At 43.3% G+C, this 57,671-nt stretch carries 50 protein-coding genes, 4 pseudogenes and 1 other annotated feature (1 of these 55 running past the window's edge); of the genes and pseudogenes, 12 read left to right on the top strand and 42 right to left on the bottom strand.

Annotated elements, in window-relative coordinates; all coding sequences use genetic code 11:
• On the bottom strand, nt 1-731 hold the start of the coding sequence (locus tag BVG16_RS31125) for a metallophosphoesterase (RefSeq protein ID WP_078503094.1). 2,491 nt of this gene lie to the left of the window's left edge; only the first 731 of its 3,222 coding nucleotides appear in the window; it begins with the start codon at nt 729-731; its stop codon lies off the left edge, out of view.
• 357 nt (nt 732-1,088) lie between these two features.
• On the opposite strand from BVG16_RS31125, the pseudogene BVG16_RS33925 reads away from it, so the two are divergent.
• Nucleotides 1,089-1,169 (top strand): annotated as a pseudogene (locus tag BVG16_RS33925) (IS3 family transposase); the annotation flags it as partial.
• A 159-nt stretch (nt 1,170-1,328) separates the two neighbouring features.
• On the opposite strand, the gene BVG16_RS31120 reads toward BVG16_RS33925, so the two are convergent.
• The 19 genes and pseudogenes from BVG16_RS31120 to BVG16_RS31035 all read right to left on the bottom strand — a co-directional run bounded on the left by BVG16_RS31120 (nt 1,329) and on the right by BVG16_RS31035 (nt 21,589).
• Nucleotides 1,329-1,721: a hypothetical protein gene (locus tag BVG16_RS31120; protein WP_078503086.1), complete on the bottom strand. Its 393-nt coding sequence runs from the start codon at nt 1,719-1,721 to the stop codon at nt 1,329-1,331.
• Between the two features lie 420 nt (nt 1,722-2,141).
• Complete coding sequence (locus tag BVG16_RS31115) at nt 2,142-3,284, bottom strand: efflux RND transporter periplasmic adaptor subunit (RefSeq protein WP_078503085.1); 1,143 nt, start codon at nt 3,282-3,284, stop codon at nt 2,142-2,144.
• A gap of 19 nt (nt 3,285-3,303) precedes the next feature.
• Nucleotides 3,304-4,173 (bottom strand): carbohydrate ABC transporter permease, encoded by an 870-nt coding sequence (locus BVG16_RS31110; RefSeq protein ID WP_078503084.1) that lies wholly within the window; start codon nt 4,171-4,173, stop codon nt 3,304-3,306.
• A gap of 20 nt (nt 4,174-4,193) precedes the next feature.
• Nucleotides 4,194-5,087, bottom strand: coding sequence for a carbohydrate ABC transporter permease (locus tag BVG16_RS31105; protein ID WP_078503083.1), 894 nt, complete (start codon nt 5,085-5,087; stop codon nt 4,194-4,196).
• 272 nt (nt 5,088-5,359) lie between these two features.
• On the bottom strand, nt 5,360-6,751 hold the full coding sequence (locus BVG16_RS31100; protein ID WP_078503082.1) for an ABC transporter substrate-binding protein: 1,392 nt from the start codon (nt 6,749-6,751) through the stop codon (nt 5,360-5,362).
• 21 nt (nt 6,752-6,772) lie between these two features.
• Entirely contained in the window at nt 6,773-7,498 is a 726-nt protein-coding gene (locus BVG16_RS31095) for an N-acetylmuramoyl-L-alanine amidase family protein (RefSeq protein WP_078503081.1), read from the bottom strand.
• A 33-nt stretch (nt 7,499-7,531) separates the two neighbouring features.
• Nucleotides 7,532-8,091: pseudogene (locus BVG16_RS31090) on the bottom strand (polysaccharide deacetylase family protein); the annotation flags it as partial.
• Nucleotides 7,999-8,316 carry a polysaccharide deacetylase family protein gene (locus BVG16_RS33590; RefSeq protein WP_233147222.1) on the bottom strand — a complete coding sequence of 106 codons (318 nt, stop codon included), beginning with the start codon at nt 8,314-8,316 and terminating at the stop codon, nt 7,999-8,001. The pseudogene BVG16_RS31090 and the gene BVG16_RS33590, both read right to left, overlap by 93 nt.
• A 92-nt stretch (nt 8,317-8,408) precedes the next feature.
• Complete coding sequence (locus BVG16_RS31085; protein WP_078503080.1) at nt 8,409-9,800, bottom strand: ABC transporter substrate-binding protein; 1,392 nt, start codon at nt 9,798-9,800, stop codon at nt 8,409-8,411.
• A 170-nt stretch (nt 9,801-9,970) separates the two neighbouring features.
• Complete coding sequence (locus tag BVG16_RS31080; RefSeq protein ID WP_078503079.1) at nt 9,971-10,738, bottom strand: hypothetical protein; 768 nt, start codon at nt 10,736-10,738, stop codon at nt 9,971-9,973.
• Nucleotides 10,731-12,176 (bottom strand): sensor histidine kinase, encoded by a 1,446-nt coding sequence (locus tag BVG16_RS31075; RefSeq protein WP_078503078.1) that lies wholly within the window; start codon nt 12,174-12,176, stop codon nt 10,731-10,733. Before BVG16_RS31075 ends, BVG16_RS31080 begins: the two co-directional genes overlap by 8 nt.
• A 3-nt stretch (nt 12,177-12,179) precedes the next feature.
• Nucleotides 12,180-12,836 carry a response regulator transcription factor gene (locus BVG16_RS31070; protein WP_078503077.1) on the bottom strand — a complete coding sequence of 219 codons (657 nt, stop codon included), beginning with the start codon at nt 12,834-12,836 and terminating at the stop codon, nt 12,180-12,182.
• 137 nt (nt 12,837-12,973) lie between these two features.
• On the bottom strand, nt 12,974-14,209 hold the full coding sequence (locus tag BVG16_RS31065) for a HAMP domain-containing sensor histidine kinase (RefSeq protein ID WP_078503093.1): 1,236 nt from the start codon (nt 14,207-14,209) through the stop codon (nt 12,974-12,976).
• Between the two features lie 4 nt (nt 14,210-14,213).
• Nucleotides 14,214-14,909: a response regulator transcription factor gene (locus BVG16_RS31060; protein WP_078503076.1), complete on the bottom strand. Its 696-nt coding sequence runs from the start codon at nt 14,907-14,909 to the stop codon at nt 14,214-14,216.
• Nucleotides 14,910-14,996: 87 nt separating this feature from the next.
• Nucleotides 14,997-16,976: an ABC transporter permease gene (locus tag BVG16_RS31055; RefSeq protein WP_078503075.1), complete on the bottom strand. Its 1,980-nt coding sequence runs from the start codon at nt 16,974-16,976 to the stop codon at nt 14,997-14,999.
• 2 nt (nt 16,977-16,978) lie between these two features.
• A complete protein-coding gene (locus BVG16_RS31050; protein WP_078503074.1) occupies nt 16,979-17,686 on the bottom strand; it encodes an ABC transporter ATP-binding protein in 708 nt (235 codons plus the stop codon).
• A gap of 41 nt (nt 17,687-17,727) precedes the next feature.
• On the bottom strand, nt 17,728-18,414 hold the full coding sequence (locus BVG16_RS31045; protein ID WP_078503073.1) for a lipoprotein BA_5634 family protein: 687 nt from the start codon (nt 18,412-18,414) through the stop codon (nt 17,728-17,730).
• 290 nt (nt 18,415-18,704) lie between these two features.
• Nucleotides 18,705-20,444 carry a Rieske (2Fe-2S) protein gene (locus BVG16_RS31040; RefSeq protein WP_078503072.1) on the bottom strand — a complete coding sequence of 580 codons (1,740 nt, stop codon included), beginning with the start codon at nt 20,442-20,444 and terminating at the stop codon, nt 18,705-18,707.
• Between the two features lie 251 nt (nt 20,445-20,695).
• Nucleotides 20,696-21,589, bottom strand: coding sequence for an AraC family transcriptional regulator (locus BVG16_RS31035; RefSeq protein ID WP_078503071.1), 894 nt, complete (start codon nt 21,587-21,589; stop codon nt 20,696-20,698).
• Nucleotides 21,590-21,760: 171 nt separating this feature from the next.
• Between BVG16_RS31035 and BVG16_RS31030 the strand changes: the two genes are divergently transcribed.
• Nucleotides 21,761-22,612, top strand: a complete 852-nt coding sequence (locus BVG16_RS31030; RefSeq protein ID WP_078503070.1) for an aldo/keto reductase — start codon at nt 21,761-21,763, stop codon at nt 22,610-22,612.
• 117 nt (nt 22,613-22,729) lie between these two features.
• Here BVG16_RS31030 and BVG16_RS31025 read toward each other — a convergent pair whose 3' ends face one another.
• Together BVG16_RS31025 and BVG16_RS31020 are read right to left on the bottom strand one after the other, a co-directional pair.
• Nucleotides 22,730-23,497 (bottom strand): ABC transporter permease, encoded by a 768-nt coding sequence (locus BVG16_RS31025; protein WP_078503069.1) that lies wholly within the window; start codon nt 23,495-23,497, stop codon nt 22,730-22,732.
• Nucleotides 23,498-23,887 (bottom strand): annotated as a pseudogene (locus tag BVG16_RS31020) (ATP-binding cassette domain-containing protein); the annotation flags it as partial.
• A 369-nt stretch (nt 23,888-24,256) separates the two neighbouring features.
• Here BVG16_RS31020 and BVG16_RS31015 point away from each other — a divergent pair.
• The gene (locus BVG16_RS31015) at nt 24,257-24,973 is read left to right on the top strand and encodes a glycosyltransferase (protein ID WP_078503068.1); all 717 of its coding nucleotides are present in this window, start codon (nt 24,257-24,259) and stop codon (nt 24,971-24,973) included.
• Nucleotides 24,974-25,017: 44 nt separating this feature from the next.
• On the opposite strand, the gene BVG16_RS33015 is transcribed toward BVG16_RS31015, so the two are convergent.
• The 3 genes from BVG16_RS33015 to BVG16_RS31000 all read right to left on the bottom strand — a co-directional run bounded on the left by BVG16_RS33015 (nt 25,018) and on the right by BVG16_RS31000 (nt 27,442).
• On the bottom strand, nt 25,018-25,215 hold the full coding sequence (locus tag BVG16_RS33015; RefSeq protein ID WP_078503067.1) for a hypothetical protein: 198 nt from the start codon (nt 25,213-25,215) through the stop codon (nt 25,018-25,020).
• A 97-nt stretch (nt 25,216-25,312) separates the two neighbouring features.
• Nucleotides 25,313-26,413 carry a phosphotransferase enzyme family protein gene (locus BVG16_RS31005; RefSeq protein ID WP_078503066.1) on the bottom strand — a complete coding sequence of 367 codons (1,101 nt, stop codon included), beginning with the start codon at nt 26,411-26,413 and terminating at the stop codon, nt 25,313-25,315.
• 540 nt (nt 26,414-26,953) lie between these two features.
• Nucleotides 26,954-27,442 carry a GyrI-like domain-containing protein gene (locus tag BVG16_RS31000; RefSeq protein WP_078503065.1) on the bottom strand — a complete coding sequence of 163 codons (489 nt, stop codon included), beginning with the start codon at nt 27,440-27,442 and terminating at the stop codon, nt 26,954-26,956.
• 342 nt (nt 27,443-27,784) lie between these two features.
• On the opposite strand from BVG16_RS31000, the gene BVG16_RS30995 reads away from it, so the two are divergent.
• The gene (locus tag BVG16_RS30995; RefSeq protein ID WP_158081849.1) at nt 27,785-28,621 is read left to right on the top strand and encodes a MerR family transcriptional regulator; all 837 of its coding nucleotides are present in this window, start codon (nt 27,785-27,787) and stop codon (nt 28,619-28,621) included.
• Nucleotides 28,622-28,907: 286 nt separating this feature from the next.
• Here the strand turns inward: BVG16_RS30995 and BVG16_RS30990 are convergent, their stop codons facing one another.
• Nucleotides 28,908-29,732, bottom strand: coding sequence for an alpha/beta fold hydrolase (locus tag BVG16_RS30990; protein WP_233147223.1), 825 nt, complete (start codon nt 29,730-29,732; stop codon nt 28,908-28,910).
• 287 nt (nt 29,733-30,019) lie between these two features.
• On the opposite strand from BVG16_RS30990, the gene BVG16_RS30985 reads away from it, so the two are divergent.
• Entirely contained in the window at nt 30,020-30,409 is a 390-nt protein-coding gene (locus BVG16_RS30985; protein WP_078503063.1) for a carboxymuconolactone decarboxylase family protein, read from the top strand.
• Between the two features lie 126 nt (nt 30,410-30,535).
• Here BVG16_RS30985 and BVG16_RS30980 read toward each other — a convergent pair whose 3' ends face one another.
• The 9 genes from BVG16_RS30980 to BVG16_RS30940 all read right to left on the bottom strand — a co-directional run bounded on the left by BVG16_RS30980 (nt 30,536) and on the right by BVG16_RS30940 (nt 43,980).
• On the bottom strand, nt 30,536-31,231 hold the full coding sequence (locus tag BVG16_RS30980) for a nicotinamide mononucleotide transporter (protein WP_078503062.1): 696 nt from the start codon (nt 31,229-31,231) through the stop codon (nt 30,536-30,538).
• Between the two features lie 4 nt (nt 31,232-31,235).
• Nucleotides 31,236-31,961, bottom strand: a complete 726-nt coding sequence (locus BVG16_RS30975; RefSeq protein WP_233147221.1) for a nucleoside phosphorylase — start codon at nt 31,959-31,961, stop codon at nt 31,236-31,238.
• Complete coding sequence (locus BVG16_RS30970) at nt 31,958-32,617, bottom strand: Crp/Fnr family transcriptional regulator (RefSeq protein WP_158081848.1); 660 nt, start codon at nt 32,615-32,617, stop codon at nt 31,958-31,960. The genes BVG16_RS30975 and BVG16_RS30970 overlap by 4 nt, the downstream gene beginning before the upstream one ends.
• Nucleotides 32,618-34,277: 1,660 nt before the next feature.
• Nucleotides 34,278-36,197 carry a copper amine oxidase N-terminal domain-containing protein gene (locus tag BVG16_RS30965; RefSeq protein WP_078503059.1) on the bottom strand — a complete coding sequence of 640 codons (1,920 nt, stop codon included), beginning with the start codon at nt 36,195-36,197 and terminating at the stop codon, nt 34,278-34,280.
• 413 nt (nt 36,198-36,610) lie between these two features.
• The gene (locus BVG16_RS30960) at nt 36,611-37,195 is read right to left on the bottom strand and encodes a permease (RefSeq protein ID WP_078503058.1); all 585 of its coding nucleotides are present in this window, start codon (nt 37,193-37,195) and stop codon (nt 36,611-36,613) included.
• A gap of 121 nt (nt 37,196-37,316) precedes the next feature.
• Nucleotides 37,317-37,901: a TetR/AcrR family transcriptional regulator gene (locus BVG16_RS30955; RefSeq protein WP_078503057.1), complete on the bottom strand. Its 585-nt coding sequence runs from the start codon at nt 37,899-37,901 to the stop codon at nt 37,317-37,319.
• A 648-nt stretch (nt 37,902-38,549) separates the two neighbouring features.
• The gene (gltX, locus tag BVG16_RS30950) at nt 38,550-40,208 is read right to left on the bottom strand and encodes a glutamate--tRNA ligase (protein WP_078503056.1); all 1,659 of its coding nucleotides are present in this window, start codon (nt 40,206-40,208) and stop codon (nt 38,550-38,552) included.
• Nucleotides 40,209-40,252: 44 nt separating this feature from the next.
• Nucleotides 40,253-40,492, bottom strand: a binding site (T-box leader).
• A gap of 147 nt (nt 40,493-40,639) precedes the next feature.
• Nucleotides 40,640-41,122, bottom strand: coding sequence for a GNAT family N-acetyltransferase (locus tag BVG16_RS30945; RefSeq protein ID WP_078503055.1), 483 nt, complete (start codon nt 41,120-41,122; stop codon nt 40,640-40,642).
• A 764-nt stretch (nt 41,123-41,886) separates the two neighbouring features.
• Nucleotides 41,887-43,980, bottom strand: coding sequence for a serine hydrolase (locus BVG16_RS30940; protein WP_158081847.1), 2,094 nt, complete (start codon nt 43,978-43,980; stop codon nt 41,887-41,889).
• 183 nt (nt 43,981-44,163) lie between these two features.
• On the opposite strand from BVG16_RS30940, the gene BVG16_RS30935 reads away from it, so the two are divergent.
• Together BVG16_RS30935 and BVG16_RS30930 are read left to right on the top strand one after the other, a co-directional pair.
• Nucleotides 44,164-44,889 carry a response regulator transcription factor gene (locus tag BVG16_RS30935; RefSeq protein ID WP_078503053.1) on the top strand — a complete coding sequence of 242 codons (726 nt, stop codon included), beginning with the start codon at nt 44,164-44,166 and terminating at the stop codon, nt 44,887-44,889.
• The gene (locus tag BVG16_RS30930) at nt 44,873-46,216 is read left to right on the top strand and encodes a sensor histidine kinase (RefSeq protein WP_158081846.1); all 1,344 of its coding nucleotides are present in this window, start codon (nt 44,873-44,875) and stop codon (nt 46,214-46,216) included. The genes BVG16_RS30935 and BVG16_RS30930 overlap by 17 nt, the downstream gene beginning before the upstream one ends.
• A 215-nt stretch (nt 46,217-46,431) precedes the next feature.
• On the opposite strand, the gene BVG16_RS30925 is transcribed toward BVG16_RS30930, so the two are convergent.
• The gene (locus tag BVG16_RS30925) at nt 46,432-47,244 is read right to left on the bottom strand and encodes a helix-turn-helix domain-containing protein (protein ID WP_078503051.1); all 813 of its coding nucleotides are present in this window, start codon (nt 47,242-47,244) and stop codon (nt 46,432-46,434) included.
• A 117-nt stretch (nt 47,245-47,361) separates the two neighbouring features.
• Here BVG16_RS30925 and BVG16_RS30920 point away from each other — a divergent pair, with 117 nt between their 5' ends.
• Complete coding sequence (locus tag BVG16_RS30920) at nt 47,362-48,609, top strand: MFS transporter (protein ID WP_078503050.1); 1,248 nt, start codon at nt 47,362-47,364, stop codon at nt 48,607-48,609.
• Entirely contained in the window at nt 48,599-49,375 is a 777-nt protein-coding gene (locus BVG16_RS30915) for an ABC transporter ATP-binding protein (protein WP_078503049.1), read from the top strand. Before BVG16_RS30920 ends, BVG16_RS30915 begins: the two co-directional genes overlap by 11 nt.
• Nucleotides 49,376-49,502: 127 nt before the next feature.
• Here the strand turns inward: BVG16_RS30915 and BVG16_RS30910 are convergent, their stop codons facing one another.
• The 6 genes from BVG16_RS30910 to BVG16_RS30890 form a co-directional block, all read right to left on the bottom strand.
• The gene (locus BVG16_RS30910) at nt 49,503-49,889 is read right to left on the bottom strand and encodes an SMI1/KNR4 family protein (RefSeq protein WP_078503048.1); all 387 of its coding nucleotides are present in this window, start codon (nt 49,887-49,889) and stop codon (nt 49,503-49,505) included.
• 103 nt (nt 49,890-49,992) lie between these two features.
• On the bottom strand, nt 49,993-51,666 hold the full coding sequence (locus BVG16_RS30905; protein ID WP_078503047.1) for a DUF6138 family protein: 1,674 nt from the start codon (nt 51,664-51,666) through the stop codon (nt 49,993-49,995).
• 57 nt (nt 51,667-51,723) lie between these two features.
• On the bottom strand, nt 51,724-51,870 hold the full coding sequence (locus BVG16_RS33010) for a hypothetical protein (RefSeq protein WP_158081845.1): 147 nt from the start codon (nt 51,868-51,870) through the stop codon (nt 51,724-51,726).
• Between the two features lie 4 nt (nt 51,871-51,874).
• Nucleotides 51,875-52,192, bottom strand: coding sequence for a hypothetical protein (locus BVG16_RS30900; RefSeq protein ID WP_078503046.1), 318 nt, complete (start codon nt 52,190-52,192; stop codon nt 51,875-51,877).
• Nucleotides 52,193-52,822: 630 nt separating this feature from the next.
• Complete coding sequence (locus tag BVG16_RS30895) at nt 52,823-54,187, bottom strand: alkaline phosphatase (protein WP_078503045.1); 1,365 nt, start codon at nt 54,185-54,187, stop codon at nt 52,823-52,825.
• Nucleotides 54,188-54,317: 130 nt separating this feature from the next.
• A complete protein-coding gene (locus tag BVG16_RS30890) occupies nt 54,318-55,802 on the bottom strand; it encodes an erythromycin esterase family protein (protein WP_144027548.1) in 1,485 nt (494 codons plus the stop codon).
• 228 nt (nt 55,803-56,030) lie between these two features.
• Between BVG16_RS30890 and BVG16_RS30885 the strand changes: the two genes are divergently transcribed.
• From BVG16_RS30885 to BVG16_RS30880, 3 genes and pseudogenes are all read left to right on the top strand, one after another.
• Nucleotides 56,031-56,915 (top strand): helix-turn-helix transcriptional regulator, encoded by an 885-nt coding sequence (locus tag BVG16_RS30885; protein ID WP_078503044.1) that lies wholly within the window; start codon nt 56,031-56,033, stop codon nt 56,913-56,915.
• A 14-nt stretch (nt 56,916-56,929) separates the two neighbouring features.
• A complete protein-coding gene (locus tag BVG16_RS33810; protein WP_269845625.1) occupies nt 56,930-57,055 on the top strand; it encodes a hypothetical protein in 126 nt (41 codons plus the stop codon).
• 239 nt (nt 57,056-57,294) lie between these two features.
• Nucleotides 57,295-57,671 (top strand): annotated as a pseudogene (locus BVG16_RS30880) (transposase); the annotation flags it as partial.

The raw sequence follows: 57,671 nt of genomic DNA, 5'->3' as shown, positions 1-57,671 counted from the left end.
AGTACGGCTGCCCCCGGCACTTCAGACCCTTCAGGATCGGTTGGTGGGTTCGGAGGTGTCACTTCAGAAGGAAGTTCTGTTCCCGTGAATTCTCCTTGAACTGTAATGCTGATTAACTGGCTTGATCCATGCTCACCGATCGTCGACCCCGAGGTGCTTACATCTGAATTAACAACCCAACGAATATATAATAGGTCTTGATCATCTGCTGTATCTGGGAGCGAGACGTTTTTAAATTGCGTTGCTGTATCTGCATTTAATACAAGATTCGGCAACTCCGTTCCTTCGCCTGTGATGTTAGTCCAGTTTTGTTGATCTACGCTGATTTGTACCTTGAAATCCCGGGGGCCAGTAGTGCCCTTACCTTGTTGCACTGAAGATAATGTAATATGGTTATAGTTCTTCGTTGGAACGGAAGTTAGCCAATATTTGTCCTTCCCCGTTTCTTGCTGCCAGCCTTGATAACATATTGCGTTAATATCATTATTCCAATCATAAGATGATCCAGGAGGGACAGATTGAAGCGTAGATGTTTCTTTATACACGCCATCACTAGCAGGGAATATACCAAGATCCGTTGGGTTGGACGTGTATTTCCATTCTGCGATCGTGGCCGGAGTCACACTACCCTCTGCGGAAATGAATCCGTTGAACTGTAATGAAATGAACACCGTAAACGCCATAAATAATGAAATGATTCGCTTCGTTTTTCTACCCCAAAGTATATTCATTTGCATCTCCTTCGCTTTTTCATAATGGGCTTTTCTGTATCTGTCTTCCTCCAAGACCTCCCTTCAAAATAAAACCTCTGACAGCAACTCACAAAGTTTAAGCGCTTTAACTTTTAGGCGATTAAAACGTTGTAAATATAACAGTTGCTATCATGCGCTTTTAATATATTGTGTTTCTCAAATAATAAGAACATGAAATCGGATGTCCTTCATTCGATATTTCCAAATTCGCTGAGCTGATGCTGAACCGTAAGCATGTAGCATTTGCTGGGCATCCGAATTATCTAACTGTGCTATTTCTAGTATCTATGTTTGTTCTGGTAAAGAAAACATCATAGGCATTTCAGTATAGTTCTCTACTTGTGCTATCGATATCAATGGAACTTAAAGAAGATGACTCCTGTACAGTACAGAAACCATCTTCTTCAGAGTGCCTAACGTTTTTTTAAAATTGTTCTTTACACGGGGTACATTTCATTTCTGTACATGATACGGTTGCTGGTACTACCCAATTATTACTTATATTTCCAAATTTATCCTGCCGGTTAGTTGAACGACTGTCGATCCATTGATATTTATTGGGCTGATCGTGTCCCGTTAGTTCAACGCAGAGGATTCTAATAAATTTTTGAGTTCATCCATGTTGACTCCATTAATAAATGCATACTTTACTGTTACATGATCTAATATTACTGATTTATCCTGATTAAACCATATTTCATAATTTTTCACCCTTAATTCAACTCCTTTTCGTTCTAACCAAAATGAATAATCTGGGTTACCATTTGTTTCAATAGCTTCATCAACCCATTCTAAACTATTTGTAATTTCGTTTATTTTATTTATTTCTTTCTTATCATAAATTTCCGTCACATCTACGGATCCTTTAGTAAAATCAGCAACTCTCATTAGTTCTGAAACTGTCCGATTCTCATTCGAACACCCCATAATTAATGCTAATAAACAAAAAATAAAAAACAATTTTTTCATTCAAGAATCATTCCCCCATATCATTTTATTATATTAGTGTTGAAAATTTAATTTCGATATTTGTGCTTCAAAATATTCAATATATGGTCCAAAACCTTCCGCAAGGGTTGTTATCCCTTTCTTCTGAGGTGCCCCATATATATCTAACAAGAATCTGATTTCGGAAATTGTAAAGATTCTCCCATGATGAGTAGGCTGATAGATTGTTTCGTGTATTTCCTTACCTTACCCATATGATACCATGCTGTCTGGGTACGTAAAACTTATATCATGTTCACTAAAAACTGGAATAGGTATTTATAGCATCCGATTCTGTCAATGCGGATAAACTCCGAAACGGGGAAGAGCCCCTTTCGTAGTGCGATAGTTTACTAGAATGCATTTGAAGATAGCAGAGGGCTAGATGAAAGAAGATAGCTGCTACTGCATCCGAACCTTGTCGCCATCCTGCAACGGTGTGCTACTCTCGAGTACGATTTGTTCGTGCTCGAATACACCTTGGGTTACGGCTGATTCTTGTTCATTGGAATCAGAGACGATAATGGATGTTTTTCGAACGTAATATGTGTTGCCAAGCGGACCGTTTCTTTCTTCGATTTTAAATATATACTTCCCGCTACCATCTTCGTGGATGGCCTTATTAGATATCAATATCGCATCATCAGATGTCGGTTTAGTCAGCCCCACTTGAACTCTATCACCTCTCTTCAAACTCTCGTCTTGTATCGTGACCAGAATACGCTTCATTGGAGAATTCAAGGTCGTGCCTTCACCTACGGAACCTGTATCGTTGGAATTTGCATCTTGGATTTCTGCAATTTGGCCTTCGACTTGTTTGACATTATTTCCATTCACTTGAACATCAAGCTTTTCTCCTATCTCTAGCAGATCAGCTATACCAGCAGGGGCTAAAAACGCAAACTCAAATCCATGGCTTCCGTTGGAGATACGCACATCCGCTCCCCCATTTGATGAAATAAGGCCATCTATCGCGTTTACTTGCGTGACGATTCCGTCAAACGGAGCAACCAATTCGCGATTATTAGTCAAGTGATCCTGTAACTTTTGTATTTTTCGTTCCTGAACACCCAGATCGATTTTACTGTTCTCGATTACATGTTTGGCGCTACTTATGCTCTTCTCATCTCCGCTATGTACAGCCTCAATAAAACTGCTCTGCAGGTCTTCAATTGTAAGCTTAAGCTTATGAAGACTCGCTTGTTCGTCCAGAATCTGTTGTTCCGCTTCTTCACTGTTGTATTGGACCAGCTTTTGCCCTTTTTTCACAACCTCCCCTTCCTTAACATCTATCCTCTTAACTTTCCAACCCGTACTATTCGTTAACGCTACCTCTGTCCTCCACTTTAATACACCACTACCTTGAAAGTTATGAAGAAGCTGTCCCCGACTCGGTTCTGCTACAACAACCTTAGGTAGAGTCAGAGCCATCAGCGTGTTGCTAAACAGTGTAAATGCAATCAGGAGGCCGATAAACCAGCCAGAAAACCTTCGAATCATTCGCTTACGTGCAGACTTCGTTTGTTCTGTATGTTGTAATTCCATTATGATCACTCCCTTATGTCTATCCTTTAATCCCCGATAGCTGAATGCCTTCGACAAAATAAGACTCTGCATAGAGATACAACAGCACCATGGGTGCCATAAACAAAACCGATGCAGCAAACGCAACACCCCGGGCCCCTTCATTAATTCGCGACAAATATAGCGATAACGGCTGCTTGAATGCATCCTCCAGAAAAATAAGCGGTTGCTCGACCATATTCCAATTATCAACAAATAGCAATACAATCAGTGCAGCGATTCCAGGCTGAACTAGAGGAACGATAATCTTATAAAAAATCCTTAATTGTCCAGCTCCGTCCATTTTGGCAGCTTCGATATACGAATTCGGAATATGCAGCATGAACTGTCTTAGCATAAATACGCCGAAAGCACTGAATATTCCCGGTAAAATAATCGCGGATGTTGTGTTCATTAGTCCAAGTTTCTCCACAATAATGTAGTTGGGAACCAATGTGACTTGAAACGGCATAATCATGGTCATTAAATAAATGACAAACAACTTATCCCGCCCCCAAAATCGGAGCTTAGCAAAAGCATAGGCCGCTAGAGATGCGACTAGCACTTGCCCTGCGATGATAGGTGTGACCAACCATACGGAATTCCAAAACATCTGAAGGAACATCGGTTTATGAACCAACACCTCCGCATATTGATGAAATGACAGCCAATCGGGAAATATCTTCAAGTTAACAAATCCATCTTTCTCTCCTGCTGCAGTATTGATCATCTCGCCAATGAGATGATAGTTATGCTCAATCTCACCTTCCGTCATCAAGGAGTTGGTGAATGTAACAACAATAGGAAATAGCATCATCGCGGCGATCATCCCCATCACCAACGTCAACGCAAACTTGCGAAATAAAGTCAACAATATCACCGTCCTTACACTTAATCCATGAACTGCCGAAAACGACGTTCTATTGAAAGCATGACTGTCACACTGATTAGAATAAAGCCTACCATCAAGGTGGCAGCGGCCGTTAGTTTCTGAATATCGAGTGATAGAAACATGTTGTTCATATAATGCTGCAGGATATAAATACGGTCATGTGGATAATCTCCTGCAATCAGATACGTTTCACGGAAAACCTTAAAGGAATTTATAATAGACATTAGAACGACAAAGAACATTGTCGGAGTCAAGTAGACCAGCGTAATATGAATCAGTTTATGAAATCTGCCGGCACCTTCGATATCCGCAGTTTCATAGTAATCCTTAGGTATACTTTGTAGTCCGGCCAAGAATAAAATGATGTTGTACCCGATATTTTTCCATGTGTACACGACAACCAACACACCCATGGACCAATCTGATTTCATCCAATCGATCCGTTCGATATGCATGCTTTGCATCCATACATTTACGGTACCATTCCAGTCGAACAATATTTGCCACATCATGACGATAGAGGCGACAGGTACCACAAGTGGCATTACAAAAGCCGTCTGCAGCCAATTCCGAATAAATAATTTTTGATTCAGCAAAATCGCAAATAATAAGGATAAAACAACGATGAGCGGTACACTTATACCGGTAAATAGCAATGTGTTTGTTGCCGCTTTACGGAAGGATCCGCTAGCCAACAGTTCATGATAATTATCAAAACCGACAAAAGAGCCATCCACCGCGCTATCTTGGAAAGAATAGAAACATCCCATAACAAACGGAATAAGATAAAAAATTGCGAAGCCTATCAAGCTCGGCGCCAAGAAAAGAACAGCCACCGTCCAATCTTTTCGTAGCAACTTAACTATTTTGCTCCGATAACATTTTCCCACCATGTTTAACATCTCCTAAATCCACTTCGAATGCGAAAAATGAACCTTTCGCTCTAACCTTTCCACTGAGCATATTCGTTTCATAGTTGACAGCCACGGCATGTACTTCTACCAGTGTAGTACGCGAATATATAATAAGTGAGATGGACTTGTAATGAAGTTGTAAAAAGCTGAATTCAACAAGCAGCACAGCATTAAAAGGCCAACTGCGGTTGCAGCTGACCTTGATTCTGTCGGCACCTGAATTGTCGTTCAAGGTTCATTACAAAAATGGGTTACTCATTCAAGAAAGTCGTCACTCTATTTTGAATTAACTTCCCTACGTCTTCGGCTGACTTCTGTCCACTGAAATAAGCTTTGGATTCTTCTGAAATGATCTCTTCTACCTTAGAAGGCTTGAATGCAACGGGATGGATTGCTCCAGAAAGGAATTGATCTAATTCTTGAATATCCTTGGCTGTTACCTCGAATACCTTTCCTTTCATAGCTCCAACGGGTTGATCGGATTTAACCTTCCCTTCTTTTAATAGTTGCTGCACTTGCTTCTCATATGAGGCTTTATTTAATGAGAAACCGCCTGGTTGCATCTCTTCAGACAACATAAATTTAAGGAAATCCCATGCTTCGTCTTTGACAGAAGATTTCTCATTGATGCCAATGGTTATGTAAGGTCTAAAATAATCTCCAGCTTGTTGACCATTCGCTTGTGGTTTCGTGTACAGTTTGGATTTAAATCTATATTCCTTCGGGTTAAACTCACTCTGTTTTAAGTCATTAATATAATGTCTGGGTGAAACAATAGAAACATTGTTGAATAGAGGGACTAGAAATTCTTCCGTGAGAATGTGTTCGTCGGACAAGGACTTCACTTGATTGAGTAATTTAGTAAAGGTATCCGAATCGAAATTCACCTTTCCATTCACCTCATCTACAAACATGGGGTACTGCTCTTTGACCATTTCATTTAATACAGCATCTGGTGAACCAAACAACCCTCCAAAATTGCTTTTATCTCCAAACTTCATGACTTGTCTGATTACATCGGTATATTGACTCCAATTCCAAGTCTTGTCATCGAACTTCACCCCGCTTTTCTCAATCAATGTTTCGTTCCCGATCTGACCATACATAATGAATGCCAAGGGCATCCCATAAATTCCGCCGTTTATCTTAACATTATCCAGAATGTTGTTGAAATATTGCTCTTTCTTAAAGGTTGGATCTTTCTCTATTATTTCACTCATATTGGCTAATAAATTCTTTTTCACATAGCTCTCGATTGGCAACTGATCCATTTCAATCATATCAGGACCTTTACCTGATAACATGGCCGTGTTCGTCGTTTTGACGAATTTCTCATGAGCGGCTGCTCCTTCTGCACCATCACCACTCTTTGTGTATTTAAGTTCAATCGTGATGTTAGGATACTTAGCTTCATATTTCTTCTTAGCTTCTTCAAACAATTCATAATGATAAAGTGTAGAGAACATGATGGTTTTCTTTCCACCATTGGATTTCGTTGCTACTGTCCTTTTCTCGATTGGCTGTTCTGTTGTCTTATCCTCGTTTTGTGTTTGCGCCACAATTTCATGACCCGCACGGCTACTACAAGCAGAGACAGAGATTATGAGTAGAATCGTTAGTAACATGGACAACATTTTTTTCATGTTTATTCTTCCTTCCTTTTTCTAACCTTCTCTATCCAGGAAATACTTTTTAATTCCACTTACAATGGCTTCGGCGGTTTGATTCTGATGCATTTCACTGAGCATATTCGTTTCATCGCTGGGGTTCGTGAGGAAACCAATCTCCAGTAAAATCGCGAGATTATTGCTGAGCTTCAGCACCTCCCAGCCTTCCTTCTTCACGCCGCGGTCCTTGAACCCCGTAGCCTCTGCCAGTTGTTCGTGCACCTTGCTTGCGAATAATAGACTTTCGTCCGTATAATAATACGTTTCTGTGCCAGATACATCCGGGTCACTGAATGTGTTCCCATGAATGGAGACAAATGCGTCCGCGTCAAGATCATTTGCAATATGGGCGCGATCCTCCAGGTTGACAAAGGTGTCATCCGTACGTGTGCTGTGCGGCTCGAACATCGGCTCCTGCTGGAGCAATTCGTATACCTTCGTAGACAGCGCTAAGGTGTAAGATCGCTCGTGGTTCCCGCTTACCCCTTCCGCACCGGGATCCTTGCCTCCATGCCCTGCATCAATCACAATTTTGTAGCGTTTGTTCGGCGTTGCCATATTCTTATTCGGCGAAACGGTCGACTCCGCCGAAGTTGTGATTTGATTCCCCGAAATCGTAGATGATACCGCATAGATTGACCAGACCATTCCCATAAAAACAACGATGCTTATCATAAATATCGTTTGGCGGCGTTGAAGCTGTTTTCTCCTTATCCTTTTCATGCTGTCCCCATTCCGAAGTTTCTCATTGGATGATTATAGATATTTATCTTGATAGAAATTAAGATTGAAATGGTCAGCGTCACTATACACACCGAACGCATATCCTTTTTCCCTATAAAATGAAATTATTTCTGAAAGCACTTGTAATGTTTGTGATTTTTCATGCATGAGAACGACTTCTACGTCGTGTTTAGTTCCCTTTTTAACATTTTCTACAATTTGGTGTGGATTATCTTGTAACCCCCAGTCGTTAGAATCAATGGTCCAATCCCATATTTTAATTCCTGCCTCTACAATTTGATTACGAATCTGTTCACTTTTCAATCCTGGTGCTGAACCATAAGGTGGACGAACCAACTTAGGATTCGTACCTGTAATTTCCTGAATAAGAGCTAATGTTTCGTTCATCTCTGGTACAAACTGCCCCTGATCATAAAGCCTTTCAAAAATATGTGTCATACTATGTGCACCAACATAATGGCCTTCTTTTGTTGCCCGCTTTACTCTCTCTTGTAAATTGGTTTTTTGTAGATTACTTCCCTGCATAAAAATGTTGCTTTTACATCTTGCTCTTTTAATACATCTAAGAATTGATTCGTTAGTATACTAGGGCCATCATCAAATGTTAGGTAAACAACTTTTCCTATTGGCTTTCCATCCGGTCTTTTTTGTTTTTCTGGTTGTACGGTATCTTGTATGTTACTTTGTTCGATTACCATAGTAGCAACGGGATGGATACTCTCTTCAGCTACACTTTCATCGGGATCAGAAGTCAATTTCCCTATGAAAAAGATCATTAGAGACAAAGTTGCTAACATAAGCCCTACTCTTCTTGCCCTTTTCTTCCTTATTGTTTTGTTGTTATGTCGTGATGCTATCATTATTGATCCAGACCTCTCTGTATAGCTGGTTATTCATTCAAGAAAGTCGTCACTCGATTCTGAATTAACTTGGCCACGGCTTCGGCTGACTTCTGTCCACTGAAGAAGGCCTTCGATTCATTCGTAATGATCTCGTCGATCTTGGAAGGTCTGAACTCCACCGGATAGATCGCTTCAGCCAGAAAATGCTCCAATCCTTGAAGATCCTGTGCTGTCACGTCGAAAACCATTCCCTTCAGCGGTCCCATTTCTTGATCCGATATGACCTTGCCTTCCTGTAGCAGCTGCTGCACTTGCTTCTGATAGACGTTCTTATTTAATGGGAAACCCGCGCTGCCTGCTTGGGCTTGTACTTCATCCGACAACATAAATTTGATGAAATCCCATGCTTCGGCTTTAACCTCGGATTTAGCATTCATCCCGATTGTTTTATAAGTTCTGAAATATCCTCCCGCTTCCTTGCCGTCTGCATGAGGTTTGGCGTACAGCTTGGACGTAAATTCATATCCCTTCCCATAGTGTTCACTCTGCTTCATCATTCGAATGTAGTCCGCAGGGGAGACAATCGACGTGTTCCAGAATATCGAGCGTGGGGCGGTCTCCGAAGCCACCTGTTCATCGAATAATGATTTCACTTGTTGCAGCAGGGCCGTAAACCCTTGTGAATCGAAACTGGCTTCCCCCTTAGCCTGATCTACAAAGGTCGCATATTGATCATGAACCATTTCATTTAATAAATAATGTGGTTCGCTTAATAAGGCCGATTGGTTCTTGGCAGAATTTGCGTTCTTTAGTTCTTTGGCCACGTCGACGAATTGACTCCAGTTCCAATTTTTATCATCGATCTTCACACCGCTTTTATCGATCACCGTTTCATTGCCTACAAGACCGTACAGGAAGAAGTTCATAGGCATGCCATAGATCCCGCCGTTCAATGTAACTGCGTCCAGGATGTTTGTGAAATATTGATCTCTCAGAAAAGACGGGTCGTGTTCCATCATCTCACTCATATTGACTAACAATTGTTTGTTCACATAGCTCCCCATCGGCAAAATATCCATTTCAATCAGATCAGGTCCCTTGCCCGACAACATGGCTGTATTCGCCGTCTTGATGAACTTCTCGCTATCCGCTTCGCCATGGGCGTCATCACTCTCGACATATCTGAGATCAATCGTAATATTCGGATGTTTGGCTTCATACTTCTTCTTTGCCTGCTCAAAAAACTCATCTGGAAAATAGGTGGAGAACACGATCGTTTTTTTCTCCCCGTCCAATTTCAAATCCGGCGTATCCTTCTCTTTTAGGTCTTCTGTTTTCTTATTTTCGCTTTGTGCCTCTCCCTTACCGGTAGGGTCGCTGCATGCCGAGACCGAAATGATTAGTAGGATCGTTAACATCATGAATATCGTTTTTTTCATTTCATTCTTCCTTTCCCTTATGAACTTACTATGCCATGTACCCAAGTGTAGTAGGCGAATATATGGTAAGTAAGATGGACTTGTATAGAAGTTGTAAAATTTAGATTCAAGCGAACAAATCGCACACAAAAAGACCAGCTGCAGGTGCAGCTGGCCAAATATCTGTAGATTTACGACTCTGTATAATATTGTAGGAGCGCCATCACGTCTTTACTGAATCCCGCCACTTGCTTCGTTCCCATTTGAACTTGAACACTATATTTTATCATTTGATTCGTCTTGCTCAAGTAATACACTTCCGGTCTATAGTCCCACCGAATCTGTTTCTTATCGAAGGTCAACTGCGATAATGGTTCATTCATTTTCTCCTGAATAAAACGGTTCGCCACCTCATGTATTTCATCCATAAGCGGATCTGAAATGACATCGTTGTATACAACAGGGGACTGCTCGACATGATTGATTCGAAGCACCTCGCCATCACTCGCATTAATAACGATATCAAAAGCTTCCCTAAAACCAGCATCATGAATCAAGGTAACATAGAATAAACCGCTCGGAATTTTTTTCAGCTCTGCTTCAGCGTCCATCTTAAATGTGAACATCTCCCTCACGCGCGGGTGACTCTTATATTTCTTTTCCACTCGATCCAGCAGGTCTTTCAGCTTCACTTGGTCTACCGCAAGCAACTCGCCAAATTGAACTTCATCGATCGTTAATTTCGTATCGTAGTATTTATTAACCGCATTCAGACTGACGGTCTTCACCGCATCCTGCGACAACACGCCTTCATACTGTACTTCGTTCTTATTCGGCTCTTTCGTTATTTTCTTTACTATCACCTTATCTTTGGCAATGCCGTTGAATATGCCTTCGCAACCCGTCAGCGACATCATTAGGAATGCTGCACCGATGACCATTCGAATGAGCTTATTCATGAACTCCCCCGCCTTTCGGATAAACAGGTTCGAAAATAACTCGAATCGTCGTGCCCTCATTTTCTTCACTCGCGACTTCGATGACGGCATGGTGCATCCTTGCTACACGCTGACAAATAGAGAGTCCTAGTCCCGCCCCCTGATTGTCACGCGTTCTTGCTTTATCTGCCATATAGAACGGCTCGAATATTTTGTCACGATGCGCTTCAGAGATACCCATCCCTTGATCCATCACTTCCAGTACATATTGATCATTCTGGCTGAAAAGCCGGATCGTAATGCTCTGCTGTAAGGCTGAAGCCTTCAACGCATTATCTACGAGATTGAAGATCAGTACTTTGATCAGATCCTTGTCCAGCAGCAGCCTGCCGCCTTCATCACAATCAAGGACGATATCAATCTGCTTCTCCTTCGCCATCATCTCAAGTGCCGGTTTCATTTCGCCGATGATTGATCCTAGGTCTTGTTCTTCCATCTGACCGCGGCCCTCTTGCAACGAAATCAAGTCCATCAGCTTATGCGACAGCGACTCTAATCGCTTCCCTTCTGTATAAATAACATCCAGACCGTCGAGGAATCGTTCTTCGTTATATTTCGTCGTTCGCAGGAAATTGGCATAACCGATAATCGATGTCAAAGGCGTCTTTAATTCATGGGTAAAATTATCGATGAATCGCTGCTTCTCTTGATTGTGCCGCTCCAAGTCTTGAATCTTATCCTCAACAACCGCAGCCATTTCATTAAAATTACGAGCCAGAACACCAATCTCATCCTTCGATTTCAATGGGACGCGTTCCGAAAATCCTCCCTGCGCAATCACTTGAGCCGTCCGATTCAACCGATCAATCGGCTTTGTCAGCCCTCTGCTAACGAAGAGCATGATCAACATATAGAGGAAACAGGCGGCAATATCTACTTTGGCGAAGAAGCGATACTGCTCCAAGCGATCCGCGTACAAGGAAGTTACGTCTTTCATGTAGGTGAAGACATAGCTTTTATGATGAATATCTGTAATATTCGAGGTGAACAGGATCGTACGCTGATCGATATCTCGAATAATATAATGAATCTCATCCATAGCCAGCTTGCTGAGTTCTTCACGATGGATCGGCATCTTAAAATCAACATTGCTGTAGATCGACTGATTCTTATCATTCGTAATATCCATATAAACCTGTTGATCGCGATTCTTCTCTACGAATTCCTTGGCGACATTGGTTAATACCGTCTTCTCATAATCAAGCGAATCATAGATTCGAAGAATCGGAACAATCGCGTCGATACTTGAATGAATGCTCATATTCTGGCTTAAGGCACTGTTGATTTCCTGCGACAGGATCTTGTTATGGCTTCGTTCGATCACCAGGATCGATGCTGCATTAAAGATGACGACGAAGACTAGAAAAGAAAACAATGAGATCTTATGCCAAAATTTCATGGCTCAATCCTCCAGCCGGTAACCAATTTTGTAAATGGTCTTAATATGATCCTGCAGCTGAAGCTTCTTACGCACCGACTTGATATGCATGTCTACCGTTCGGGTCTCTCCGTAATAATCGCTGCCCCATACTTTATCGAGGAACTGTTCTCTAGAGAGGGCAATATTCTTATTCTTCAACAACACCACAAGCAAGTCGTATTCTTTCGGCGTCAGCTCAACAGGCTCCCCATGCAGGGTTACTTCCCGTTTGTCCAGATCTACTCGGACATGCTGTATCATCATCACCTGTTCTTCTTTGCCGTATCTGCGCAGCACGGTCTCAATGCGGGCCAGCAGCTCAATCGCTTCGAAGGGCTTGACCATGTAGTCGTCGGCCCCCAGCTTCAGTCCATTGACTTTGTCGTAAACCGAGTTTTTTGCCGTCAGGAAAATGACTGGTATGCGGTAGGGTTGAATTTTTTCCATCAAAGCAAACCCGTCGAGCAGCGGAATCATGACGTCGAGCAGGATGAGATCGAACTTCTCCTGCTTTACCGCCTCCAGCGCCGCCAAGCCGTCGTACACTTCAGTCGTCATGTAGTTCACGATGTTGAGATTCATCTTAATGATTTTGGAAATATGGATATCGTCTTCAACGATCAAAATCTTTTTTTGCATAGATAGAAATCTCCTAATTCGTCAAATGTGTCATCACTCCATATTATTGTAACACTATCATCTCTTATGTTGGAAACCGGTAATAGATTTATTAAACTCTGACTGAAAATGTTGATAGATATCTGGCACTCATTAAATTAAAATTTTATGAAGGTAACCGTAAATTTTGTATAGGCATTTTTCTCACTCTCGACTTTAATCATGGCTTGATGTGATTCGATAATGGCTTTGGTAAGCGCCAAGCCAATTCCTGCCGAATCATGTTTTTTAGAACCGCTTGCTTTGTAGAATCGATCAAAGATATGCAGCAGTTCCTGGGCTTCAATCCCTTCCCCAAAATCTTGAATCACCAGTTCCGTATAAATCGGTGTATCATTGACTCGAATGATGATATTGCCGCCGGGTTTGGAATGCTCAATCGCATTCTTCAGCAGGTTCAACACCGCTTCTTGCATCCACATTTTATCGTGAGCAACGACGACTTCCTTTGGTGCATCCCAGTCAATCATGATATGATGCTCACGGATCATACTTGCCAAACGGTCCACTACTTCCTCAATGGTTTCCACCAAATTTGCTCGTTCTTTATCGAATGATATGGCTCTTGCATCGATTTTCGCTACTTTCAACAAATTTTGAATCAAAACATTCATTCTGGATATTTGAACATCATTATTTTCTAATAGTTGCACTTGCTGCTGGCGGGGTAAGTTTTCATTCAACATCATTTCGTTGTAGATGGATATCGTTGATAGGGGTGTTTTTAATTGATGGGATATATCCTGCAGCATTTGTCCTAAAAACTTTTTCTCTTCCAACAGATCCTGCATGCTTTTTCGAATCATATCTTTCATGGATCGAAAAGAAATCGCTAATTTGGCGAGATCCCCTTCTTTATTTTCATTGATGACAACCGAGTAATCCCCCTCAATTATTCTTTTTGCGGCGGAAGTAAGTTGCCTAATATTACGGAAGATCATCTTGTATTGCCAATAGCTTGTCCCAAACAACATAAATCCGAGAATCAATAGTCCCCACAAAATTGATTGATTATGGCCAGCGATATGGTTGTTTAAAACCGGAAAAAGCTCTGATTCCAAATCTTCATAAATTCCATATTGCCTAAAGATCTCTCTTCCTTTTTCCTGATACATACTCGCATCTGCAGAATGACTTGTTAGCACTTTCATAATTTCCGCTTCATTGTTGGGATTTTGCTCAACCAATCTAGCCGTAATTTCACCCCAAGTTGTAATCGAATCTGCCTTCAATTGATGATAAAACTGCTGATGTGTAATGAACTGATATGTTATATATAGAACTAACAATACGGCGAGTATGATCATATTGCTTTTCAACTCGGTGTTTTTCATCATCTTATTCACTGGACACATCCTTACTCCAACGATAGCCCAATCCTCTTAAGGTAACGATAAGCTGTGGGTTTTTGTGGTCATCTTCCACTTTGTCTCGTAAACGCCTAATGTATACAGATAACGTGTTTTCATCAAAGAAAGCATCATCACCATTCGTTATTTTCTGCAGGAGTTCATCTCTTTTTAATGCTTTGTGGGCGTTCGTCATGAACGTTAACAGCAGCTTATATTCTAAATTCGTTAGTGGCACGCTTTCTTGATTTTTGTAACACTTAATTAAGTTCAAATCGAGCTTGATATTCTCAGAGGTTAAGACCATTGAAGAAGTTTCTAAGTGCGCTTGTTTGCGCAATTGTACTTTTACTCTTGACATAAGTTCCTTGACTCGAAAGGGTTTCGTGATATAATCGTCCCCTCCAATATCCAATCCCATGACTACATTTGCTTCTTCATCAAGCGCGGTTAAGAAAATAACCGATGTATTGTTTTGGTTCTTGAAATGAAGACATAAATCATAGCCGTTTCCATCTGGAAGGCCGATATCTAGGATAGATAAATCAAAGGTATTGTGATCAAACTGGTATTTCGCTTCTTTTACACTTGTTGCTCTAATCACCTCATAGCCTTCATTTTTCAAAGAAAATTCGATGGCTAAGCCTAGTGCCTCATCATCTTCAACAAGCAAAATTTTATTCAAGGATGTTCTCTCCTTCTCTTCGCACCATTTCAGTCGTTCACCGTCCAACTAGAAGAGCCCGACTATAAAATAGCCGGGCACGCGTTATTATTGTTCCCTGATCACATCAATAATATTATCTTTTTGAATTTTTCTTAGCGGGATTAGAACAGATACATAACTCAGGAACAAAGCGGCAACAAACGTTATTAAACAAGCCCCATAAGGGATCGACCATTCGATTGTGCTGATACCTGAAGCAGCTAAATAAATAATATAAGAAAGCATACAACCGAAGAAAATCCCTTGCAAACTTCCCGAAAAACCGTAAATCAGCGCTTCGTAGATAATCATTTTTTTCAAAGCTCGTTGTGACATACCTATTGATTTTAACGCAGCCAGTTCTTTTCGTCTAGTAATGATGCTGATCGTAATCGTGTTAAGGATATTGAGACTACCAATCAAGGAAATGACCGTAATAAAACCATATACAAGAACTTTAATTACGAGCTCTGACTCTTTCTTGTTTTTATTCTCATCCACATGATTGACGATTGTAATATCGTGTTGGGTTCCAACGGTCTGCTGCATGTCCGCAACGGTCGCGTTAGCTAGATTCGCATCTTTTAAATGAATGCGAAAGCTAGAGGCCTGTTCCTGAACGTCTGATACATTTTCAAGTGACTTCAACAGCTTCGATATTTGCTGGCGATTGACGGAAGCATTAGGGTCTTGTTGCAGATTGATCGTTAAATCCGATTGCATGGATGAATCATCCACATATTTTGATGCAAATGCAATATCCATGATAGACGAGAACGTAATAAACAACACACTGCTTATAATAATGGATAAGATGGTAATTGAATAACGGTTTTTATTTCTTTTTACATTTTTCAAGGCCAGACGCAAAGGAAAAGATAGCGGCTTTTTCAGTACAGTATTCTTTTGTTGTTTGATCGCTTCCTTTTTAATGGATAGCCTGCTGCTGATTGCTAGCAAGGGGGATATTCTGCCTGCACAAAAAGCCGGATAATAACTTGAAGCGAAAACAGCCGTCAAGGTAATGATCGCACTGATCAATATAATCTTCCAATCGATATGGAATATCGAAACTCCTGCACCATCTTCTAATAACATTAAAAATATGAATTGGAGGCCCGTAAGAGCCAATATGCTGCACACAATCCCGATCGGTATGGCGGTGACAGCCAGCACTGCCGCTTCTCTCATGACGATTTGTCTAATTTGCTTTCGCGTAGCACCGATACTTCTCAACAAGCCGAATTGTTTCATTCGCTCTACGACGCTGATTTGAAAAGCGTTATAAATGACAATTGCTGTTGCGATGATCACAATACTGACGACAATGATGACCATGGCCAAAATCGATTGATTCGAACCCGGTTTCAACACGTTGATCAATTGTTTATTGATATCGATGTTCTTGTTTTCTGTTAGTGACTCTAGTTCTTCTAACACCACGTTAAAGTTCGCTTTTTCGTTTATTTCGACTAATATCCTGCCCTCGCCAATCGCAAATTCACTTTTATAGGTTAATAATCGACCCACTTTATTTTTCTGTGTAAACTCGCGATTATTTAATATACCAACCAGTTTATATGTCTTTCCATCCAACTCAAATGAGTCGCCGATCTGAAGATCGTCTTTAATATAAGGAAGCGCCCATGAATCCACAACAGCTTCATCCTCATTGGCTGGTAAATGGCCATCAGCAAGGCTGTAAGTTAAAAACGCCATGGCGGGATGATCAGCGAAATTCATTTTCACAGAAATGTCCCCAACTGGAACGATGTCGCCCTGTGACATCAATCCAAACGATGCAATTTGGGGATTATATCTGATTTTATTTAATATCGTTTCATCATAGTTTGAAATTCCTACATGAAAAGAAGCCCCATTTAACTTCTTGATATTTTCAATTTGAGCGAGTTGTGATCCTTTCATAAAGAGGCCGATCGTTGAAATTAACGCTACAGAGAGTACGATTCCAACAAAGGTTAAAATGGTGCGCTTGATATTCCCCTTTAAATACTTGCTGCTTAATTGCTTATAACTGCTGATCAACTTTATTCTCCTCCAGCCTTATGCTTATTCGCAACTAGCCGTTGATCTGAAATGATATTACCGTCTTCTATTGTGATGATCCGGTCAGAAGCTGATGCAATCGTTAGATCGTGCGTAATCAATACAATGGTTTGATTGTATTTTCGGGCCGTTAATCTTAATAAGTCCATAACTTCCTTCGTATTTCGTGTATCCAAATTACCTGTGGGCTCATCAGCTAAAATCAAATGCGGCCGATTGATTAGCGCTCTGCCAATGGAGACACGCTGCTGCTGTCCACCAGATAATTCGGAAGGCAAGTGATTCCTCCGTTCTTGAAGCCCCAAAATTTCAATAATTTCATCCAGATAGGTCATATCTATCGGTTCATCATCCAATAATGTAGGCAAAGCGATATTTTCCTGAACATTCAATACCGGAATCAAATTAAAAAATTGAAAGATAAACCCAACTTTTCTTCTTCTAAATATCGAGAGTTCATCGTCTGTATAATCATAAATATTGTTGTCCCCAATACATACTTGTCCTGAACTTGGCCGATCCAACCCTCCTAAAATGTGCAGCAGCGTACTTTTTCCAGAGCCAGATACCCCTACGATGGAGACAAACTCCCCTTGCTGTATCGAAAGATTAATCCCTTTTAGCGCCTCTACCCTGCTATTGCCTTCGCCATAACTTTTTACTACATGTTTCATACGTACAATTTCCATGCTGCTCTCCCTTTCATCGCTTAAGGATTGATCTCTTAAACTTAATCTTGTACATCAACAAAATTTACTTTATCTTCGCTATTTGCATAGACGCTCCTGATTTTGTTTAAAACCTCGTTCAACTTTTCTTTATTTTTATAATCAAAACTTCCTGATTGAAAATGGATCAATGAGATCTCTGACTCTGCCTCAGTTAATTTGTTGTACGTTTGGTCGTCAACAATCACAAGATCCATTCTTGGTATATACCCGATCCATGCCTGATGTTTAACATACTGAACGGATACCATCTGACCGTTTAAATCGATTTGCTCATTCTTCATATCTGCATCACTTGAAGAGAAGTACAAATTTTGATCCGTAGATAGTTCTTTGATGCTGGTAACGGGCTCTGAAATAATGGACGTGCTATCAGGATCTTTTCTAGCTCTGATAATCCCCTTCTTAACAAATTGTTCAGCTGTGAGTCGATTAACAACCGAATACTTGATAGATCGGGTATCAAATTGTTGATCCGTTTTTTTCGTTGTAACCAATTTCAATTTGTAGTCGATCATTTGTTTCGTGTTATCTTTATACAACTGCTTGACTTTATTCACATCTTGTTCTGAGCCGATTACTACAATTCCATTGACGGGTTGCGACGGTCCTTCTACAAAACGTTTTACTCCAAATCCTATCCCTGCAAAAATAGCGATAACCAATACAAAAACTATCAATCTCTTCATTTGACTGCTCCTGCTCCTTTATAAATGATCTATGTCTGCATTATAGACGAGATTTTTGTGTAACTGAATGACTCTAGTCTAACCATTTTAATCTTCTCTCTTACTTTTTTGTAAGAATGGAGATTACGACTTTTTACGACTGTGACACTATTAGGGAGAAGTCTATAGTCAATATTGCAAGAGCGTTCTGATTTAGGAGAACATAACAATGCCCATCGCAGACATTTCGACCGGATGGGCACGCAACGTATTATTCCATAAATTAAATGTTCGTGAATCATTTAATTACATTATTCCTCTTCAAATAATCTTTCTCCTCGATGCAAACGCGAAGCGATTTGAGCCGTATGCGACAGTTCTCTAGCCGTTGGAGCATGTGCCGCCAAATAGCGGGTTAGTGCGAGTAGCATCGTTTCTCGTGCTCGTTCTGCAAATTCATCGGTCCTTAAATCCCAGGTGTCGTATTCAGCAATAGCCGCTTCATACATTTGAAAGGTGTGGAAATCAGCGTCTTCTCTCAATAATGCATGGCCTAATTGGTTGATAAGTTCCTTTGGATTGCCTTGATTATGAAGGTAGCCAACAACAAAGCGGGCTGCTTCATTAACATTTTGACGTTGATCCATCACATCTAACAATTTCTCAGGCTGAGCAGTATCGATGAGCTTAGCATTCTTAGGGCGAGAAGCAGCAGGCACATTAAGAAACCGGTCCAAATAAATACTCATTGCTCCGTGATATATAGCACGAATCAGTAATGGATTTGTGGAATGACGCAGCCTCTCGTGTACAGCATGAGCGTAAGTGAACGTGTGAAGAACGGCAATCCAATCTCTAAAGTCATTCTGCGTATGGAACCGGACAATTCGTTCCCCGGCCGCTAATGTAACGAGCTGAGCGATATGCGCCGGATGCCCTCCGCTAATCATAATGCGGGTCAATAGCTGGGTTGTCTCAAGTGGTTTATCACTTAAGAGCAGTTGAATGATCTGATCTTCCTCATCCGCAGTTAATTGTCGATGGTCAACTGAAGGACTTTGTGATAATTTAGCAAACGCATCTTCTAGAGGTGCTACAAGATCAATAGGTGCTTGCCACTGATGCAATTCCTCACTGCGAGTTGGAGCTCCAAGCATTGGAACGAGCGAAGAAAGCACTTTATTCTTCATATCATGATTCACATATTGAAGGGCTTCAAATGCTTTGTTATGGAAATCAAATGTATGTCCACCATCAAGGTAAAAATGATCTGTCACAGCCATAAGCATCATTTCTGCCAATTGATCCTCCGATGCACCATTACGGATCGCAGTTAAAAGAATACGCTCAGCTCCCTGCGTATCTCTAACTTCTATGCAGTTTCGATACCATTCAATTAGTCTTGATATTGACACGTCTTCCGAAGGCAGCGGGCTTAATAAATGCCTCTGTCCCCTACCCGAACTGCTCCGCGCTGTATGCAGCAAACCTTGGTACAGGGCTAGAATTTTACCTGGCTTATCAAGTTTGGGTAGTGTGCGTGTCATGGCTGTAAGTATTGTTAATCCTGAATTCCACCCGCTTCCATATGTCGTGCCGAATTCAATTCCAACCCGTGCAATATCCGCTTCCGGCACATTTGCTTCCACTAAGCCGACAACAGACTTCGCAATAACAATCCCAATATTCTGCTCTAAACCTTCCTTCAACCGCTTCTTATATTTTTCGATATCATTCGATTGCTTCTGCTGATTGACCCATACCTCTCCGTCTTCAAGCTTCACTTCATAAACAGGGACATCGTCTGCCCAAGGATCTAAGGTTCCGCCGCTGCAAACATCAAACCGAGCATGATGCCAGTGACAAGTTAGAATTCCTTCGCACAAACTGCCCATGTGTAGTGGAAATCCCAAATGCGGACAACGATTATCTACAGCATAAACCGTGTTCTCATGATAAAAAACGGCAATACCGCCTTTTACTACCTTGACTCCTTCTTGCTTAAGCGCTTCCAAATTTCCTGCATGAATCCAATTAGACTGTTCATTCATATAAGGCTACCTCCTATTAGAGTTTTTAACGAAGAGCTAAATATAAATCCCAACTTTTCCCACTCTATATTACCTTGCTTCAAATCTTGTTTCGTCAGTATAAAGACTCAACTTATAGCACAAAAAACTCAACCTTTGGGTTGAGTTTTTCTACGACTTTAGGCTGAGGATGGGCCATGATTGGTCAGACGACTGTATTATTACAGTCAGGGAACACACTTTTAGGCTTTAGTTGTTTCATATAGAATCTTTTACGCTTTTAGACGCTTCATATCTTGTTTAGGTGGAAAGCCATACATTCGGGAATACTCACGGCTGAATTGCGATGGGCTTTCATAACCTACCCTAAACGCCACATCAGTGGCATCTGCTGATTCGGTTAATAATAGGCGACGAGCTTCTTGAAGCCTCAATTCTTTTTGGAATTGAATAGGACTCATAGCGGTTACCTCTTTGAAGTGCCTATGTAGTGACGAGACACTCATATTCACTTTTTCCGCAAGCTCCTCAACCCGTAGTGACTTATTATAATTATTGGTGATATGTTCGATAACGTCCTTTATTTGATGGGCTGAGCTACCCTCTATTGCAATTTGTTCAAGCCTTACCCCATGCTGACCTTGCAGAACTCTATACAAAATTTCCTTCGTAAATAGCGGTGAGAGTATAGGTATATCCTTCGGGGTATCCAACAAACGAGCTAATCTGATAACCGCATCCAATAACTCCGGCTCCAACCGGCTAACAAACATACCTCGCTTTGCATTATCTTTCGGCCCTACTCGGATCTCAGAATCACGTAAAACGTCCAGAATTTGATTAGCCGTGAATTCAAGTTTAAAACCCAAATACGGAACGTTAGGAGAAGCTTCGGTGACCTGAGCAGTTACCGGCAAATTGACGGATGCAATTAGGTAGTCTGAAGGATTGTATATGAAGCGTTCCTTTCCCAGCCAGACCTCTTTCGCCCCTTGAACCACAATGCAGAAGGAAGGTTTATAAACGCCGTGACGAGGCACGGATGCATTAGAGTCACGAATGAAAAATAATGACGGAATGTCGGTTGCGTGAACACCATCGTTTCTTACATAACGTTGAATAATTTTAGCAAGTTCGTTTTGCTGCTTACTGATTATTTCAGACATTGGCCCCTCCCACAACGTCATTTTTATAGTTCGATTATAGCCTATATTTGATTGTTTCATAAGAGGTAGTGAGAGGATTAGGCAAACATTTGGCACGAATGGGATAACGATTTCTTTTTCACCCGGTGCATAATAAAGATGACATTCTAATAATACTGGAGGTTATTTATCGTGCAGAAAGTAATTCTGAACAATGGTATTGAGATGCCTATACTTGGTTTTGGTGTTTTTCAAATGGCAGATGCAAATGAATGTGAACAAAGCGTTCATGACGCTATAATGACAGGGTATCGTCTGATTGATACTGCTGCCTCCTATCAAAACGAAGAAGCAGTTGGCAGAGCGATAATACGGAGTGGAGTAGCAAGAGATGAGTTATTTATCACAACGAAGCTTTGGGTTCAGGATACTGGTTATGAGCGTACAAAGATTGCATTTGAAAGATCACTCAAAAGATTGCAAGTAGAATACTTGGATTTATATTTAATTCATCAACCATATGGAGATGTGTATGGCTCCTGGCGCGCGATGGAGGAGTTATATCGTGAAGGTAAGGTCCGTGCTATTGGCGTAAGTAACTTTCACGAGGATCGTCTAATCGATTTGATTATTCATAATGAAGTGGTTCCTGCTGTAAACCAAGTGGAAACCCACCCTTTCAACCAGCAAATCGAAAGTGCAGCATTCATGAAAGAGAACAATGTTCAGATCGAATCTTGGGCGCCTTTTGCTGAAGGGAAAAATAACTTGTTTCAGAATGAGGTATTGGTATCTATAGCTGAAAAGTATAATAAATCCGTAGCCCAAGTTGTTTTGCGTTGGCTAACACATGGAGAAGTCGTTGCAATACCTAAGTCGGTTCGTAAAGAAAGAATTATTGAAAACTTCAATATCTTCGATTTCGCATTAGATAATGAGGATATGGAGTCGATCGCTGCATTGGATACGAAACAGAGTCTGTTCTTCTCACATCGGGATCCAGAAATGGTGAAATGGATCGGTACCCGGAAGCTCAATATTTAATTCTCCTGGATAGGGGCGATCGGAATATCGATTACAATGCCGTATCATTGAAATAGAATGTAGCAGCAGCTAACGTGAAAATAGAGTTCCAGACTGCTGCTTCCTTCTATAACTACATCACACCCGCTTTTTATACACCCTCATCGCAAAGAAATAGGCTACGAGCAAAATCCCGACGCACCACGCAAGAGCAACCCATATATCATTGCCCACTGGTTGACCTGACAGTAGCGCACGAATAGCTTCCACGATCGAGGTCACCGGCTGGTTTTCGGCAAAGGCGCGAACGACCGACGGCATCGACTCGGTCGGCACAAACGCCGAACTGATAAACGGCAGGAAGATGATCGGGTAGGAGAAGGCGCTTGCGCCATCCACCGATTTTGCCGACAATCCTGCAATAGCAGCAACCCAGGTTAAAGCTAACGTAAACAGCATGAGTATGCCGGCTACTGCAAGCCAGTCAAGTATCCCGGCCGAGGAACGAAAGCCCATAATCAACGCTACGAGAATGATAACGACAACCGATATGGCGTTGGATACCAGCGAGGTCAGCACATGCCCCCACAGTAAGGTGGAACGTGAAATCGGCATGGTGTGAAACCGCTCGAATATGCCCCGCTGCACATCCGTAAACAGGCGGAAAGCCGTGTAGGATATACCACTGGCAATTGCAATCAGTAATATTCCAGGTAACAGGTAATTCACGTAGTTATCCGTTCCGGTTTGAATGGCACCGCCGAACACATAGACGAACAGCAACATCATCGCGATCGGCATGATGGTGACCGTGACGATGGTGTCCATGCTGCGAGAAATATGGCGCATGGAACGTCCAAGCATAACGCCCAAATCGCTAAAAAAGTGTTTCTTTGCCGCCTCCATTTACTTCCCCTCCTTTTTGCCGACGATTGAGAGGAATATCTCCTCTAATTTCGGCTGTTTTTCAACATACTCCACTTTTGCGGATGGGAACAGCTTTTTCAGCTCCGCGAGCGTACCGTTGGCGATAATCCTGCCCTCGTGCAAAATGGCGATTCGGTCGGCAAGCTCCTTGACAATTTTCCAAACCTCGATACGTGCCTCGGGATCAAGCCCAGTGGTTGGATCGTCGAGGAAAATGATTTGCGGTTTTCCCACAAGGCTCAAGGCGATGTCGAGCCTGCGGCGCATACCGCCAGAATAAGTAGACGCCCTGCGATCGGCGGCGTCCGTCAGGCCGAAGCGTGTAAGCAAGTCGTCCGCAACCTGCCGCGGATTTTTGAGTTTGCGAATACTTGTCTATCGGAACACACCTCCTGTGACTCTTTCGTTCGAACTATAGTCATTGAACAGGTTTGATACCATTAGCAAGATTCCCTTCCCTTTCTAACCAACATTTACAATTATACGTAGAATGATAAGAAGTTGTTGCGTAATACTGCCCTTTAGTTGAAAAAGGCCACCATATGGCAGCCTAAATTCAATTCAACTATCGTGTCCCGTTTAGCTCAATGGACGGGCGCCGGACATTTGTCTCATTTTGGGAAGTAGAAAAAGTGCCGTCGCGTTCGTTAGAATACTTTTTATATACAGGAACAAACAAACAGGCATTGTTATGTGGTTGGTCATATACCGTTATGGATGGACTTGGAGGTGAGAGAGATGCGCCAGGCTTCTAACGGGTTACAAGGGGTATCTATTATAACAAGCACTAATCGCCCACATTTCTTCAGTAATATTCTTAAAAATTACAAGGCTCAGCTTCACCCGGTAAAAGAATTAATTATTATCTTGAATAAAGATAGCATGAACTTAGCTAAGTACCGAAAAATGACTCAGAAATATAAAAATGTCTCCGTCTATAAGATTGCCGAAAAAGAATCTTTAGGTCGTTGCCTTAATTATGCTGTAAGTAAAACGAAATACCCGTTTATCTCAAAGTTTGATGATGACGATTTCTATTCATCTTTTTATTTAACCGGACAAATGAAGGCTTTACACCGATCAAACGCTGATGTTGTGGGAAAACGGGCATATCTAGCGTATCTTGAAGCAAGAAAAGTGCTCATCCTTCGCTTTCCCAAGCAACAGAATAAGTTCGTTCGTTTCATTGCGGGAGGGACCATTTTATTTAGAAGACGTGTTTTTGACCACGTACGATATCCCCATGTGTCATTAGGAGAAGACGTCTCATTTTTAAGTAGATGTCGAGCTAAAGGGTATAGAATATATGCGCCTAATCCGTATAATTATGTGCAAATTAGAAGAAAAAATAAAAAATCTCATACATGGAAAGGGAGTGATAACTATTTACTAAAGGGGGGACACATTATTGCGAAAACAGATCAATTCAGGAAAATTGCTACACGACGGGATTAAAAAGGACTCCTGTTTATATGAATTAGAACAAAAAAAACGGCTTTTTAGTGAGCAGCATTAGCGTCTTTATCTATAAAGTGTGTGACTCCTTTTGGTATTCCCATGAGCCCATGTATATCGGGTGCTATTCCGCCGAGCACCGTTACTTCAACAGAAAAGAGGAGCTGCAGCATAGCAAGCTCCTTCACTACCTTGTCCCATTTAGCGTAAAGGTGGGTTATGTTTAATCTTATTTCAATCATGCTGTCACTTTGCTGGTATGAGTTGTTCAACTTTCCGAATTTTGCGATTCAGCTTAACAGAATAACTGCTCGATGGGATTCAGGTCCGGGCTATAGACTAAATATTTCGTTCTTCATACTCAAAGGGTTCTTCACACGAGTAAATTTCATGGAAAAATCCCTTATATGGGATATCGTCTTCCATGCATTTTATGAGATACGACAGCACCTCGTCACACGCCGGCTCCTCATCGTTGTTTTGCATCACCTCGAAGGCATCCACAATATTTTCCATGACACTCACCTGAATAAATAAAGGCACCTTATCCAACATCGAATCTTCAATCTTGGTCTCGGATCTGTATCCCGTGAGAACGGTTTCAAAATAATCATCCATAAACTTTTTGCGTTTACCGGCGTCTGGTTCAAATTGTATCCAGCCCACTCCGGATATCCAGAGACCTGCCAGGTCAAACATATACCAACAGTAACATGAATTATCGAAATCATATACGGTTATTTGCCCGGTATCAAAATCTATCGAATAATTCCCATCGTTGTAATCAAAATGGTTCATACCGAAAGACTCACGATCCCTATCCAGTCCTTCTAAGGTTTTAAGGAGATCTAACAGCTTATCCTTCAGCAGAGGTAACGAACCGGGTATCAGTTTTTCAATATATTCAGCATTGTATTTATCAAAAAAACGATATCGGCGATGGACAGGCATATACCCTTTCGATATTTGGTGCAGTTTCCCCAGGACTTTACCGCAATTATAATAATATTCAGTAATCGGAGCTCCTTCCCGGTACCGATAATTATTTTCTACAAGCATTTTCCCCTTAGCCTTTTCAAACAGGCAGATAAAAAAGGTATGGTTATTGTGGATGATCTCTTCCAGCAGATTTCCCTTCCTAGAGCTGACTACATCCGAGACACTTCCTCCATGCTCGAATAAATACCTGATATACTCAACTTCTCCCAGAAAATCTTCCCGGCTCCTGTCAGGTAAGAAAGCGATTCGGAGTATTTTTGCGTCGACGCCCTCTTTCTCACAGGTATATACGACATTCCTCCCTCCTTCATGTGGCGGGATCTGCCGGATTTCATAGCCTTCTAATCCGAACAACTCTGATACTACTGCAAGTAAATAGGTATCGCCGATTGAAACAACCTCGTTATAATTTATAACTATCTCTCCTTTTCGTACAAACATCTATTTATTATTACTATACAAAAAGAACATACCACAATAGCGGCACACGCAATGGACTTTTTTGATCATTTTAATAATATCTCACTCGGATGGGCGAAAACCATTCCATTTGACAATATTGGCCATCATATGCATATGCATCCGTATCAATTTTTTCGAAGAATACTTCGCTATCCAAGGAAGCTGGGAACGTGTCGCCTATAAAGCCATCAGGAATATCGTTCAGATTCTTTACGCGCATAGACGGTAGATAGTACGTCCAACGAAACGATGGATCAAGTTGCCTCGATAGACCGTAATAGATATTGGGTTCTACTAATATCAATGCGTGATTTTATTACACGGTTTGCGCGCATACTGTAACGGCATGTTTTGAGGCACTAGATTAATTCTATCACCCCACCCAGGTTTGGAGGATGTAAAAATTGATTATATTCAACTATCCTGCCCGTTACTTCAACAAAGCAAAAAGGAGCTGCCTCCAAGCAAGTCCCTAAACTCTCGTTTCTCGTTAGCTTAATCCACATTTGCGAAATGCCATTACTTCTTGCGAACGGGAAAGCAAATATCCGTAACGGACTCCGCAGACTCGGGACCATGATTTCTTTCATCGTAGATTTCGATATTATATAGCCCAGCGAGTTCATATCCGCTTTCTTTTAACCACGTAGAGTATAAATAAGCATGTACGGCACCTGCATTTTCGAAAGGACCATTGAATGTAAATAAAACATAAGTATTAGCTGGGATCTCTCTAACGACCATTTCATCCGGAATGTCCTCGGTCGAAGAAACTTCAACTCCAATAAAAAATTCAAAAAGATCCGTTTCGGGATTATAATCTTCAGGATCCGTACTAAGACCAAATACTTCTCTTTCGTTAATGCAACTTTTGACTTCCGCTCTTCTTTCCATGAAATTCGCCGATAGATTAAGCGTTGTCCGATTCTGTTGCACATCATAGAGAGTTACGTTAGCCGCAAAACCGATTAATGTCATGGACGGCTTTTCGATGATGGTTGCTTTCATGTACTTCCTCCTTAATGAATCTGATTTGAGAAAATTTCATTGAACTTTTTGTAGAAGTTGTACTTAGCGATTTTACCCATTCGTCAATTATTCGCGAATTGATTGAACAATCCTGCCCGTTACTTCAATGAACAGATGAGGAACCGCAATGAAGGGAGTCCCTCCACTCAACCATCAAAAATGATTAGATAATTATCTAATCGGTCAAGTATCCATGTTCTTGTCATTTTCGGAGAAGTATTTAAGTTATTGTCATTGAGTTAGGGCAAGAACCTCTATAAAATAAAAATTCCTTGCTCATTACGTTACGTTATGTGGTGTAATGGTAAGGAGGTGAGACGCATGGACGGAACAGACAAAATCTTTTTGATCGGCGAACTAGCCGCGGCAACCGGTGTAACCGTAAGAACCCTTCAGCACTACGACAATATCGGGCTTTTACCGACATCCGGCCGTACTGATGGTGGACGACGTTATTATACCAAGGAAGACATGCTCTGTTTAGAACAAATCATGTTTTATAAATCATTAGGATTTTCCTTACAAGAAATACGCGACAAAGTGGTTAAACGTCCGAAGTTATCTCAGATCGATCAAATCCTGCATGAGCAAGAGGTTGTACTCTATAGAAAAATAGAAGACGCTCATGCAAGCATTGCTTCGATCGAGGCATTTCGGACTGCCATTGCAGCTGGAAACGACCCGTCGTGGCAGTTGATAACCGGTTTTATCCGAACCTTAAGGAACAGTAATCTGTTGGATTGGGGGCAATACACTTTCAGTGACCGCCTGAAGGAAATGTTGGGTGAACATTTTGCCAAAAAAGAAGCCTTCGATTTTTATCATACATGGAGAGTAATAGCATTGAAAGCCGTGGCGCTTGCCAAGTCCGGGATGGCACCGGAAGATCCGGTTGCACAAGAATTAGCCGAGGCTTGGTGGAAAATAGTACTGGAAGTAACCGAAGGGGATGATGAACGAATCCATGCTTTTGCACAGATTCAAGGAGATCGAGCTTCATGGCCTGAGGGAGACCGCGATCTCATGGATGCATCTCAATCTTTTATTGATCTATCGGTGAAGCACTATTTAAAGTCCCGACCCAAGGACAGCAAAGAATACAGCTCTTTAAAACGTAAATACGATAAATGCCAAATACTATCAGAGGAGATTCCCTAATAAAATGATTACGAGCAAAAACTCATCTTTTAAAATAAGTCCCACATATTCGAATAAAACGTGAGCTGGATATGCAGCTTTTATTTGGGTGGTTGTATTTCTTTTGTCTTATATTTATTTGGCTTATGGAGGGCGGATCGGCTTTGGTGATGCCTCTAATCTCATTCTCCCTCCTCCTGCTACTCTAGGAGAATATATCTGGTCAGGGACAAGGATCCGAACGATCGAAGGCGCGTTGTCGTCAAGGCTCCTCCGGAAGGCACGACTCATATTGCACCCACTGACCCTAGTCCCGCGAATGCTTTTTTACAAATACCAGTATTCTGCTGTTTACTTCTTCAGGATACTCCCCATTTATCGCATGTGAGGCATTAGGCCAGCTTTCGATATCAATATCTTTTACATATTTTTTACCATTTTCAACTGCCTTTTTCGAATTATGCATTGTGCTGTTTTCAGCCATTAATGCAAGAATAGGAAGATCAATCTTTTTCAAATCTTCAACACGAATTTGATCAGGAGCCGGAAGCTTAAGCTTGTAGTTTCTCATTGCTGATTCTATTAACTTTGCAATCGGTTCACTTTTATCAGCCTTAGCACCTCCAGAAATATAGCTTAACATCTTTTCTCTGATAGCTCGGGGAATAACTGGCACAGATGCCGGAATTGATAAAGCAATCATCTTTAGTGAAATGGGTGCGAATACAAAAACTGGATCTAGAAGGCTAATAGATGCTATTCTTTCGGGGTAATATCTCGCTAAATTTATTGCAGTCCAACCCCCTATTGAAACTCCAACAATATGAGCTCTATCTGAATTTAACTCTTCAAGCACCTGATTTAACCATTCAGCTTGTACCTGCCGGTTGTCAATTGCAACTATCTGTATGCTCATTCCAGGCTCCCCGAGTAAATCAATTGCATAGATAGGCCTTTCCTTCATTAGCCCCTCCAAATTCGGCTCCCACATCGGTGTAGAAGCTGAGCGTCCAGGAAGCAATACGATAGGCTCTTTGTCCCTGTTTTTCTCTTCAGTAAAGTAATAAACCCGAACTGTACCATATTTAGTTTGGATATCCTTTGTTTCATTAGGCTTTGGGATAAGTGCCATTGCTTCATTATAAGCGTTCTTAAACTCTGCTTCTCCTGCTTTAGAAGTAAAATGACCTGTTTCACTTTTTATCAAAATAACTCGTTCCCCCTTAGAATCAACACCATTAAGAATTTGTAACTGCCTGCAGTACAAGTTTCTTCCAGCTCATTAATCGCATCTTTATTTATGATTTAATCATATTACGCAACGTAATGAGCAATAGTTATTTTCAAAAAAGGCATTGCTTTAGAGTGCACTCTAAAGTGTAACATTTAATTCAAGTTACTCACGAGGAGGAAAAATATATGTCAAATGAACGTTATACACGGGGTTGGGAAAAATTAATGCAAATAGATGGTGAAGGAGGAAAACGTGTCATTGAATCGATGAGGGACATTGCTCCCGACCTGGGAAAATACGTCGTTGAATTTGCATTTGGAGAGATATACGCAAGGGAAGTTCTTGATCTCAAACAACGTCAGCTAATAACGATCGCATCGCTTACAACACAAGGCGGATGCGAGCCACAGCTAAACGTGCATATCAACGCAGCTCTTAATGTAGGACTTTCACCGAATGAAGTAATTGAAGCGATTATGCATTGCATTCCCTATACTGGGTTTCCAAGAGTTCTTAATGCTGTTTTTGTCGCCAAACAAATTTTTGAGGAACGGAATTTGAAAATTATGAATTGAAACAACTATGCTTCCCGTTAGCGGAACAGGCTGCCAGGAAATTGGCAGCCTGACTTCATTGCTATTCATGTCTATATGACAAGTTCCCCTTGATTCTAAGACTATGCATGGTTTCAAGGATATGTTTTATTCTTCGCCGTATCCATACCATAGAATCGCTGCCTTAATGGAATTCAGTTGGAACATAATGGTCATGGACAAGTAAATCATTGCCGTCGGGCTGTTACCTTGAACAACAATATATATTTGCAGAGCCAAGTTAATAAAGTTAGCAAGAATCCAACCGATCCAAGAAATAGCTTTACCCTCTACCATCAAATATTGCGAAATAACTTGGACTAGGAAAACTAAAACGTTGAACACGATGACCCACATCGGTGCATCAGCTGGAAGAATCGTACCGCCATAGAAGTAGAGAACAACAGAACCAACCAAAGCAATCATTGCTGAAATATATAAATTGGATTTCGTTACTTTCGTGACTTTAATTTCTTTTCCCATCGTCAGGAAGCCTTTGGCGTACAGCGCAGTACAGTAGATCCCTACGAAAACATTTCCTAGCAAGCCGAATCTAAAGTTATTAAACGTATCGAATAGAGCTCCAACGACACCCAAACCACTGGCCGTTTTCCCATATTGATTGGCGAAGAGCAACACGATCACCATACCTAGAATACCGCCAATAAATGAGGTGACGAGAAGGAGATCAAAGGTACCGCTATAACTATAAAAAGAACTAGCCATCACCAGAACGATCCCAAATATGAGCCATAATGTGTCCCACGTTTTGCTTTTTAAAACTTTATAAACTCCTTGTTTCATACGCCTACTCCTCCTCGGTTAGAACTGCTAATGCCAATTTGATAGACTGCAATTCTCCGATTTTCATTTGTGATTCTCCTGTAACCAATTCATTGACCCCATCTGCCAGAGATTCCATATAAGGCACGACATTATTGAGAATCGATAAGGTTCGAAGTCCTCTTAAACGGCCAACAATATAGAGAGCGCTTGTCTCCATATCTGCGCCTAAAACTTGTTTACGCGACCAGAAATCTTCTACTTCCATGTTGTTGTCCATATAAAAACCGTCATGGCTTCTTGCGATTCCAGTCTTCACTGGAATTTCAGTTTGCTTCATTGCCCGCATCAGTAGCTCACTTGATGGAATGGCCGGGAAATCCTTTGGAACATATTTTTCAGTTAAGCCTTCATCACGAACAGCGCCCGTTACGACCATAATTTCACCAACCTTAAAACTGCTGTCCATCGCACCGCAGCTTCCGGCACGAATCACGGATTCGACACCAATCGCTTTTAGCTCCTCTAAAGCAATGACCATGGAAGGTGCACCAATACCGGTCGACAGGACTAGAATCTTGTGCCCCTTAAAGGTACCGATCGCAGATTTAAACTCTCGATTGTATGTGATATCTTGTGGATTTTCCAGAACCGATTTCACAATATCTACTCGAGCGGGATCTCCTACCACAATTGCTTTTTTGACAGCCAACGATCCATCCAGCTGAATATGAGGTTGTTTTTCCATCATTTCCACTCCTTTGAACCCAGCTCAATCAATAAGTTTGGGTTCCGTAATTTAATAACGCCGTTATCCATTTCAATCAACTCTAAATCTTTCAGTTCTTTTAACACGCGATCGACACTGCGTGGCGTAGAACTAATCCTTTTTAATAGCGTCTTTCTTTCTATATAATCGCTCTTGCTTAAAGAACTTAACACCGCAACAACTTGACGCTTCGTGGAGAACAAACTATACGACTCGATTCGTTTGCTTAAATGATAAATTTGTTTACATAATGATTCTGTCAAATTTCTGGCGAAGCCTCGGTCTAATTCCATCCATTCGAGAAAAGATTCTCGAGACAATTTTAATAACACCACATCACTTAAAGACTGCACGGAAGAGCTAAAAGGTATTTCCTGAAGAAGCTCATGCTCGCCAATAATATTTCCTGGTTCATAGATGTCAAGCGTGATCTTCCGACCCGAATCGCTTAGAATAAAGATGTCTATTTTCCCTTGAACAATGATGTAGACTTCTGAATAGATGGTTCCCTGCTCAAGCTTAAACCTTCCTCTTGCGTACTCTTTGACTTGAAACTTTTTAAGAACCGAATAGGGGCAGTGTTTTAGAAGCTCTGCAATTTCTGGAGAACTTTCTATAATCTCAATGAGTCTGTTCACACATATCTTCCTTTCTTCCGTAGCGGCAAAGTATGGACTCAGAAATTGATAATCGAATTCGTTCAACATTTCACTAATATTGTATCAAGGAAGACCCTGTGAATTAAACGTCAATTATCTTCATAATGGAGAAGAAGGAAAACGTTTTCATGTTTTTTGGTAGACAAATGTCTACATTGTTTTTAGTCTGGCGCATGGTGCTGATTCTATGCGTTTTTTATTCTGTATGAGCACTAAAAAAAACGAACCTCCTATCGCTAAAATTGCAATTACCCGTCGCACAAAAAAGCGGCAGCCATTCGGCCCCACTTGTGTGCTATTCACCTACCCTTGTTTGTATGGTGAATGCCCTCAAATTTCAAATTTGTTCTTGTCCTCAATCTGCAAACGATATATGTACTTGTCACCCGACAACTTTCCTGCCCGTTAGCATAACGCGGCTGCCGAATTGTGCTGGCAACCGCGTCTTAGTTGGGTTTTCCACTAACGTATCCTATAGTGCAGTAAGGTTAAGGACAATGTAAATCTACGTTGCTACGATACGGAGCTAGTGTCGTCGTTCATTATCACTAGTCGAATAGTTAATGGCAGTTTTCCAATGTGTTCTCCAAAACCACAGGACCCAACTTATGGGTCTTGGAGTTCGATAGCTGAACTTGGACGTGGGTATTGACGGGAATGTCGTAGGATATATCATAATTGTTTCCGACCCATATTGTGGCGGAATCTTACAAATCTCACATGTATTTCTGTTACCCCCACTGCTTCAAAACCATTTTTCAACAGACAAACCCTGGCGTCGGTAAAGCTTTTTCCTACAGCGATTAATGGAGTGCATGGTTCGGCACTTCCTGTGATTGATATTTCGGTGATCGTAAAATGGCGATTATGGAATAAAGTTACAGAATCTATTTCTGTACTGCGAAGACGTTTACGACCTTTACATATAAATGATGGAACAGACAGCATTCCATCTCCAATTCGTGTACTGATCATGCGATTTTGGTCAGATTTGTTACGTTTCTTTTTGTGGAACTTTCTCCGACATCCACACGAACATGACAACGTGATACACCTCCCTTAATCGAATTTGATTATGGTGTATCGTATGCAATAGCTAGTTCAACTGCGTGGACAAGTATCATGTGAGAGTGTCCAGATGGGAATCTGAACGCTCTAGTTGAACATAACTGCCAGTTAGCGTAACGCGGCTGCCGATCAATGTCGGCAGCCGCGTTTTAGTTATTTATTAAGCTATAGTTCTCCGTTAGCTCAATCTTCGACAACAACTTATTCTCCACCCATCGTAATTTTCCTTTTTTCAACTTTCTTTCCCGTTCGTTAAACAGGCTGCCGACCGGCAAAGCTCGTCGGCAATCGGACAATGTTCTTGACATTGACAAATGACAAGAACTTGATCCGATAATAAATAAAGCCCGCAATTCAAGTAGACTTCATTCGGCTAATGTTCTTGTCATCCGACATCGGACGACCTGTCACGTGAGTTTACCCTGATTACTCCCGGAAACCTCGTAATACACGGGTCTATCTCGAAGTGAGGGCATTTATGCGAATCTCCTCTATCTTACATTTAATACCACCCTTTTAAGCGAAGCACTTGGGACACAAAAAAAGCGCCCGGTTTGACGGGCGCCCCCAACTATTTTCCTGTTTTCGCCGATGAAGCTGCCGCAGGCAGCAGCTCGATCGTAGACGAATCGTATACGCTGATCCTGCCTTTGCCCAATGGGATTTTTTTCATTGTACCGTCTGAAGCTTTCCCTGAAGCCGGCATTTTGAATTTAATATCATAGCGGCCGAACTTCGCCGTCCCTGTGTAGATAAGAAGCGATTTTTTATCCGTGTTGGAGTAGCTGTCGGTCGGCATCCAGTAGACGGATACTACGCTTGATTCACTCCAATATTCACCATTTGCGCCTGTGATATGAAGCGTCTCTCCAATACTGGCCGGATTGGGTCCGACCGATATACGAGGGGGTTGAACTTTCAGATTTTCAAAATCACGGTTAGCTTGGCTGTCGTTCAGAACGAGACGTTTATTGCCTTCAAGATCGATGGCCAACCCTTTAGAAACGGCATACAATTGCAAAGAGTCGCCTTCAGTGAAACTGATTCCCATGCCATGAAAAAAAGTTTCCGTTATTACAGGGGGGCCTGTTGTCTCCTGTACGCCCTTGGATGCGAATTTTTTCAAAATGCCGCAGACGGTGTTAATGGATTTCCCGTCCTCTTTGTTGTCTCCAATCAGAGGGATATATTGGAGATCCCCGTCCTGCATATCCACTGATTTTATGGTCTCCTGCATGCATCCGGAAGCCAATTCGCTGACACTGCGATTTTTGGGCAATGCATTCCTCTCTTCCTCGTAGGATGGCCGATCATAAGACAAACGGACATAGTTGTCTTTCTTGTTGTCGACCGGACTATCGTAAGAGAAATTCAGTGTGCCATGCCCCATATCGCCGGCGAATTTCAACTCGTCCCCGTGATAGGGGACATCGTTGCTGCGGGCATATTCCAAATCCTTTCCGGAGAGAAGCTTGTCGGCAAGTACCACCGTTGTATTGTCTTTAAGGTCGATCAAGGTGAGGAGTCCGGTCCGGTTCGGCCGAACGACTAAATAATCCTCGCCGACCATAAGTACGGAATAAACCTCATCCTTGCCTGCAAGCGCGGGCAGATCATATTCCTTGACCGCTTTACCCTGCTCATTGAATACGGTCACTATCTTGCCATCGGTCAGCACCGAATACTGGAGCCATCCTTTTGGATTATAGACTTGAAAATAACTCACATTTTGCTCATAACGCTGGAAGTAGCTCGCTTTCTTCTGACTGACGATCTTATTGTTTTGAATGAGAATACCGTATGCGTCATACTGAACATGAGGTTCTCCGTAATTGTCAACAATAGTGAGAACCGAACCGCTCCCGCCGCCGATCCCCCCTGCATTGAAGGAAACGCTGCCTTTGATGGAGGCATCTAGCTTCCCGATAAGAACAGCTGGGGATTGCTCATCCCGGGCGGTATACAGATCGCCGGTTTTTCGATTCAACCAAATGCCGCTCCAAACCTGTGGTTTGATGAAATCATCGACCCGCGTAATGCTGACCGTCTTCAGCGATGGTTCCCATTTCACGCCTGCACCGGTAGCCTCGGAGAAGAACCGCAGCGGCACAAAAATTCTGCCTTCGACCATGAGCAGAGGCGCCGTCAATTCGACCGTTTTGCCGTTGACCGCTGCATTCTTCGAGCCGTAAACAAGTTTCACGGTCAGCTCAGGATAGTTCATCGTCACCGTTTTGGCTGATGAATTCCAGGCGACCATGGTTCCGAGCAGCTCCCCCATATCTCTTACCGGCAGGTACACAGACCCGTTGCTGACGAATGGAGCGGTCTTCGGTTTATATTCGCTCCCGTTAAAGGTAACCTTGATGCTTTCAGATACTGAAGCTTTGGTTGCGGCATGAACCGCAGATGAACCGGATGATGGATGAAATAAAGTGATAACTAGTGCAGCGGTGCATGTTAGAATAAGCCGTCGTGAATTACGAAGCAAGGATATATCCTCCTGTCCAATATAATTCTGAATTTATTAATTATGGGTCAATCAACAATTAGACGATTGAGGATCATAAATGTTGCGTATTTTCCAAAAAACAGATGAAAAGCCGCTATTCATAGGTAACGGCTTTCGTTGTCCCTAACAAAAGACAAGAACTTGTAACCATATAACAAAGAAATCGGTGACAAGAACATATATACTTAAATGATAAGAACATGTATAGGCGATTCCCTTCACTTCAATTATTATTCTTCAACCTAAAAACCTATCAAACTTGCCTTCAATGATAGCTGCTGTCGACAACCGCGTGGCATCATAAATCGTTGCAAAGGTACTGCTATAGAACTCTCTCACTCAACTTCCAGAATCGTCTAGTTAGTGTAGCTTTTATCTATGGTTTATTAGGATCAATCTAGTGAAAGATTAAATACGTCTGTCGCAATGGCCATCAAGAACATGAATCCCATGAGCACAGTCGATGCAATGACCCAACGACGTCCCTGGCGATGCTCGTTTATTCTGGAGAATGATCGATAGTAAAGAATAATACCACTGACGAGCAAGATAATCTCGAGTGTAATACTAATAACAGGATATTTCCATAATCCAAAGCCAAGCAATGGAAGATTTCCGAAATTCTCGGGGAGTATGGGAAGATCCGAACGATGTACGAGAAGATCGAGAATCCAATGACTAAACACCACCGATAGAGTGATAACTCCGCCTCGTCTGCCCCACAACCGCCATGCACCCCATCCGGCAATCATTGCAATAAACAATGCTCCGATGAGAGAATGCGTATAATCAGCATGAATCATATTTGCGCCATACCCTGTCTCCCCTGATATCGGTTCCATCGTTTCCTTCCCGGTTAGAAGAAATGGAATAAAGACGACATCTAACAATTGCGTACTTAGCATAAGCGCCCATAGCGGTATCTGTGGTGCCTTCGATTTTACGGCTGCAGCAAGACCAAAATGACCTGCGAACATGTTACTTCCCTCCCTTTTCATGCAACCGTCGTGCACGAGCATCTACATAACCGCAACCAGCTACAAAAAGAATCATAAACAAAATAAAGTTCATTCTCCTCGCTCCCTTTATATAAGTCGTTTATTCATTACATTTTGTACCCATTTTACGGATTCCAGCGATAAACGTATCGATTATCACATGAAGACTTTCGTCCCGTTGGAGATGCATTCGGAACTCTCCCTTTTGTTCCAGGGTGGCAAATCCATGCAGGAAACTGCGTAAACCACGTGTCGCGTGAATCACCTCGTCTCCTTCCAACCCATAGCTACTTAAGAGATGAACTGCAAACATCACGATATCTTCACCCGCACGTTCAACCTCGGGATCACTCGGATCAGGAGCTTGCATCGTGGCTTCATATAGACCCGGATGCCTGCGAGCAAAATTTACATAAGCCTCGCCGATCGCGTGCAGCCCTTGATCCCCATCTTTTATACTAGCTTTCGCTTGTAATAATACGGCATACAGCTCATGTAAACCGTAAATTGCCATCTGCTTACGCAGCCCATGTAAACCATCGATATGATTATATAGGGAAGGAGGGCGAATATTTAACTTTTGGGCCACACGAGCCAATGTGACTTCATAAAACCCATCTTGATCAGCAATTACAACGGCTGTTTGTACGATTGTGTTCAAATCTGCTCCGATTCTTGGGGACATTTGATATACTCCGTTCTAAATTCATGGTTCATTTCCTTGTGTATCATAAAACTAATACCATTAGTTTTATAATAACTAATGGTATTAGTTTTGGCAACCATTATTTACCTCATTTCAAGTGGAGAACTTGCATCAACTATTTCACACTGCGAATTCAGTGAAAACTTAGTAGAAAGGATGAGTTTAGATCTACAGGTTACCAATTGTGAATCTTGTCCATCCTTTTTTAACATGCTTTATTAAACTAACGCAACGCACTATTCAGCTATTACAATATTTCAAAGTACCCTTCTATCCTGCCCGTTGGTTCAGCGAACAGATGAGAAGCCGCAGTGAAGCGAGTCCATCTACTCAATCATCAAAATTGATTAGATAATTATCTAATCGCCTAAGTTTACAAGTTCTTGTCAATTACGGAAAAGTAAATAAGTTCTTGTCATTGAGTTAGGACAAGAACTTATTTACTTAAAACAAAAATGCCGCAATTTTAGAGGCTATTAATGTCTATATGTTCTTGTCGTCTGACATAAAATATATTTGGTGTCACACACTATATAGTTCTCATTGTCTTTTTGTAAAAAATAAGTTGTTTTTCACCTCTCATCCTATACGAAAAAAATGACCGGCATTCCGACCGGTCATTTTACTTTAAATCCTTATAAATCTCTGCATTCGTTCAAAAACCCTATTTTCGCCCATTACTTTCATAATATCAAACAAATCAGGTGTATTGGTTCTGTTCGTTAGAGCGACCCTAATTACCATCGCTACATCACCAACATGCCCCTTGTAACTGTTAGGGTTGGCTTTATATTGCTTCATTTCCTTTGCAAATCCGAGTTCCTCAGCAAGTTCTTTAATTTCATGGAACCAAGCTTCCTTTTCATTATTAAACCTATAAGTTTTGCTGAAACCAAGTACAATTTCTTTCGCAACATCAAAACTTACATTTTTAGGTAACTTATAGCCACTCAATACATCCTTTTCAAACAATTCGTCATAAAAGAAAGCAATCATTGTCTTCACATCTGACCACTTAGAATAATCTTTTCTTGGCTTCTCAATGGTTCGCCCTATATTTAGAATGTTTATAGTGTATTCCTTATTCTTGTCAATTAAAGTATATAGCTCAGAATCAAATTCCTTTGACCAAGTGTATAAATGGTCCAATACTTGTTTACCCGTGAGCCTTGAGATAACATCCTTGCTGATATCACCCAGTTTATTCATGTCTAATAAGGCACCACTGGCATTCATTTTATCCGCATAGATAAAAAAGTCTCTAAATGATTTATGAGGGTTTGCCATCCTCCATTCTTCAAAGTCAGAATTGATGAGATTCATGAAGTATTCACTTATAGCCATTCCTGGGTATCCTTGTTCTTTGTAATACTCAGCGGTACCATCAAGATCCTTACGTTTACTGAATTTCCGTTTAGAAGCGCCGACTTGCTTCATTATTGGAGCAATATGTCCGTATTCCGGTATTCTAAAACCTAAGGTTTCAAACAACTGAATATGGATAGGCACAGATGAAAGCCATTCATCGCCCCTAATGACATGGGTTGTACCCATCAGATAATCATCTATGGCATGAGCAAAGTGATATGTTGGTAAACCATCCGTTTTCATAATAACAATATCTTGGTCATTTTCAGGTATCTCAATCGGACCTTTCACCAAATCATGGTACTTTATCCTCGTATCTGATGATCCTAAAGATTTAAGTCTAATAACAAACGGTTTACCATTTAAAATGTCTTCTTTGGCTTGCTGAAAAGAAATATCTCGATGTTTAGCCCATTGACCATAATAACCTGTTGTTACTTTTAAGTTCTGCTGGCTTATTCTTATCTTTTGTAAATCGTCCGTATCACAGAAGCAAGGATATGCTAATCCATTTCGCACGAAGTGCTTAATAAATACCTTATAGATTTGTATTCGTGAGCTTTGTTTATAGGGTCCGTAAGCACCCTTATCATCACCTGATAAGGTAGGTCCCTCATCAAAATGAATCCCGAAGTATGACAATGAATTGATAATGTTTTCGAGGCTGCCTTTTATTTCGCGTTTTTTGTCTGTGTCTTCGATTCGCAGGAAAAATACCCCATTACTTTGGTGGGCTAATCTCTCCGATATTAAAGTTGCGTAAAGCCCACCAATATTCAATGAACCCGTTGGGCTCGGTGCAAAACGTGTCACCATAGCAGATGTAGACAAATTTCTTGGCGGATATAGTGAATAAATATCAGTCGGTAACTGTTGAACATCCGGAAATAACAGTTCTGCCATGTTCTCATTTGACATATCATAACCCCCTATAGGTTCAAAATAAAAAGCCCTTCATCCTGTTAAAGGACGAAAGGCTGTGCTTCCGCGTTACCACCTAAATTGGTTAAAAACCCGCTCATTATGCAGCAATTCATTATCTTGCCGCACATTTCTTTAACGGGAAATCCCCGGTAGACCTACTCCAATTTTTCGGTCTACTGCTCCAAGGCTTCATTCATTAAGCTCGAATACCCAATTTCACCAGCATGGGCTCTCTAAGATTCGAGTGATTAATTACTTTTCCTTTTCACTGCATTTTACAATATGTGGATATTATTGATAATACAATAATTTATTATTACCAAGTTGTCAAGAATTCTATTTGTTTTTCAACCAGTGCTGATTCTGATACGCAGTATACTGTTCCATCCGAGTGGTTAACATTTCTGTATCATTTCAAATCTACATTAAAACTCCAAACGCATATCATACCAGACTTCACCAGCTAGTTTAGATTGTGATACCCCTTCATTTTTATATCCAAATTTTTCGTAATAATGTATTAACTCCTCTTTACAAGTCAAAATACAACCTTTTCGTCCTTGTTTTTTTGCATCCACTATTACCTGTTCCATCATTTTGGTGGCATATCCACACTTTCGGTATTTAGGAACTGTATTTACGCCAAATATAGCCTGCCATGCTCCATCTTCCTCATGCAAAGAAGCATTTTTAAACATTACATCTCGGATTTTTGTCTCATTTGTTACCATTCCATTGATAAAACCTATTGGTTCTCCATCATTTTCCAAAATCCAGAAATGATTTGGATACACTTTCAATCTTTCTTCAAACTCCTTCTCTCTCGCTGCTTCTTCAGGTGGAAAACACAATTCTCCAATTTCAGTTAGAATAGATAAATCATTTAGTGTAGCGGTACGGATTTCCATACATCAATCTCCTCTTTTCTAAACTGTTGAATTTCAAGTGCTTGGATTTTCAAGCCCCCTCATCATCACTTCAAAATACTTCAAAATTTCAATTTATTTTTAAGTAATATAAATTATCTTCACTATATTTTTATTTCTATTATACATGATTTATATAATTAGCCTGATCCTTTTCATTTTGCTTGATATTCTCAGCCGTTTGGACCTAGAAAAACTTAACTAATATATCCCAGAAGAATTCAACCCGTAAAAGCAGTTGGCTGCCGCAATGATCGGTTGGCTTTCAAGGTTTTGAAGATACGTATTAGCGTAAACTGCCCATTAGCCCAATAAATTGTTTTTCTTTCTTCTGAAAATACCATTGACTGGTCCTCCCAAGAGTTCTGACCCGTGCACGAAAAATCCCTTGATTTGTTCTGTCGAGGGATCAGCTTCAAAGGTAATCTGAAATGGTAGTGACTCCACATCGAAAGTTAAGCCGAACGTTTTCAATAGAGGGACTCGAGGCTATGCGTGAGGCAATCCGTCAAAAAGCAATTTGCCTTCTTCCTCAAACACCGTGCAGACTTCTTTCATGCAACCATCATATTCCCCAAAAAATCACTCATTCCTATAGCGGTTAAAATGAGGCACCCTCAATGGAGTCATTCAACTATCCTGCCCGTTCGTGTAAAGAGGGGTTCTCCGCCCCTCTTTACTATTTCCGCCAACACTGAATGATTTGATACAGCATCAAGCGTTAGCACTCAACACTTTTTTGACTGTTACTTCGCACCCATAATGTACTTCGAAATAAACTGAGCGAACCAATATGCGGCTTCCTCCCGAGTGAGCGGATCTTTGGGACGGAAATCGACCGCACCGTCACGCATCACTGCGACATCAGAACCTGCCAGACCCATGGCGATGATCACCTTCATGCTTATGTCGGCCTTCGCATCACCCGGCTGGGCAAGCTTGATCTGATCCAAAGGCAGTTCGGTTAGCTGTTCCGGCGAAGACGTTCCTTGGAGCGCGCGCACGAAAAACTTTGCCGCGTCCTGCCGTATCAACGCTTGATCCGGCGCGAATCTCTTGTCCGTAACACCCTGCACAAGACCTGCTTCCGCAGCTGTTTCGATCTCCCTTGCAGCCCACATTCCGGAGGCATCCTCATATCTCACCGGCTTCTTGGATAGGGTATGCCCCATCATGCGAACCATCCATGCCGTCATTTCGGCCCGCGTCACCGGCTTCTGCGGATGGAAGCGTCCGTCTTCTGTTCCTCGCAAAATGCCCATTGCTTTGAGTTGTCCGATAAAAGGCGCATTTTCGCTTTTCTGGTCGACGTCGATGAAGGTCGCTGAAGCTTTCTGGGCGTAGCTGACCGGATTCCGATATTTCAGATAGGAGATCGAACCGTCCCGTTCTTCTTTAAAAGCCAGCATCCTGCCACTGTCGTCTACGAATAGTAACGGATCGATTTGCTTCAGCTTCTGCGATTGGCCGAGAATGTCGACGGTCAATTCGCCAGGTCCTGTCGCTGCCACCTTCGTGAGCAGGAAGTTCATGCGTAAGTCCGTATAGACGCCCTCGAATCGCTTCAACTGCTCAACTGGCGTCGATAGCGCCATTGGCTCTCCCCCGGCATCAGGAAAATATTGATCGACGAACATGGTGTACCATGCCCAAGCCAGCTTTGTCGAGGCACCCATCTTGTTATGGACGAGGAATATGCCAATATTTTTCTCCGGCATAAGCAACATGTAGGAGCTAAATCCTGGCACATCTCCGCCTTTGCCAATCACGTGCAAGCCGTTGTTTTTATTCGCTTCGAACAAATTTTCAAAGCCATAAGTCGCGTCCGGAAAAGCCGGATGAATACCCGTCTGGAACTGCTGCATCTTCTCGATGGACGTTTTGCTCCAAATTTGGGTATCACCAACCTTGCCGCCGTTCAATTGGGCAATCATAAAATGCGCCGCATCCTCTGCCGTCATCAGCATGCCGCCATCAGCCATTTCTCTTGGTGTCGTTGCATACGGCGGCATTGCCTTGTTACCCGCATCGTAGCCTGTTGCAAGCTGCGGCAGTGATTGGTCCGAAATTGCGATTTCCGTGTTCTTCATGTGAAGCGGGTTAAATATATTCTCTTTCACATATTGCTCGAAGGACATACCCGATACGTTCTCGACGATATATCCGAGCAGGTTGAAGGCGAAATTATCGTACATGTACGACGTTCCCGGTTCGCGAACGACAGGCGGCATGCGCTGTTCCACGAAGTCCTTTAAGCTCACATTGCTCTTCAGGTCCGGGGTATAGGATTCCGGCGGTTCCACCGTCACTTGAAATCCGCTTGTGTGGGTCAGCAGGTCGTGTACGGTCACAGCCGTATGAAACGGATTATCCAGCTTCAATCCGCCCATATACTTCTGCACGTCTTCCTTCAAATCAATTTTCCCTAGCTCGACCAGCTTCATGATCGCTGCCGCAGTAAACACTTTGGTGACCGATCCGACGCGGAACACAGTCTTTACCGGATCGATCGCGGTTTTTTTGCTAACATTGGCATAGCCGTAACCTTTTTGGAAGACGATGCGACCGTCTTGCACGACAACAATCGCTGTCCCCTGCGGATCCTCCGCCCCCTTTCGGCCTCTCATGAATTGATCGGAGAGCGCCTCCAGGCCGCTTAAATCCACCGATTTCGCTAATGCGGCTTGTTGTACATTCATTCCCGCTCCAGTTCCTGTACCCGTATCCACTCCCGAAGGCTGTATCCCTGCACTGGCTGCCGCATGTACCGTCAGCGCCAGTCCAACGCTCGCAACAACCGCGATAGAACATGCTTTTTTCCATATTCGTGGTGCTTCCATCCGTACCCCTCCCATTGGCGAAATCATCTTTTGCACCCTTTCATCATAAGGGATCAATCTTTCTCCATCCTGAGTCTCATCTTATATTTACCTTACAAAAGAGGATTTGCCGAATGAAAAGAGAAGAACGTATCCAGACTTGCGATGCCGCTAGGACATCCAACGGGAAGGAGTATCCGCTTCATGATCAAAACTATTCTCATTGCCGACGACGAACGGGAAATCGTGGAATTATTGAAGCTGTTTCTGGAAAGGGAGAACTACGAGGTGATCGAGGCATACGACGGAGAGCAAGCATGGGCGTGTATTCGACAGCGCCGGATCGATCTAGCCGTGGTCGACATCATGATGCCGAGGTTGGATGGGTATCAGTTGATCAAGAAGCTACGGGCTGATTATAAGCTGCCCGTTATTATTCTGTCGGCCAAAAATCGCGACAGCGATAAAATATTGGGACTTGGTCTAGGCGCCGACGATTTTATCGCCAAACCGTTCAATCCGCTTGAAGTGGTCGCGCGCATCCAAGCGCAGCTGCGGCGCGCGTTTGATTTCAATGCATCCGAGTCTAAGCCCGAGCCACCCTCCCACACGACAATTGGACCGCTAACGCTGGATCATCACGCCTGCGTTGTCTACCGCGGCGGAATCGAAATTCCGTTGACCTCATTAGAGTACAAGATGCTGAACACTTTCATGCTGGCGCCGGGCCGTATTTTCACGAAGCAGCAGTTGTTCGAGCAAGCCTGGTCCGAGACGTACTGGGAGGATGACAACAGCATCATGGTGCTTATCTACCGGCTCAGGGACAAAATCGAAGATCCGCATGGCCCGCCGGTATTCGTCAAGACTGTACGGGGTCTCGGCTACAAATTCGCTACAAAGGACGATTTCGTTGAAAAAAACAGATAAACTCTCTAGCTCGCTAATGAAGACCTATCTGTTATTTGCTCTGACCCTCGGTGCGATCAATATAGTCGGGGTATTGTTGATGGGGAATTGGCTCGAGACGGGGGCGTCGTTCCAGGTGAGCGCGGCGTCCATCGTTCGTCCGGATTACCAGAACATCCCAACGGAGCGAATTACGACGCTGGGCGGTCAGTTGGACGTATTGGACGAGCAACGACGGGTCATCTTTCGGAACGGGCGTCCGACAGACCTTAGCGAGCGTTATACCGCGGAACAGCTGCTCGGACGATTATACGACCGTCCGGATCAGAGCCATGTGTACACCCTTGCGCCCTTACAGACGCTTGATGGCAAACCGTACTCCCTGTTGTTGGCCATGCCAAAGCAGCACAGCAATTTTTACGTTCAGCTGAACCTGGTGTTACTCCTATTGTTCGGTATAGCGGTGTACATATACAGCCGCTGGACTGCCAGACGGATTACCGAACCGCTGGAGAAGATCGCGAAGACGATTACGCGGATGAGAGACGGCCATTATGGGGAACGGATGTCGTTTGTCTCCAACTATGAATTCAATCTGATTCAAGACCATTTCAACGAAATGTCGACCCACCTCGAGCGGTCGGAGCTTGAGAATAAAAAGCTGATGCATAGCAAGCAGCAGATGCTGCTCGACCTGTCGCACGATCTGAAAACGCCGGTTACGACGATTCAAGGATATGCCAAAGCGCTGCATCTCGGCTTTGTCGACAGACCCGACAGACAAGAGCGATATTTGAAGATGATCTACGATAAGTCCGTTGTCGTTACCGCCCTTGTCGACGATATGTTCCAGCTTGCAATGCTGGATAGTGAGGAGTATCCTTTTGCCGCCCAGCAAGGCGACTTCGCCGAATTTCTCCGACATATCGCGATCGAATATATAGAGCCGTTCGAGAGCAAAGGCCATGAGCTTGTCGTAGAAATCCCTAGCGGTAAAATACTACTGAGTTTCCATGCCAACTCGATGTACCGCGCAGTATCCAACCTGCTGTCCAATGCATTAATGCATAATCCGCCGGGTACCGTGGTTGCGGTGGAATTGATCGACACGGAGCAAGCGGTACGCCTGCACATATCCGATAACGGCTCCGGCATCCCGGAAGCGCTGCGGGACGTGCTATTCGATCCATTCGTCCGAGGCGACGAATCGCGGCAAAGCAGCGGCGGAACCGGGCTCGGGCTCGCCATTGCGAGGAAGGCGATTGAACGCCACGGCGGGCAGTTGAAACTTGTCTCAGATCACGGCAGAACCTCGTTCCAAGCGGTGATTCCGAAATCTCATAACTGAGGTGGAATCGAATCTGAAACAACAAATCCAAAACCCAGCCGATGCATTCGACTGGGTTTTGGCCTTTCCAGGAATATTTATTATCAAAAGCGGCAGAAGTCTGACTTGTTTCTTCCAACGAAACAAATGACATCAATCTCCTAAACTTCAATACGGTCAGCTTTCACTTCGGAACGCGAAGCGAAAACTGACCGTATTTTGGCGTGCGCTCATCATCATTGCAGGCGGTATGCTTGAGGCGTCAAACCCGTCATTTTCAGGAATGCCCGATGGAATTGGCTCGTACTCGAAAATCCGAGATCTGCGCTGATCTGCCCGATCGTCGCACCGGAGCGACGCAGACGGACCATCGCCTCAGCGATGCGCAGCTTCAGCAAGTATTGATAAGGCGTCGTGCCCGTCGCCTTGCGGAAGGAGCGAATGAAATGAAACCGGCTCTGCAGCGCGGTCCCCGCCAACTCGTCGATCGAGATCGTATTCTCGTAGCAATCGTGCATGTACGTCAGAGCCCGTAAAATATGTGGATCGGTGCAGCCCCTTGGCAACTCGGCCGTACCCGACCTCTCCCCCTCGAATCCGAGCAGCGCGGCAAGATAGGTCATCACGTCATGCTCCACTTCCTGCTTGGCGAGCGGATCCGCCAACGTCTGTCCTTGAATGAGCGCAAGTATCCATTTGCTGAATCGACGGATTATATCGTCCGAATCGAACGCCTGTCGAATCGAATAGCCCGCCCCCGCCGTTAACCCAGGATGGATGCTGGCTGAGTTGCCAATTCCGTTGTCGCGTACCTTCAGGATAATGACGGAAGTCTGCTCCCCGAGATGAAAATAATGCTTCGTTCCCGGCGGCTGAATCATGCCGTTTCCTTGCCTCAAATCATAGTTGCGCGCCTCTTGCGTAAAATGACAGGTGCCTTTGATCGGCAGCGTGACTTGTATCCATTCGTCATGCTGATGGGCAACATTGTTAAAATCGTCACTTACCTGCCACAACTCTATCCATTCTGTTTCGGTTCTCATCTCCATGTCTTTTCACCTGACCCCTAATCTATATCAAAAGTTGCTCGATTTGCAGCAATAATCGCAACGACTCATTCCTTCCCATTCGCTAAAATGTAAAAAAATAGATAGGAGGAATACCATATGGTCCCTAACACCGCCGCAATCCAAGCGCCGCGCAATACGGCGGCATGGATGCTATTCGGCGTCAGCTTTGCCCATCTACTCAATGATGCAATGCAGACTGCCGTACCTTCCGCTTTCCCGCTCTTTCAATCTACGATGCATCTGACGTTTACGCAAATCGGCTGGGTGGCGTTCGTGCTCAATATTACCGCCTCCTTGCTGCAGCCGTTCATTGGCTACATGTCGGACCGCAAGCCGATGCCAAGCCTGTTACCACTTGGCATGATCTTCTCTCTCGTCGGCGTGCTCGGTTTCGCTTATGCGAAGACCCTCTGGATGATCCTATTATCTGCCCTCTTCATCGGTGTCGGTTCATCCTTACTGCACCCTGAATCGTCTCGAGTCGCACGATTGGCGGCCGGAGCAAGGCTCGGATTGGCTCAGTCGATCTTTCAGGTCGGGGGCAACACCGGCCAAGCGCTTGCGCCTCTACTCGTCGCGTTCGTGCTCATGCCCCACGGTCAACAAGGATTTCTGTGGTTTACGATCGCAGCGGTCGTCGGCATCGTGGTACAGCTCGTCATCAGCCGCTGGTATGCGGGACAGCTAGCTGCCGCGCACGATAAGAAGAAGCCTGCTACCCTATCATCGGATAGACAAGTGCGAGCGTTCTCTCCGCTATTCATCGCGGGCACGATGACGCTGCTGATCATATTGCTCTTCTCCAAATTCATCTATATCGCCGGCATGACGGGCTTCTATTCATTCTATTTCATAGAACAATACCATCTGCCGCTGTCTAATGCACAGCTCTGCTTGTTCGCGCTGCAATTCGCCGGCATGCTCGGCACGCTGCTCGGCGGGCCGCTAGCCGACCGATTCGGACGCAAAACGATGATCTGGATCTCCATTGCAGGAACGGCGCCGTTTTCGCTCTTGCTGCCCTATGTTAGTCCGGGGCTCGCACTGCTGCTATGCTGCATGATCGGTCTGATTCTCATGTCCGGCTTCTCCGTCATTATCGTGTATGCGCAAGAACTCTTGCCGAATCATGTCGGAACCATATCCGGCTTGTTTTTCGGGCTGGCGTTCGGCATGGCTGGCCTCGGCTCCGTCCTGTTAGGGTGGCTGACGGATACGGCGGGCGTTCAATTCACCATTACGCTCTGCTCGTTTCTGCCTTTGCTCGGCATATGCGCTTTGCTGCTGCCACACGATTCCAAGCTAGTGGCTGAAAGGAAGTTGATTCCGACACATGATCATTAATATCGAACATGTTACATGGCGCAGGGAAGGCCTAACACTGCTGAAGGATGTGAATTGGCAGGTCGCGACTGGCGAGCACTGGGCTCTGCTTGGCCTGAACGGCTCCGGCAAAACAACGCTCTTGAATATGATTAACGGATACTTTTGGCCATCCGAAGGTTCCGTTAGCGTCCTCGGCCACCCCTTTGGCGAGATCGATTTGCGTGAGCTTCGCAAATCCATCGGCTGGGTGAGCACGTCGCTGCAGGAGAAACTGTATGCCGCGGAGCGAACGCAAAACATCGTGATCAGCGGTAAACACGCAACGATCGGGTTGTACGATTCGATAAAAGAAGAGGAACTGGCATTCGCGCGGTCGCTGATGGATCAGTTGAGTTGTGCCCACCTGTGGGACCGTGAGTTCCGCACCTGCTCGCAGGGCGAGAAGCAGAAGCTTCTCATCGCCCGTGCGCTGATGGCCAAGCCTCGCATTCTCATCCTGGACGAACCGTGTAACGGCCTTGATCTGTTCTCCCGCGAACGGCTGCTCGCCAGCATTCAGGAACTGGCCAAAAGCGCGCACGCCCCGACGCTAATCTACGTCACGCATCATACGGAAGAGATTCTACCAGTATTCACGCATGCGCTTCTCATCCGTGGCGGCGAGGCCGTGCGATGCGGAAGGACGGAAGAGGTATTGACTGAAGAAGGCCTTAGTGAATTCTTCGAATCGCCTGTCGTGGTAGAGAAGCATCGTGAGCGGGTATATGTTCGTATGGCCGATTAATGCGCCGTTCAAATTGAGTGACAACGAAATCATGTAGAGATAACCGAAGATAACCCATCCTATCCCGATTTGGGTCTAGATGATAGGTTATCTTTTAACGTTACGATCCATTTATTCTTGTCGATTTCTACCAGCAAGTCAACAACAATCTTGCCAGGACCCTAGCCTTCAACCTCAAACGCTTACACTCATTTGCCAGATTAGGCATGGGTACGAACAAGTCTAGTCTGTTTGGAAATTGCTTTACCCACCAATCCTCCGCTTTATTCAATCTATGTATATAAAGAAGGTCGGTATCGTCATACTCTCTGTGTTCCGGAGAAGCGATCGATAGAATATTTTCGTCACCAAACCGGGCATTACCATAATGAATCAGCCACCAGCGGTAAGACGGAGGCAGAGGGAATCCCAGTTCCTCCGCCACTTCTGCTATCCAGCTCTCTTCCGCCCCACGGCTAGAAAACCATTTTACAGCGGAAGTCGTCTTCAGTTTGTCAGCTAAACGTTCATACATGGATTTCATCCCCTCTCCAAACACCTGTTTCTTTGCCTGCTACTATCCTATCCTCTTCACGCATATTACGTTTTGTCTGGCGCCTCGGTCTTATTGCGTACCGTCAGAATTTACCCGCCGCCTTTAGCAGACGAAGCAGCAGCTCCTTGCGCGGTTCCTGCGCCTTGCGTGACAATGCAACCAGCTTCTCCACCTTGCCCCAGATCGGGTACAGCACCCGCTCGGCTTCGTCATCCGACAGAGTCTCTATATGCTGAACTAATAGCGACAGCTTGTCTTCGCTTTCCAGCTCCGGCTGAATCTTCAGCTTTAGCGAATCGTGGGAGCGCAGCAGGCAGGCTATCAAGGTGGGAGTCGAGCGTTCCGTTATGCCATAGGTTTCGGCAAAAACGGCTGTGAACTTGTCATGCACCAGCTGGTGCTCATCGTCCACAAGGTCCATGTAAGCTTCAACGAGCGGAAAATACCGCTCGGACGAAAGTCCCAGCCCAAATACGGCATAACTGCCCGGCATTACGCTTTTTTCGCTTTCCGTATCTTCGTACCATTCAAACTCTTCCATCGCCTCACGAGCGTATTCCTCCAATAACAGATGCAGCTCCGAATAAGCCAGCGCATTCGCAAAAAAACGGTGCGTATCCGATTTGGCAAGCCCCTTGACTGGCAATGCCTCTCTCACGGTGGATTTTAGCTTGATTTTGTAGCTTTTCGGGAAATCTTTTCGGAGCAGGAAGAGAATAAACGAAATCGCCCGTTCGTATGCCCCGGCTTCTTCTTTGCGAATAACGACCGTAATGAGGGAAAATACATCGTTAGCCTTGCATTCGACCAACTCGTGGCGCATATGGACGTCTTCTTGCGAGAAGCTGTCGCTACCCTCCTTCAGCATACGCGCGGCTTTGCCGCTGCCAAGCTGCTTCGCCAGCTCCAGAAAAGTCTGGCCCATGGATTTGTTGAAGTTCGGCTCGTAACGAATAATCATCACCGCTCCGTACAACAGAAGGTCGATAGGCTGATTCGGCTCATCCTTATTCTCAAGAACAGCATCCGGCTTGATCACATATTCATTGGTTCTGTAATCGGAACGGGTGACGTCATAGTAACGCGGCAAAAATACATTCTCGGCCCAGTGGGTCAAAGCCCTAATGATATCTCTTCGATGCTCCGCGAGAGCTTCCCCCCGTTCTTTATTCAACTTCTGAATCCGGTCAAATAAAGCTATCGTCTTTGCGGCTTCCGGTTCGGGAAACAAATACGGATCCAGTAAATGACGCGCCAAAAAGAAGGTTTCCAGCCTGCTTGTCGGGTAAGAGCCCTTCTCCAGTTTTTTCTCAATATAGGACTGAATTCGCTCCAGAAGCTGCCGCTTTTTCTCTTCATATACAGTTTCCAGCACCGTTAATTCCACAAGTCCGTCCATCGTTGCGAAGGTTCCTTGGAGGGTAAACCGGTAGTTGATTAACGGCGACGTTTCCAGCTTGTCCAGCCTCTTCCTTACGATTTCCGCCAGCAGGGGCTGAACCTCATGCAATACCTGCTCCCGCGTAAAGGGTGAAGCTTTCATCGACTTTTTGCCTGCGGCACTCCCCACAGATTTCGAACTGTCAACCCTGGTCCTGCCCGGCCGATAGTCCAGCATAACAAAGTTAAAGATGCCTATTTGCAGCGTGGTGCGTTTGCCCAATCCCTCTATGTCAATTCGATTTTCCTGTTCCTCAAACCATTTATGAATCGCCGTTTTCATCTCTTTCAGCGCTTCTTCCTGCAATGTGTTCATCATTTCCGCCTTTCCGAGTGTAACATTGGCTGATCTCGCCATATCGTCAACGTTATTTTAATCTTTAGTCAGAACGTACTCTTCTCCAAAAAGCTCCTTGGTCACGTCCCGATTGATTTTAAGTTCTCCGTTCCAAGCCGCCCACGGCATCTCCATATCCGAGCGGCCTTTTGTATTCGGAAGCTTTTCTTCTTGACTTACCATATATTCAAATTCCGTCCAGGTATTGAAATGAGTCTGGACAAAAGAATTGGGGATAACTTCCACCGATTCCAGCGATAAAGCCATCTATGATGCGATCTCGATGTAAGCGCCTGTCCTGCCTTAGCTTTACTAGCTCCTTGACGCATGAGTCATGGGAGAGCAATTCCACCTGGTTGACCACCCAGTTCATTTCTTTCAGCAGATCTTTTTCCTGATCCGTTAATGAGTCTTCTTTGTATAACCGAACTTCGCGTTCACGATCGTAAACTGAATTAATTGAATGATAGAGTTTCTTGAGCAGGCTCATCTTCTTTCTATCCATACCGGTTATTCCTCCAAATAATAATGAGATTTTCATGCGGTTGGTGTAGTCGGAGAGTTTTAACGGGGTTATCGACAAGTGCTGCCGTGGCATGCTCCTTCGTTGATTGCTGATAATGTATCTTTTGCTTACGTGCATGACAACTTTGATTTCTTGAGCCTCATTTTTCAGCTGCTTACTTTCCGATTCGTAAACGTATCGAACTATACCATCGGAGACCGCCTGGTCCTTTTATTTCCATTATAGTGATCATTTGTGCTGAGTCTACCTACTTTTCACCTGAATTTTGGAAAACACTCTCCAACTTTCCACAATAATAAAGGCTCAAACCTAATTTGATTGCGGTGTTATTGACATACAATCGCATGAAAAAAAGCCCTTGCGAGGCCAAACTCACAGGGGCTTTAAGGGCTAGTTAATTCTACTGCTAATCTACAGGATACACTTGATATACCTCGTATTTTTCCCCACCCCGATCTTATAGCAATTCCAATACGTAAATCTGTAGTAGAAGAAAACCTGCAAGGGCGCACACCCGATATATCGATAAGGATATGACCCATCGGAAATAGAAAAGCGGGCCGAGCGTTAGTATTCCGCTCTGACCCGCCTGTTCTATTCATTCACAGGTTACTTGTTTTTTCCTTCAATGATATTGAAGATGATTTTAGCATTATCCGTATTATCAATGAGACCAGCGAACTTCTCTTTGCCAGGCCCGAACGCGTAGACCGGCACGTCCTCTCCGGTATGGCCGCCAGTCGTCCAGCCCGTATTGGAACGCGTATCGAAGATGGCTTCGATCGCATTGTCCGTCTTCGTCTGATCCTTCGTTGCAGCTGCATCTTTAACGGATTTGATTTCATCATTCGTCAGTTTCAGATCGATATATTTTTTCAGTGTTTCTTCAACCGATGCGCCGCCAAGAATCTCTGCTGCCATGAAATCTGGCGTGCGTTTAGCAGCTTTGATCGGAGTTACATCAAAATTGTAGATGCCATTAGCGCCAATCGAGAATCCGCCGGTGGAATGGTCAGCCGTCGCTACAACTAACGTATTCCCATCTTGCTTGGCAAAATCAATCGCTTCTTTAAATGCCTTCTCGAAATCAGCCATCTCGCTCATGGATGCGACTACATCATTATCATGTCCTGCCCAATCGATTTGGCTGCCTTCTACCATCAAGAAAAATCCGCTCTTATTTTTGCTAAGACGTTGAATGGCCGCTTTCGTCATCTCTTGAAGTGAAGGGGTCTTTTCGTTGCGGTCAATCGCCTTATCCAATCCACCTGGTGCGAATAAACCGAGGATTTGGTTATTCGTGTCCTTCAACATGCTTTCACGATCTGTCACATAGCTGTAACCGGCTTTTTTGAATTCTTCAGTCAGGTTTCTGTCCTTACGTACAAAATTGCTCGAACCGCCACCTAACAATACATCAATTTTGTGTTTCTTATTGACGAGTTCGTCGAAGTAATCATCTGCGATGGCATCCATATTTTTGCGATTGATGTCATGTGCCCCGTAAGCGGCAGGTGTTGCATGCGTAATTTCGGATGTGGCGACCAATCCGGTCGACTTTCCATTTTCTTTCGCTGCTTCTAGCACCGTTCTAACTTCTGTGAAGTCATTATCAACGGCGATTGCAGCATTGTACGTTTTTACGCCTGCGGACATGGCCGTTGCGGCAGAGGCGGAATCGGTAATATTCTGATGCTCATCCTCAGGATAAGTCATTTGTGTTCCCACGAAATATTTATCGAATTCGGTTTTTTCTTTGACAGGTGTCTTAGGATCATCTTTCATATAGCGATATGCAGACGTATAGGATAACCCCATGCCATCGCCGATAAGGAAAATAACATTTTTAATCTGTTTAGCATCTTCTTTTTTAGGATCTGCAGAACTCAGTGCTGGGCCCGATACCATGACTGAAATCGCCAGTGATGACACGACAGCGAAAGGAATTACTTTTTTAGAGAATTTCTTAAACATAACGAACCTCCTTAGTAGTTAACGCTTAAGTCGATAATAGAATATCACTATTAGGAGAATATCATCAGAGAGTAAAGCGATTGTAAAAACTTGCCTCTTTCCGTCTAACTTATGTGTACTCCACTTCGGATTAGCCTATTTGCTTGGTCACTTTATGCGGCAAGTATGTCGGCATCTTCACTTGTTTGATCAGCAGAACGCCGTCGAAATGCCGTCTTAGCTCTAGCGACATCGGCATCATCACCTGATAAGAGGCTATCATCCGTTCGAATATCCACGAATTTCCCCGTTCATTTTCCCGATAGCGTAAATCCATGAATGTATATGGCTGTCCTGCTGCCGATAAAATATCTTCCATAGATCCCGGGATAATCGGATCCAACTGAACCGGCTCCCTCGTATTCTCGGCTGCTTGTCCTTCGCCCATAAATAGACCCATGACGTAGCTTTCCTGCTGCAGTTCCTTCGACATGAGCTCTCCCATACTCTTTGGCATAGTTGAAATCAGAGACTGTGCTTTGCTTATATGGCCATTATGTCCCCACACGATGATATTCTCTTCCGGATAAATTTCTGTTGCCAGCCAGGCAAGATTACTTGCCATCGCACGATCGCGCCATTCCATCATAGACTGAGAGGCACTATAATCTTCTTGTTCTGTTAATATATTAGATTGGATGCACAGCTCATTAAACTCCTGGATGACCCGGATGCGATCCTCTAGCGCTCGCTTCATCAATTTGACGATATGCGGCTCATCGGGATAGTCCATCTTCAGCGCATTTTCATTCTTAGTCACGACCTGCAATAGCTCTTCATACACCTTAATCAGCTCACGCTTGGCCTTGCGGAATCCGCTGAGATCCTTGCTCATTCTCCACTTATGAACCTCTTGTTCCGCTTGCAGCGCTCTGTCCTTCAGCCCATTGCTTGGAATCCAATTCGCATTCTGAAATAGCGGGGATTGCACCTGAATATCGAAGCCCGTCAGTCGCAAAGGCGATTCACTCTTATGTGTCTCCTTCATATACTCGAATAGCGGCTTCGTCTCTTTCGTCCACCATACGCCAAATATGGAACGCATCATCGTTTCCTGAGTCGCCGTCATTTTTATCTGTCCTTGTGCAAGGGCTGCATCGCCCAACCCACTTTCAAATGCAACAATGTTAAATCCTAGCGTTTGGTGCATATATTGAATGAGGCGCGTTTTGACTAGATTAAATTCTGCCACTCCATGTGAATTTTCTCCTAGATATACAATTCGCTTGTCAGCAAGCAAAGGGATCAGCATATCGAGATCGCTAAATTTGTCATGCGCAATGGATCCTCCGTTCGAAGACCATGCTTCCGGTTGTATCGTATGTAAGGCATAAGCATGATCAGCCGCCCAACGCTTCCAATCGGATAAAGCGGCCTGATACGATCTTGCTGTTCTGACTTGCTGTTCATGTACTACTGTCCCGTTCATGGGTTGGGACGAAGTTCCCGTCGATGCTTCCCCATATACGGTCCTTATCGGTATAACAGCTGATGTCATCGAGGTACTAAGCATAATCAAAGTGAGAGGCATGCACAAAAAGCGACGTAAACCAAGGGTATTCGTGTTCCATTTCATTGAATCTAACTCCTTACCAAAAAATAATTTGCGTTCTTTTTCAAGAATACATAAATTACATCCTACCTTTTTGATAATTATTGCTATCTTCCTTTGAACACAATAATATTAATGAAGTTGATTATTAATTACATGTATAATCCTTTCTAAGCAAGCAGGCGAACAAAGCAATATATGTCAAATAAGCAGCGGCTGCTTCTGTTATTTTATTGCTAAGGAGGTTTTAAATTGAGCTACAGTCCGATCATCCAAGAGTCTATATCCTTTATAGAGACGCATTTGCACGAAGAGTTGTCGCTAGAGAGCATGGCTAGGTTTGCAGGGTTTTCAAAGTATCATTACCATCGGATTTTTCAGCAAGAGGTTAGCGTGACCGTATCTGAATATATCCGATTTCGGAGAATTGCAAATTCGTCCAATATGTTACTGTTCACAGATGAAAAAATTATAGATATTGCCATCTATTATCAATTTGAAAGCCAAGAATCGTTCACTCGTTCTTTTAAGAAATACTATCAACTACCGCCAGGGCAGTATCGCAAAATCATGGGCAAATTAACGATGCAAAGGGAGGAACTGAAAATGAAAAATGAACAATTATTAAAAGGATGGCAATTAAGCGGGAGTCACCCCTTCAATTATCAGATGGGGATTGACCGGGAAACTTTCCATCAAGGGATAGCGTCCGGAATTTTAAAGTCGGTTACAGTGGTACAGACGGAAGGCGAATTTGCAACGATGATGCAGCAATTCAAAGCGGATAAATATATCGGCAAAAGATTAAAGCTCTCAGGGTTTATCAAAACAAAGGCAGTGAGCGGGTTTTGCGGGTTCTGGATGCGAGTCGACGATGCTCTTCATGATGTACTGCAATTTGATAACATGAGTGACCGCCCCATTATTGGTGATACGGAGTGGAACCATTACAGCATTGTGCTGGATGTGCCGGATAATAGTGCCGCGATTGCTTTTGGCGTGCTGCTGTCCGGAAGCGGGAAGGTCTGGATTGATGGGCTTCAATTCGAGGAAGTGGATACCAAGGTGCCTACGACGAATATAGATTTTATGTGTGAACTTCTAGATGAGCCTATGAATTTATCGTTTGAGGAGTAGAGAGGTGTTGTGGAATGAATGATGCTAAAAAACAAAGCCTTGGCATTGTCATCGGTCTTGTGATTGTTGCGGCCGTGATGGCTTCGAAGTGGTTAATGGGAAATATGTTCGTGAACTTGGTAAAAGATATTTTTAATTAAAGTCCAACAGTAAAAGTAGCAGTTAGCTTCCACAGGACAAGCTAACATCCCCACACAAAGCTCTGCCCCTTCAGCAAGCAGTCTGTACACTTTCTTGACACCCGACAACGAATATAGGTTGACAAGAACATACATACTTTCCCTATCCCCGACCAAACGCTCTATAAAATCAAAAAACCCCATATCTAAAATGGTATTATCCCCTTCAAGTAGACACTCAAAAAAACCTCCATGTTAATATGGAGGTTGGAGTGACACTTGGAGGGGATATTTTTATGGCTAAAAAAGGACAAACATTCTATACGTATACAGAAGAATTCAAATTGAAGGCGGTCAGAGTGTATTTAGAGGGTTCATCGAGCTACAAGGTGGTAGCTGAACGAGAAGGAATTCGTAACTGTTCACAACTGAAGGTATGGGTAAAGAAATGGCAAAACGGGGAGTCATTCGATGAGCGGAAAGGCAACGGGCCAAATCCAATGAAGGGGCGTACTCGCACAGTCTTTGGCAGCGTTGAGGAAGAACGTGACTACCTGAAGGCGCAGGTGGATTATTTAAAAAAGCGGTATCCAAATCTAGTAAAGGAGAAGHGCTNDGRYANAGTATHNATSSGYAS

Source organism: Paenibacillus selenitireducens, from assembly GCF_002021565.1.
In the GTDB taxonomy this organism is placed as follows: Bacteria; Bacillota; Bacilli; order Paenibacillales; family Paenibacillaceae; genus Paenibacillus_K; species Paenibacillus_K selenitireducens.
The sequence above is the reverse complement of the archived record's forward strand: the minus strand, read 5'-3'. Positions and strand labels throughout refer to the sequence as shown.

Excerpts from the sequence above, each read along its gene's own strand:
- BVG16_RS31120 (WP_078503086.1), bottom strand. The coding sequence starts at position 1,721 with ATGAAAAAATTGTTTTTTATTTTTTGTTTATTAGCATTAATTATGGGG.
- BVG16_RS31115 (WP_078503085.1), bottom strand. The coding sequence starts at position 3,284 with ATGGAATTACAACATACAGAACAAACGAAGTCTGCACGTAAGCGAATG.
- BVG16_RS31105 (WP_078503083.1), bottom strand. The coding sequence starts at position 5,087 with ATGGTGGGAAAATGTTATCGGAGCAAAATAGTTAAGTTGCTACGAAAA.
- BVG16_RS31100 (WP_078503082.1), bottom strand. The coding sequence starts at position 6,751 with ATGAAAAAAATGTTGTCCATGTTACTAACGATTCTACTCATAATCTCT.
- BVG16_RS31095 (WP_078503081.1), bottom strand. The coding sequence starts at position 7,498 with ATGAAAAGGATAAGGAGAAAACAGCTTCAACGCCGCCAAACGATATTT.
- BVG16_RS33590 (WP_233147222.1), bottom strand. The coding sequence starts at position 8,316 with ATGTTAGCAACTTTGTCTCTAATGATCTTTTTCATAGGGAAATTGACT.
- BVG16_RS31085 (WP_078503080.1), bottom strand. The coding sequence starts at position 9,800 with ATGAAAAAAACGATATTCATGATGTTAACGATCCTACTAATCATTTCG.
- BVG16_RS31080 (WP_078503079.1), bottom strand. The coding sequence starts at position 10,738 with ATGAATAAGCTCATTCGAATGGTCATCGGTGCAGCATTCCTAATGATG.
- BVG16_RS31075 (WP_078503078.1), bottom strand. The coding sequence starts at position 12,176 with ATGAAATTTTGGCATAAGATCTCATTGTTTTCTTTTCTAGTCTTCGTC.
- BVG16_RS31070 (WP_078503077.1), bottom strand. The coding sequence starts at position 12,836 with ATGCAAAAAAAGATTTTGATCGTTGAAGACGATATCCATATTTCCAAA.
- BVG16_RS31065 (WP_078503093.1), bottom strand. The coding sequence starts at position 14,209 with ATGAAAAACACCGAGTTGAAAAGCAATATGATCATACTCGCCGTATTG.
- BVG16_RS31050 (WP_078503074.1), bottom strand. The coding sequence starts at position 17,686 with ATGGAAATTGTACGTATGAAACATGTAGTAAAAAGTTATGGCGAAGGC.
- BVG16_RS31045 (WP_078503073.1), bottom strand. The coding sequence starts at position 18,414 with ATGAAGAGATTGATAGTTTTTGTATTGGTTATCGCTATTTTTGCAGGG.
- BVG16_RS31040 (WP_078503072.1), bottom strand. The coding sequence starts at position 20,444 with ATGAATGAACAGTCTAATTGGATTCATGCAGGAAATTTGGAAGCGCTT.
- BVG16_RS31035 (WP_078503071.1), bottom strand. The coding sequence starts at position 21,589 with ATGTCTGAAATAATCAGTAAGCAGCAAAACGAACTTGCTAAAATTATT.
- BVG16_RS31025 (WP_078503069.1), bottom strand. The coding sequence starts at position 23,497 with ATGGAGGCGGCAAAGAAACACTTTTTTAGCGATTTGGGCGTTATGCTT.
- BVG16_RS31015 (WP_078503068.1), top strand. The coding sequence starts at position 24,257 with ATGCGCCAGGCTTCTAACGGGTTACAAGGGGTATCTATTATAACAAGC.
- BVG16_RS33015 (WP_078503067.1), bottom strand. The coding sequence starts at position 25,215 with ATGATTGAAATAAGATTAAACATAACCCACCTTTACGCTAAATGGGAC.
- BVG16_RS31005 (WP_078503066.1), bottom strand. The coding sequence starts at position 26,413 with ATGTTTGTACGAAAAGGAGAGATAGTTATAAATTATAACGAGGTTGTT.
- BVG16_RS31000 (WP_078503065.1), bottom strand. The coding sequence starts at position 27,442 with ATGAAAGCAACCATCATCGAAAAGCCGTCCATGACATTAATCGGTTTT.
- BVG16_RS30995 (WP_158081849.1), top strand. The coding sequence starts at position 27,785 with ATGGACGGAACAGACAAAATCTTTTTGATCGGCGAACTAGCCGCGGCA.
- BVG16_RS30990 (WP_233147223.1), bottom strand. The coding sequence starts at position 29,732 with ATGGCACTTATCCCAAAGCCTAATGAAACAAAGGATATCCAAACTAAA.
- BVG16_RS30985 (WP_078503063.1), top strand. The coding sequence starts at position 30,020 with ATGTCAAATGAACGTTATACACGGGGTTGGGAAAAATTAATGCAAATA.
- BVG16_RS30980 (WP_078503062.1), bottom strand. The coding sequence starts at position 31,231 with ATGAAACAAGGAGTTTATAAAGTTTTAAAAAGCAAAACGTGGGACACA.
- BVG16_RS30975 (WP_233147221.1), bottom strand. The coding sequence starts at position 31,961 with ATGATGGAAAAACAACCTCATATTCAGCTGGATGGATCGTTGGCTGTC.
- BVG16_RS30960 (WP_078503058.1), bottom strand. The coding sequence starts at position 37,195 with ATGTTCGCAGGTCATTTTGGTCTTGCTGCAGCCGTAAAATCGAAGGCA.
- BVG16_RS30955 (WP_078503057.1), bottom strand. The coding sequence starts at position 37,901 with ATGTCCCCAAGAATCGGAGCAGATTTGAACACAATCGTACAAACAGCC.
- gltX (WP_078503056.1), bottom strand. The coding sequence starts at position 40,208 with ATGTCAAATGAGAACATGGCAGAACTGTTATTTCCGGATGTTCAACAG.
- BVG16_RS30945 (WP_078503055.1), bottom strand. The coding sequence starts at position 41,122 with ATGGAAATCCGTACCGCTACACTAAATGATTTATCTATTCTAACTGAA.
- BVG16_RS30940 (WP_158081847.1), bottom strand. The coding sequence starts at position 43,980 with ATGGAAGCACCACGAATATGGAAAAAAGCATGTTCTATCGCGGTTGTT.
- BVG16_RS30935 (WP_078503053.1), top strand. The coding sequence starts at position 44,164 with ATGATCAAAACTATTCTCATTGCCGACGACGAACGGGAAATCGTGGAA.
- BVG16_RS30925 (WP_078503051.1), bottom strand. The coding sequence starts at position 47,244 with ATGGAGATGAGAACCGAAACAGAATGGATAGAGTTGTGGCAGGTAAGT.
- BVG16_RS30920 (WP_078503050.1), top strand. The coding sequence starts at position 47,362 with ATGGTCCCTAACACCGCCGCAATCCAAGCGCCGCGCAATACGGCGGCA.
- BVG16_RS30915 (WP_078503049.1), top strand. The coding sequence starts at position 48,599 with ATGATCATTAATATCGAACATGTTACATGGCGCAGGGAAGGCCTAACA.
- BVG16_RS30910 (WP_078503048.1), bottom strand. The coding sequence starts at position 49,889 with ATGTATGAACGTTTAGCTGACAAACTGAAGACGACTTCCGCTGTAAAA.
- BVG16_RS30905 (WP_078503047.1), bottom strand. The coding sequence starts at position 51,666 with ATGAACACATTGCAGGAAGAAGCGCTGAAAGAGATGAAAACGGCGATT.
- BVG16_RS33010 (WP_158081845.1), bottom strand. The coding sequence starts at position 51,870 with ATGGTAAGTCAAGAAGAAAAGCTTCCGAATACAAAAGGCCGCTCGGAT.
- BVG16_RS30900 (WP_078503046.1), bottom strand. The coding sequence starts at position 52,192 with ATGGATAGAAAGAAGATGAGCCTGCTCAAGAAACTCTATCATTCAATT.
- BVG16_RS30895 (WP_078503045.1), bottom strand. The coding sequence starts at position 54,187 with ATGTTTAAGAAATTCTCTAAAAAAGTAATTCCTTTCGCTGTCGTGTCA.
- BVG16_RS30890 (WP_144027548.1), bottom strand. The coding sequence starts at position 55,802 with ATGAAATGGAACACGAATACCCTTGGTTTACGTCGCTTTTTGTGCATG.
- BVG16_RS33810 (WP_269845625.1), top strand. The coding sequence starts at position 56,930 with ATGAATGATGCTAAAAAACAAAGCCTTGGCATTGTCATCGGTCTTGTG.